This window comes from Paenibacillus pinistramenti (assembly GCF_005869875.1).
Taxonomy (GTDB): Bacteria; Bacillota; Bacilli; order Paenibacillales; family Paenibacillaceae; genus Fontibacillus; species Fontibacillus pinistramenti.
The window spans coordinates 1-57,671 of sequence record NZ_VAWG01000008.1 but is presented as its reverse complement, the minus strand read 5'-3'; the positions used below and the strand labels follow the sequence as shown (position 1 = coordinate 57,671).

The following is a 57,671-nucleotide window of genomic DNA, read 5'->3' as shown; positions in this document are numbered from 1 at the left end:
GGAGGCCTTGAACTCGTACAGGAGGTAATAGGCAGCTTCCGGCTTCTGCAGATTCTTCAGTTCTCTTCCCATTGCGTATACAGGCACGGTGCTGTTATTGAAGAAGCCTTTTACCATTGCAGGGAACCACACGGGCTGTCCCCCTCCTGCATCAATCGCTTTTAATCTGGTTTTCGTTTCATCATCGGATCTGCTGCTGGCCATGCCTGTAGACTGGTAGCCCGTACCTTTCTGAACCGAAACCAGTCTGACGCCGGCAAGCCGGTCGTCCGAGCCTGCAAGCGCGTCGAGCTTCTGCTTGATGCGGTTCTCTGCCGCAGTCTTCTCAACCGTTCCTACCTGGCCATCCGGCAGGGATACGGTTTCCAGATCAGCTTTTAACGTTTGGTCTACTGCCATCTGCCTTGAGGAGGTTTCATATTCAGCAAAGAGAAAATCCAGCTTGTCCGCCGCCTGGCTGACCGCCTGAACGGAGGAACTGCTCACCTGGTCTTTGATGATGCCCTTGGCGGTATTGTAGGAGACGGCTCCCAATACGGCCGAAAGAAGCACCATCGCCGCAAACAGAATAGCGAATAGTTTGACCCCTATCGAATGAACCTTCATAAAACTTGTCTGCGGTAGCTTTACCTTCATTTTGCGTTCCCCCTCTAGTGTGATCCATGATTGTTGTCTGTATTTCTTTATATTTGTATAAAAAAGGTGCAGCCCGGAAATCCATCCGTTCTGCACCTTTCCTTTCAAAGGCGAAGGGTGCCGGTCCGGACTGCCGTATGGCGGCACCCGATTGCCTTGAAACCCTTTACTTTAGCCTTTGCTTGCGCCCGAAGTCAATCCATCAACCAGAAGGCGCTGCAGGAACATGAACAGCACGGTGATCGGAATGGCGATCAGAACCGCTCCGGCCGAGAACACGGTAAAGTTCGTATTTTGGTTGGTCGATACCATGTCGTACAAGCCGACGGCCAGTGTCCAATTTTCCTTGGTCCGCAGCACCAGTCTTGCAAAGATAAAGTCAACCCAAGGGCCGACGAACTGGGTCAGCGCGATGTAAGTCAGCATCGGCTTGGACAGCGGCAGGATAATTCGCGTGAAGATCTTGAAGTTGCTGGCGCCGTCAATTTTGGCCGCTTCATCCAAGGTTCTCGGAATCGTATCCAGGAAGCCCTTGGCTATAAACGTGCCGCCCAGCGGAGCACCGGCCGCATAAACGATGATAAGAGCCAGATGCGTATCAAGCAGATGGAACTCCTTAAGCAGCAAGTAAATGGCGATCATACTCATGAAGCCCGGGAACATCCCGAGAATCAGGATCGTAGACAAAGCTGTCTGCCGGCCCCGGAAGCGGAAGCGCGACACCGCATAGCTGGTGAGCAGCGTAAGCAGCACGCCGATCAGCATGGAGAAGACAGCAATCTTAAGCGTATTCAGGTACCACTGGCCAAACAGGATCGTATCCGACGTGAACAGTTCCTTATAGTGGTCGAGTGTAAAATGCTCCGGAATCAGCGTCTTGCTGTACAGCGATTTACCCGGCCGGAAAGAGCCGAGGACGACCCAAAGCGCCGGATATACAGCAGTAATCGCCAGCACGGCCAGAACCAGATAGCTGAGGGTCAGACGGATGGTTTTTCTAGCTTTTAACCCGCTCATTGAATCATATCCTCCTCTTTAAACGACTTCGTTCTGCGGTAGTTGTAGATAGAGAACGCGGCAATGATCAGGAAGATAATAATACCCACGGCGGAAGCCATGTTGTATTTGTTCTGATCAAGCGTCAGTTTATAGAGCCAGGTGACGAGCAGGTCGGTTGCACCCGCATACTGGTAATCCCCGACAACCGGATTCCCGTTGGTCAGCAGGAAGATCGCGTTAAAGTTGTTGATGTTGCCCGCAAACTGCATAATCAGCGTCGGAGCAGTGGAGAACAGAATCATCGGCAGGGTTACGATCCGGAATTTCTGGAAGCCGGTCGCACCGTCCACTTCTGCCGCCTCGTACATATCGCGCGGGATTGTAGTCAGTACGCCCATGATGAGAATCATGGAGACCGGAATACCAACCCACATATTGACGACAATAACGGTCACTTTAGCCCAGAACGGATCTGTCAGCCATGGCAGGCCGTCCAGACCGAAGTAGCCCAGATACTGGTTAATCGGACCAAACTGGCCGTTAAACATGTTGCGCATCACGAGCAGGGAGATCAGCTGAGGAATCGCATAAGGAATAATCAGAATGGTTCTCCAGAATCCTTTAAACTTGATGCCCTGCTGATTGATCAGAAGCGCTACCAGCAAACCGCCGAAATAAGTGGTGGCCGTTGACAGAACGGCCCAGATGATCGTCCAGATCAGGACGCCAAAGAACGTATGGCTCCAGGATTTGAGCGATACAAGGTTGCGGAACGTGTCAAAGCCGACCCAATCCACCAGCTTGGCAGGCGGAATATGATCCGGCGAAGAGTAGTTCGTGAAAGCAAGCAGGATCATAAAGATAATCGGCATAACAGTAAAGAACAGAATACCTGCAGCCGGCAGGGCCAGGAAGGCCTGCGCAAATTTATAATCCAGAATATAACGCACAGACTGTGCGAAACTGTTGGGTTTGACCCCTTGTTCCCGTTCAGCAGCCGTTCTGCGGGCATCCCGGATATTCATGACATAAATCAGAATAAAAATAAGCAGGATTATCAGCGTAATCAAGCTTTGTACAAGCAGATAAATGGAGTGATCCCCGTTAACGAATTTCCCGTTAACCTTGTGTCTTGCCGTTTCTCCCAGTGTGGCCATTCCCCAGAGCGCTCTGCCGAGCCTGCTGCTGAAATAGAAGATCCCCACCGCTTCGACGAGCAGATAAAGAATACCTTTGATGAATTGGCGGTTATATATTTGTCCCAATCCCATGCTTAAAATCGACAGTATAGTGGCTTTATTGCGGTGTCGGTCCATTCTCTTCTCCTTCCCTTCGCCAAACCATGGAAGTGCCCGCCGCTCTTCCAAGCGGCGGGCGGTCTTCTTACGGTTTGTTGTTGTCAGCCGGCTTATTTAGCCGCGCCGTTATTCAAATCCTTGATTTGCTGAGCGGCTTTATCCATTGCTTCCTTAGGATCTTTGCCGTTATCCCAGATTTCAGGCAAAGCTGCGTTCACAGGTGACCATACGTTGCCCATTTCAGGAATGGAAGGCATTGGCTGAGAGTTTTGAGTCTGCTCGGCAAATGCGGAGATATAGGGATCGTTCTTGATTTGGTCGGATTCAAGAGCTTCTTTGTTCGTTGGAATAGCGCCGACTTTTTCATTCAGTGTCAACTGAGCTTCTTTCGTTGTTGCAAATTCCGCGAACAATTTGGCCGCATTTGGATATTGAGTAAAGGAGTTTACATACCAAGCCTTGATACCGGAGAAGGAGATCGCTGCTTTACCGCCGATTGTAGGGATTGGAGCTACGCCCAGGTTGTCGCCGAGTGCTGCTTTGTAGCCGGCAAGCTCCCAAGGACCGTTGATATCCATAGCTACGTCGCCGGAGTTGAACAAGCTGCGTTTGATGTCCGGGTTGATGTCGCCGCTCTTAACTGGAAGAACTTCTTTCAAGGCTACATAAGTCTTCAAACCTTCAATTGCAGCATCGCTGTTGATGCCGATGTCATCTTTGTCTGTACCGTTCTGGCCGTAAATGTAACCGCCGGTTGTAGCGATAAACGGATAGTTATAGTACATGTTGCCTGTTTCCCACATGATGCCGTATTTATTCTTGGACTTATCTGTATAAGTTTTGCCGAAGGCAATTACGTCGTCAAAGGATTTTGGCGCTTCCTTCACAAGGCTCTTATTGTAGTACAGCGCATAAGTTTCAGCGGATCTAGGATATCCGTAAAGCGCGCCGTCATAGGTTACAGCCTGAATGGAAGCTTCTGTGTTATTGTTTGTAGTTTCTTCAGCAAACTCGTCGTTCTCAAGCAGCAATCCGGCTTCTACCGCTCTGCCCAGGTTGTCGTGAGGGAATACTACAACGTCTGCAGCCAGTCCCGAAGGTCCGTCCTGTGTGAGCTTCGTAACCTGATCGGCAGGTGCTACTTCTTCAATCTTAACAGGTACGCCGTATTTCTCTGTAAACTGCTTGGCGATTTCATCTGTATAAACTCTTTCTTCCTTACTATCCCAAACCACCAGCTGGGCGCCGTCTTCAGGCGTAATTGCTGCACCGCCTGCCGAGTCATTCGTGCTGCTGTTCGCTGCGCTTTCCGTCCCCGCGTTGCTGCTTGCGTCAGCCGCTGCATTTCCCCCGTTGTTGCTTGAACCGCATGCCGTAATAGACACCATCAGGGTCAGGGCAGCGAGCAATGCCGTAAACTTCTTCCGTTTCATAAATGTGAATCCCCTTTCTCATCGTTTATAAAATGGTCCTGCAGAGAAGCAAAATATAGCGCAAACGATTCCACAAGAAACGGCATTTTCTCTTGTTATTTCCGATTTACCAATCGTTTATAACCGTTTTCTGTCCGTTTTCTCTTTTGGAAAGCGCTTCATTACTGTCGCAATCATACAACAGCATGCCCATACTGTAAAAACGTTTGCACAAATCATTTTAGGCTGTTTTCACTGGTTTCTCTCTAGTTTGCTCGTTAAATCTCTTTGTTTCGTAAAAATTCGAATTTATACAAAGCTCACTTCCTATGCTATAGTGTTTCCGAAATGAAAATGCTGGATGGATGGCAACAGGAGTTTTTGGGGAAACTTTCCTTATTCAAGCCGTCAAAGCCGCTCTAGACAACGGCCAGCTGATAATTTGAAGGCAATGTGTTCCGTAAGGTACATCCTCGGCTATTGTGCAGCAGCCCGGGTCATGTGCCTTTTTCATTTTTGGTCTAACTAAAAAAGGAGGAATTTAACATGCAGCTTGAAGCGGTTTACCACCGTCCGAAATTAAACTGGGCCTATGCTTATGATGAAAAAACCATTCATCTGAGACTCCGAACCAAGAAGAATGACGTATCCGAGGTGTTCGCCTGGACGGGCGACAAATATGCCTGGGACGATACGAAAGAGCTGATTCCGATGGAGAGAGCTTGCAGCGATGTCATGTTCGACTATTGGGAATGCGAAGTGCAGCCTCCCTTCCGCCGCCTGAAATATGGATTTCTGCTGAAGAACGGCGACGAGGCCTGGTGGATGACGGAAACCGACTTCCTTCAGGAACGGCCTAAAGTGCCGGATCGGCTGTTTGACTTTCCTTTTATCAACCCGGTTGATATTTTTAAAGCCCCGGAGTGGGTTAAGGACGCTGTGTTCTATCAAATCTTTCCCGAGCGTTTCGCTAACGGGGATTCCTCTTTGGACCCGGAAGGCGTTCTGCCATGGGGCGGCAAGCCTGAACGGGATAACTTTTTCGGCGGCGATCTGCAGGGCGTGATTGATCATCTCGACCATCTAACCGAGCTTGGCGTAACGGGCATTTATTTCACCCCGGTCTTCGAGGCGACAACAAACCACAAATACGATACGCAGGATTATATGAAGATCGACCCTCATTTTGGAGATAAGGACACGCTGAAGAAGCTTGTGGATCTGTGCCACGAGCGCGGCATCCGGGTACTGCTGGACGCGGTATTTAATCACGCCGGGCGCACCTTCGCTCCATTTGTGGATGTACGGGAGAATGGAGAACAGTCGAAATATAAAGACTGGTTCCACATCCGTGAGTTCCCGCTGAACGTGAAGGACGGCATCCCGACCTACGATACCTTTGCATTCGAACCGATGATGCCGAAGCTGAACACCGAGCATCCTGAAGTGAAAGAGTATCTGCTGAACGTGGCGGAATATTGGATCAAGGAGACCGGCATCGACGGCTGGCGTCTGGATGTGGCCAACGAAGTCGACCACTATTTCTGGCGCGAATTCCGCCAAAGAGTCAAAGCCGTTAATCCGGACGCCTATATCCTGGGCGAAATCTGGCATGAAGCCTCGCCATGGCTGCAGGGAGACCAGTTTGACGCCGTGATGAACTATCCGTTCACCGATGCCGTTCTCGACTTTGTAGTCCGCGGCACGCTGGACGCCAGACAGTTTACAGAAGCCATCGGCAGACAGCTGTCCCGCTATCCGCGCCAGGCAAGCGAAGCTGCCTTCAATCTGCTGGACAGCCATGATACGCCGCGCCTGCTCACCCTGTGTGAAGGCAGCAAGAGCAAAATGAAGCTGGCCTCCCTGTTCCAGTTCACTTATCCGGGAACGCCATGCATTTATTACGGTGATGAGATCGGGATGGACGGCGAGCAGGATCCGGACTGCCGGAAATGTATGGTTTGGGAAGAAGAGAACCAGGACCGCATGCTGTTTGATTTCTACCGCAGACTGATTGAAGTGCGGAAGTCGAACCCTGCACTGCGGACCGGCTCCCTGCATTTCCTTCAGGCGGAAGCCGGCGGCACCACTCTCGCTTATGAACGGCGCCTTGGAGATGAGAGTCTGCTGGTTCTGCTGAATAACGATGCTACGATCCAGACTATTCAAGTGGCTCAGCCTGATGGAAGCTGGAAGGATGAATTCACCGGAGAAGTTTATGAAGCCAAGCGGGGACGGCTGAGTGTGAAGCTGCCGGCATACGGATATGCCATTCTTGTCCCTGTCAAGTAAGCGCAACTATTTACAAGATTCAAAGCATCCATTAAGATAAGGGCAAACGGTTTCACTAAAGGAGGTTGCTCATGGCTGTAACGATTAAGGATGTTGCAAAAATGGCCGGAGTATCACCATCCACCGTGTCCCGGGTGCTGTCCAATCATCCCAGAATCAGCGCAGAAACCTCCAGAAAAGTGAAAGATGTGATGGAGGAACTCGGCTACCATCCCAATATCATGGCGAAGAGCCTCGTGTCCAAAACGACAAACACCATTTGTGTGCTCCTGCCGAAGCCGGCAGAGGAGCTGTTCTCGAACCTCTTCTTCATGGAGCTGATCCGGGGCATTGTCGCACAGGCGAACCGCGCCGGCTACGATGTTCTGCTCAGCTCCGGAAGCAGCGAGAAGGAAGAGCTCGGGGCAGTATCCCGGCTGCTGAACGGCCGCAGGGTTGACGGTGCAATCCTTCTCTACTCGAGAAAAGACGATCCCGTTGTCGATTTCCTGCTTGAGCACGGTTATCCTTTTACACTGATCGGGCGGAGTGAAGAGCATCCGGACATCTTGACCGTAGATACGGATAACGTCCAGGCCGCTTATGACGCCACCAAGCATTTGATTACGATGGGCCATGAGCGGATTGGATTTGTCAGCGGGCCGCCTAACCTGGTCGTTTCCCAGGACCGGCTGCTCGGCTACCGCCTGGCGATGGCCGACTCGGAGCTTGAAGTTCGTCCGGAATGGATTGTGGAGGGTGAGTTTCTGCAGGAGAGCGGGTACCGGGCCATGTCGTTTATCATGAACCTGCCGGCCCGCCCGACTGCGCTTGTTGTAGTCGATGATATGGTTTCGTTTGGCGTTCTAAGGGGACTGCATGAGCTGAAATACAAGGTGCCCGATGATCTGGGCATTGTGAGCTTTAACAACATTCCGCTGTCGGAGCTCTCAACCCCGCCGATCAGCAGCATTGACATCGGCATCTACCACCTGGGCTATACAGCCTCCCAGCTGCTCATTCAAGCGATTCAGAATGACGGCGCAGGCTATCAGCCGGTAAGACAGGTGATTCCTCACAGGCTGATTGTCCGTGAGTCCTCTGCTTTCGCTGTTCCGCGGAAGTAAGCGCCCTCTGGCCTGCAAGACCCGGCATACGGTGGACCGGGCCGGCATCAAATATATGAAGCAGCCTGCTGCTTCATATATTTTTTAAAGCTTGTTCAAACGTTTGCGCAATTTATGATCATTTGATGACTTATTTATACGAGGAGGCAATATAAATGGAGGCCATACAAGCTTGCCTGTTTGATCTGGATGGAGTTCTGGTGGATACCGCCAAATATCATTACCAGGCTTGGAAGCGCTTAGCTGAGGAGCTTGGATTTGAATTTACCGAGCAGGACAATGAACGGCTGAAAGGGGTTAGCCGGGATGCTTCGCTGCAGATTCTGCTTGAGGTTGGCGGCATCACCGTAGAGGAAGAGGAAAGAAAGCGGCTGGCCGAGCGTAAGAATAACTGGTATGTCGAGTCCATTTCACGCATGGATGCTTCCGAAATCCTGCCCGGCGCGCTTGAGTTCCTTAAGGACTGCCAGGCTAATGGCATCAAGACCGCCCTCGGCTCCGCCAGCAAGAACGCCCAGCTGATTCTGAACAATACGGGCCTTGCCGCCTATTTCGACGCCATTGTTGACGGTACTTTAACCTCCAGAGCCAAACCGGATCCCGAAGTGTTCTTGCTCGGCGCCGAGAAGTTAGGCGTTGCCCCTTCGGCCTGTGTCGTCTTTGAAGACGCCGAGGCTGGAATTGAAGCGGCAGTGCGTGCAGGCATGCGGTCCGTTGGCATTGGTTCGCCCGCTATTTTGACCAAGGCTGCTCTCGTCCTCCCTTCCCTGGAAGGCTTCTCAGCCGATCGGTTATTTCAGGAGCTTAAGGCAGCTATTTAATCCTGACGGCACAAGCAAGGATATAAGCGTGCGGCCTGTTTCCTCTTACTTCCATAAATAAAGCTAATGACAAAGGAGCCGGTAATCATGAAGCAGTATTTAAAAGTTGACGAATGGTCCATTATTGAGGATTCGTTTGATCCATCGACGCAGGAAATTTCGGAAAGTATCTTCAGCATCGGCAATGGTTATATGGGCCAGCGGGCCAATTTCGAAGAGCAGTACGGCGGACGTACGCTGCAGGGCAGCTATATGGCCGGCGTTTATTATCCCGATAAGACACGGGTCGGCTGGTGGAAAAACGGTTATCCCGAATATTTTGCAAAGGTTCTGAATTCGACCAACTGGATCGGCATTGATGTCGAAATTGACGGAACTCCGCTGGACCTGGCCAGCTGCAAGGTTAAGGAATTCAGACGCGAGCTGAACATGAAAGAAGGCGTGCTGTCCCGCGCATTCGTGGCCGAGCTGGAGGACGGCAAAGAGATCCGGGTTGAGGCTGTACGCTTTGTGAGCGCCAAACGGCATGAGATCGGTGCAATCCGCTACGCCGTCACCCCGCTGAACTTCAGCGGCAAGCTGAACTTCACGCCTTACCTGGACGGAGATATTCAGAACAAGGACTCCAACTACGAAGAGAAGTTCTGGAGCGAGGTTGAGAAGCAGGCCGGGGCAGGCGGCGGATACCTGACGCTCAAAACGAAAAAGCTCGACTTCCATGTCACCTCAGTTATGTCTTACCTGCTGCAGAAGGACGGACAAACGATCCAGCCTGAACCGACTGCGATTGAACGGGAAAAATATGTGGCAGGCACATTTACCATCGATGCTGCGCAGGGCGAAACCGTAACCCTGTTCAAATACGTTGCGAATGTTACCTCCCGCAATTTCGGGCTTGGACAGCTTGTTGAAGCCGGTCAGAAGCTGGTGCAGGAAGCTGCAGAAGCAGGCTTTGACGTGCTGCTGCAGGAGCAGTCGGAAGCTTGGGCCGCTAAATGGAAGGAAAGCGACATCGTCATTGAAGGCGACCCGGCAGCGCAGCAGGCGATCCGGTTTAATATTTTCCAATTGAACCAGACTTATAACGGCGAAGACGACCGTCTGAATATCGGGCCTAAAGGCTTTACCGGGGAAAAATACGGCGGCAGCACGTACTGGGACACTGAAGCTTACTGCCTGCCTTTCTACCTGAGCACAGCGGACTCTTCCATCGCCCGCAACCTGCTGATCTACCGCTACAAACATCTTGAGAAGGCCCGCGAGAACGCGCGCAAGCTCGGGTTCACCAAAGGCGCCCTGTATCCGATGGTTACGATGAACGGCGAGGAATGCCATAACGAATGGGAGATTACGTTTGAGGAGATCCACCGCAACGGCGCGATCGCCCATGCCATTTATGATTATGTGAACTATACCGGCGACAAGGCTTATCTCGGCCAATATGGTCTCGAGGTGCTCGTTGAAATCTCCCGGTTCTGGGAGCAGCGGGTTACCCGCTCCACCGCTAAAGGCAAATACGTTATGCTTGGCGTAACCGGCCCGAACGAATATGAAAATAACGTCAACAACAACTGGTACACCAACCGGATTGCCGCTTGGACGCTGGAATACACCCTCGAAGTGCTGGCAGAGCTGGAGAAGAATGAACCTGCCCGTTATGCCGAACTGAAGGAACAGCTGAAGCTGGAGAACGAAGAGCAGTCGGCCTGGAAGGATATCATCGCCAATATGTACTATCCTTACGACGAGGAACGCGGAGTCTTCCTGCAGCAGGACGGCTTCCTGGACAAAGAGCTGCTTCCGGTCAAAGAGCTGGATCCGGTACACCTGCCGCTGAATCAGAACTGGTCCTGGGACCGCATTCTGCGCTCCTGCTATATTAAACAGGCTGACGTGCTGCAGGGGCTTTATTTCCTGGGCGACCGCTACGATCTGGAGACGAAGAAGCGGAATTTCGATTTCTACGAGCCGCTGACCGTTCACGAGTCCTCCCTGTCCCCTTGCCTGCATAACATTTTGGCCTGCGAGCTTGGATACCGGGAAAAAGCTTATGAAATGTATCTGCGTACTGCCCGCCTCGACCTCGACAACTACAACAACGATACCGAAGACGGCTGCCACATTACGAGCATGGCCGGCACCTGGATGTCTGTCGTTCAAGGCTTCGGCGGCCTGCGTGTAGCCAATGGGGAGCTTGTGCTCAAGCCGTTTATTCCGGAGCACTGGACTTCGTTCTCGTTCAAGGTTATGTTCCGCGGCGCACGGTTAAAAGTTAGTGTGCAGGGCGATGAAATTACGGTTTATAACGAGACCGAAACACCGGCTCCTGTGCGCATCTACGAGCAGAGCTTTACCGTAGAGGGCCTGTCGGAAATTAAATCCTTTAACGTTAAAGCCAGTGTATAAATCAGAAAAATGCCTCAACAGGAGGAAACAGCAATGAATCGAGCATACTGGAAAGAAGCGGTTGTTTATCAAATCTATCCGCGCAGCTTTAAAGACAGCAATGGAGACGGGATCGGCGATCTGAAAGGGATAACGTCCAAGCTGGATTATCTGAAGGAACTTGGCGTAGACGTGGTCTGGCTGTCTCCGGTCTATAAATCGCCTAATGACGATAACGGCTATGACATCAGCGATTACTACGACATTATGGATGAATTCGGCACCCTGGCCGATTGGGAAGAGCTGCTTGAAGGCCTGCACAGCCGCGGCATCAAGCTGATGATGGACCTGGTGGTTAACCATTCTTCCGATGAGCACGCCTGGTTTGTCGAATCCCGCAAATCGAAGGATAACCCTTACCGCGACTACTATATCTGGCGCAAGGGCGGCCCGGACGGAAGTCCTCCGAACAACTGGGGCTCCTTCTTCAGCGGTTCGGCCTGGCAGTATGACGAAGCAACGGACGAATATTATCTGCACTTATTCTCAAAGAAACAGCCTGATCTGAACTGGGAGAATCCGCAGGTCCGTTCCTCCATTTACGAGATGATGAAGTTCTGGCTGGATAAAGGCGTGGACGGCTTCCGGATGGACGTGATTAACGTAATCTCCAAGGCTGAGGGCCTGCCTTCCAATGGAACGGAGAAGTTTGGCGACGGCAGTCCGTACTTTATGAACGGGCCCCGCGTTCACGAATTTCTGCATGAAATGAACCGGGAAGTGCTGTCCAAATATCCGGTGATGACCGTCGGTGAAACGCCGGGCGCAACCGTGGAAGAAGCGAAGAAATACACGGCCGAAGACCGCGAAGAGCTGCAAATGCTGTTCCAATTCGAGCATATGGACATTGACTCCGGCGTGGGAGGCAAATGGGACGTGGCCAATTGGACGCTTCCGAAGCTTCGGCAGGTGCTGGACAAATGGCAGCATGGCCTCGCCGAGCAAGGCTGGAACAGCCTGTATCTCAACAACCATGACCAGCCCCGGATGGTCTCCCGCTTTGGCGATGACGGCCAGTACCGGGTGCAGTCGGCCAAGATGCTGGCCACCCTGCTCCATACGCTGAAAGGTACGCCGTACATCTATCAGGGCGAAGAAATCGGCATGACCAACGTCCGGTTTGAATCGCTTGACGATTACAGGGATATCGAGATTCATAACATGTACCGGGAGAAAGTAACCGAGGGCGGCGAAGATCACGATACGATCCTGCAGGCGATTTACACCAAAGGACGCGATAATGCCCGCACACCGATGCAGTGGAGCAGTGAGCCTAACGGCGGCTTCACTACCGGAACACCTTGGATCAAGGTGAACCCGAACCACAAGGAGATCAATGTAGAGCAGGCGATGCAGGATCCGGACTCTATTTTTCATTATTACAAGAAGCTGCTCTCTCTCCGCAAGGAGAACCTGATCATGGCATATGGGGAATACACCCCTATTCTGCCCGAGCATGAGGATCTTTACGCCTATACCCGCACGCTCGGCGACGAGCAGTGGCTGGTTCTGCTGAATTTCTTCGGCCGGGAAATCAAGCTCGAGCTGCCGGAAGAGCTGCAGATTGCGGGTAAATCCCTTATTATCGGGAACTATCCGGAAGAAGGAGCAAGCACCGAAGTGCTCCGTCCGTATGAAGCCAGAGTGTACCGGATGAGAGGCTAAACGTAAACGGAAAATTAGCGGTCCGGCGAGCTATTGGCCGGCTCCGGAAGTAAGACGATAGCAATGACTATAGCAAGACGATAGCAATAACGATAGCAATAACGATAGCAACGGTCCATTCGAAGTACACTCCTTAGAAGAGGCGTTGGTCTGAACCTCTGGTTCAACCGATGTATTCTAGGGGGTGTATTTTTTTTGCCGGCAAGAGTCCTTATGTACAATTAAAATTGGTTTAGTCTTTCTATAGCGAAAAAAAAGCCGCAATTACCTTGCGGCTTTTTAAACCTTTTTCCATGTATACCATTGCCATAAAGAATACCTTCACACAAGCCTGCCTCTCGTCGATGCAGAACCACACTAACGCCCGATCAGAATCCAGCTCCACTTCCATCTGCGCAGCAGTTTGTAGAAGCCCAGCGACAGCAGCAATATAACCGGGGCCCCCAGCCAAGTCAAATAATGATAATAAGCGCCGTACCGGTTCACCGCCTCCAGCCTCCAATAATGGAGAAACAGCGGGTGTACGAGAAAGATAGCGAACGACGCCGCGCCTATGCCGGACAGAAAACGGGCCAGCCAGCTGTTGTTCAATAGCCGGAATAGCCCATTCGCAATTATCAGCAGGGAAAGGCATGCCGAAGCGGTGAACAGGTAATAGATACCGAAGTTAAAGTACATTTTGTAAGGGATCAGCCGCGGCTCCCACTCGTAATAAAGCTTGCTCGCAAAGACGAACGCAAGGCCGCTCAGGATAAAGGCCGGAAGCAGCAGCCAAAGCCACTTCGACAGCACGGCGGTTACCCGCTCGTAATTCATGCCTGCCAGGGCTCCCAGTGAAAATAACAGAAAATAGGTCGCAAAGATATCGCCGGACGGCCAGTGCAGCACTTTGTTGTTCAGAAAATAAAAAGCCGTCTGAAACAGCACTGCAAAAGGAATCAGGAACCTCGCGGCGTGCTTCTTCTGCAGGATAAAGAGCAGCAGAGGAAACAGCACATAATACTGGATCAGCATGACAAAATAGTACAAATGCTCATAATTATTGCCGGTGAGCAGGCTGCCGAGGAACTGCTTCATATGATCAAATGGAGCGTTTCCCTTCTCGCTCTGGACCATCAGAAAATAAACAAACGACCAGACCACATAAGGGACAAAGATGTACAGCAGGCGTTTCTTGTAAAAACCTGCCACCCACCCTCTCCTGGGCCGCTCAGGGTCCCAATAATTGTAGAAGAGCACCAGTCCGCTCAGAAACACAAACGATGGAACGGCGAACTGGCTGAATCTGTTCCAGAAATCGTAGAATATGGCTAAAAGGCTGTCAGGACGCTGCCGCATTCTCACAACCGGATTTGAAGTCACATGAATGATAATAACGGCCGAAATGGCCAGCGCCCTGTAAATGTCCAGGCTTTCAATCTTGGGCTTGGCGGCCGGCCTGGATGCCGGCTTCTGCACAGGTGTCGTGTTCAGCATCGGAGAAGTCACTTTGGAATCCCTTCTTTCGGCGGTCATTCGTCGAATTACCCCTTTAATTCTGGTTTCGTCCCCTGTCTATTCTTAACTTTACCCAAACCTGAATGCCGCCAAGCGAACCTAAGAAGTGGCAAATCCTCCCAAAGAATATAAATTAAGCCTGGTCAATCCAGACGGTTTTATCCAGGACAGGCTCCCGTTTGCCGGCTGGCAGCTCTTTCACTGCAGGATAGCCGATGTACAGGAATCCCAGCATTTTACCCTGATCGCCAAGTCCAAACGTCTTGTTCATCACCGGATGATAGGCCTGCTCGCCGGTTCTCCAAACGGCAGCCAGATTCAAGCCGTGGATCTCCAGCAGCATGTTCTGGATAGCGGCGAATACGGCGCCGTACTCTTCCAGCTCTACGACACCCGGCTTATCCGAGGGCTGGACCGCTACGCCGATAATAACGGGGGCGCGTTTGACCTTCTCTTCAGCCTTGGCCAGCAGCTCGGCCGCCTGCTCTTCGCTGACATCCCCCGCTTCCAGCCTGGAGATTTCAGCCAGCGCACGCGCAAGCTTCTTGCGTCCTTCCCCTTTCATCACAAAAAACGTCCAGGGCTCAGTGCGCCGGTGGTTCGGGGCCCACGTCCCTGCTTCCAATATGCGTTCAATCAATTCCCGGGAAACGGCTTCTCCTGTCACTTTGCCGATGCTTCGGCGGGTGCGGATGGCTTCAAAAATATTCATTTTCTGATCATTCCCTTCCAAATTGATGATGTCCATGTTCAGCCTATCCTTTCTGATGTCCTTCGTCAACCTGCAATAAGAAAACGCTGTCATCAGCGGAACAGCTGTGAATTAGCCGCTTTGCGCGGCGTTATGCGCTTGCCCGTTGCGAGGCTTGCCAGGCTTTATACCGGATAAAGCTTGTCCTTGCGCACATATTCGAGCAGGTGGTCTACGGAGCGCATCGCATACTCCTTATGAAGCAGTTCCCCGCCTTGCAGAATGACCACGGCAGGCACGCTTTCAATCCGCCAGCGCTCCCGCAGCATGGGGGCAAAATTGATGTTGAGCTTGGAGAGCCGCACGCAGCGCCCGGTTGCTCCGGCAACCTCCAGCATCCGCTCCCCAACCCGGCAGGTTCCGCACATCGGCGTGGAGAACAGGACGACTTCCCGCCCCTGGCCGGGTTCGAGCCGGCTGAGGAGCTGTTGTTCGGTGATTTCCGGCAGCGGCATGTGTCTTCACTTCCTTTTTAACGTAAATACTGGGCTGTTCATTATTTAACTTCTTGTTAACAATAGCAAATCCTCTATTTAACAAACGTGAGATAAGGTTTTCTATAGAGAATTTGTCCATGCGGCAAATTTTATAAAGCTTATTTCTATATTTAACCCAAGAAACTAAGGAGGTCATGATTAATTTGAGAAGAAAAAGGTTAAAAAAAGCGCTGCCGGCAGCCCTGTTCTCCGCGTCGCTCCTGCTCGGCTCCCTGAACGCTGCGGCCGCAGAGACTGGAGTTATTCCGTCCGATGTAACACCGCCTTCAGCGGCATGGGGAACCTTCGCAGACAGCTATAAGAATAACAGCACCGACCATATGTCCCCGGACGAGAATCCGGCCCTCGGCATCCTCTCCGGCTACAGCAGCCTCTGGAAGACCGGCGACGCCTGGAATACAGGCACCAAGCTGAACCAGGCGCTCCTTGACGCCAATATTCAAAAGGTTGTAGACATCACGAACAGCCGCACCCAAAGAGAAGCGGAAGCTGCTTATTACGATGACCGGAGAAACCAGAGCTACAGCGTTTCCGACGGCTTGGGCCCGCTAACTGAAGCTTTCCGGGCTTACGCCTGGGCCTCCACAACGATCGACAGCATTCCGGCGGATGCGACAACTACAAAATATGACGACAAAGGCAGCGCCGGCAGCACCGATTCGCCGCTCGGCCCCATGGTCAAGCTCGTCAGTACGCTGCGCGGCAGCTATTCCTCCACTTCTCCGGCCAAAGCCTTCTTCCAGTATCCGCGCCCTTTCCGCTGGAGCGATGAGGTTGTCGTCGTTCCGCAGCTGGTTCCGGCGGAGAACGCCGATCCGACCAATGACGGCGGCTATCCGAGCGGACATACCAACGCTGCTTATCTGGCCGCATTCGCCATGGCCTATGCCGTCCCTGAGAGGTTCCAGGAGCTGCTGACCCGCGCCTCCGAGCTGGGCAACAACCGGATTGTCGCCGGTATGCACTCTCCGTTTGACGTCATGGGCGGCCGGATGATGGCGACCGCGCTGGCGGCGGCGATTCTGAATGATCCCGATAATGCTGACATCAAGAAAGCCGCTTATAATAACGCGCATGAGGTACTGCTGGCGAAGATCGGCACCTCCGAGGACCGGTTCAGCAACTATGAGAGCAACAAGAAGGCCTTCACCGAACGGCTGACTTACGGCTTCACGCCAACCGGCGACACCAGCAAACCGGTGGTTGTGCCAAAAGGAGCCGAGGTGCTGCTTGAGACACGCCTGCCGTATCTGGATGCCACGCAGCGCCGCTGGGTGCTCGCAACGACCGGACTGCCTTCCGGCAATCCGGTGCTGGACGACGCCGAGGGCTGGGGCCGCCTCAACCTGTTTGCGGCTGCAGACGGCTACGGTGCGTTCGCGCAGGACGTGACGGTTAACATGGACGCAGCCAAAGGCGGCTTTAATGCCGAGGACAGCTGGCGCAACGACATCTCCGGCTCCGGCAGGCTGACCAAGACCGGGACAGGCACCCTGCACCTGGAAGGAAACAACTCGTACACCGGCGGCACGCAGGTGGAACTGGGAACGCTGGAGGCGGATTCCCAGACAGCCCTGGGCAACGGAGCAGTTACGAATAACGGCGGCACGGTAAGTGAAGACGCGGCTGGAGCGGTGCAGATTGGCGGCGGCTTCACGCAATCCGCTAACGGCACGCTGGAGCTGAACATCAGCAGCAAGGCTGACGTTCTGCAAATCCAAGGCGAAGCCGCTCTGGGCGGAAAGCTGGTGCTGAACTTTGCGGGCGGCTTTGTGCCGGAGGACGGTTTTACGATTATACAGAGCGGTTCTGTGAAGGCCGGAAGCAGGTTCGCTTCCGTTACCGCAACCGGTCTGCAAAGCTCGTATCAAACGGAGCTGGTCTATACCGCAGACAGCGTGCAGCTGCGCGTGACGAAGAAATAAGCCTGATCCGCAGCGCACCCAGGTCTTAAAACATCAAAATCCCCCCATCTGAGCACTTCCAGTGCCCGGATGCGGGGATTATTTTTTTCCACATTTAGAACAGCAGAAAAATGGTTCTTGACCTCCCCGGTATTCTGCGTTACTATGTAGTAGTAATAAGTAACACTAAATACATGTATTACAGAGTACTGAACAAATAAAGCGATATACAGATGGAGGTACCGATTTGGATAACATTACGGAAATGCTGAAAGGAGTGCTTGAGGGTTGTGTGCTTGAAATCATCAGCCGCGGCGAAACGTACGGCTATGAAATCACGCATCAGCTGCGGGAGCTTGGGTTCGCCGATGTCGTTGAAGGCACCGTGTATACCATTACCATGAGGCTGGAGAAGAACAACCTGGTCGACATTGAGAAGAAGCCCTCCACGATGGGACCGCCGAGAAAATTTTACACCCTCAATGCGGAAGGTCAGGAGCAGCTGAAAATCTTTTGGAGAAAATGGGATTTCATCTCCAGTAAAATGAACGAGCTCAAAGCCAAATCACCGGAAGGGGCGAAGAACAATGAATTTATTTGAGAAAATGATCGGAAGCCTGGATGACAAGCGGGAATGGAGAGCGCTCGAGGCACGGGCAAAAGCACTGCCAAGCGAATACCGCAAGGCTTATAAAGCGATCCAGAAATATCTGTGGACCGCTGGCGGCACTACCGACTGGAAGGACATCAGCCGCATCTTTGGCAGCCTGCTCGACCTCTTCGAGGAAGGTGCAGCGGAAGGCAGAAAGGTCACTGACCTGACGGGCGAGGACGCAGCCGCTTTCTGCGACGAACTTGTGAAGGACACGACGACCTGGAAAGATAAGTACCGCAAGAAGCTGAATGATACGCTTGGCCGCGGCTGACGCAGGAAGGCCATCCAACCGACAATTCAACCGGTCCGACTGAATAGCTGATTACCAAGGAGGAATGCCCTCTTCCGCTGTTCAGTTTTATTTTTACACCAGTAGTCAGTAATACAGATTATCAGTCAGACAGAGTAGAGGCATGAAACGGCTAGGCTAACTTTTATAAGGAGGAATAACGATGGGCCATACAGCGATTTCGGTAAGAGGATTAACAAAGTCTTTTAAAGACAAAGAGGTCTTGAAAGGGGTGGATTTTGAGGTGGGGCGCGGGGAGATTTTTGCGCTGCTGGGCTCAAACGGAGCGGGCAAAACGACGACGGTGAACATTCTCTCCACTCTGGTAAAGCCGGATGGCGGCGAAGCAGAGATTTGCGGCTTTGACGTTCAGCGTCAGCCGGAGCAGGTGCGCCGGAGCATCAGCCTTACAGGACAGTTTGCCGCTATAGACGGCATGCTGACCGGACGGGAAAATCTGATCATGATCGCCAAGCTGCGGGGAGTTCCCCATCCGGTTCAAACCGCCGGCAGCCTGCTTGACAGATTCAGCTTGAAGGAAGCGGCTAACCGCCGTGCGGACAAATATTCCGGCGGCATGAAGCGCCGGCTCGATATTGCCATGAGTCTGATCGGGACTCCGGCCGTTATTTTTCTCGATGAACCGACGACTGGGCTTGACCCCGAAGCGCGGATTGAAGTCTGGAATACCGTCAAGGAGCTTGCCGGCGGCGGCACGGCCATCGTGCTGACTACGCAGTATCTGGAGGAAGCAGAACAGCTGGCTGACCGGATCGGCATTCTGCATGGCGGAACCCTCATCAAGACGGGCACTCTGTCCGAGCTGAAGAAGATGTTCCCCCCGGCGAAAGTGGAATATATCGAGAAGCAGCCGACACTTGAGGACATTTTTCTTGAAATCATCGGCAATAAGGAGGAGAAATAAATGAGAAATCCAACAGGAGTACTGCTTGGACGCATGATGCGCACGATTCTGAGAAGTCCGGATACGATTATTACGGTGGCGATTACCCCGATCATGATGATGCTGCTCTTTGTCTACGTATTTGGCGGCGCTATACAAACAGGCACGGGCCCTTATATCAACTATTTACTGCCGGGAATTCTGCTGATCGCCATCGCGTCCGGCATAGCGTACACCTCCCTGCGTCTCTTTACAGATGTAAAAAGCGGGCTGATGGCGCGTTTCATGACCATGCCCATCAAGCGGTCGTCGGTCCTATGGGCCCATGTGCTGACCTCGTTAGTGTCCAACGCACTCACTGTCTTGGTGGTAATCCTCGTCGCGCTCGTGATGGGCTTCCGTTCCCACGCTGATCTTCTGCACTGGCTCGCCGCAGCCGGCATCCTCGGGGTGTTTACAATGGCGCTGGCCTGGCTGGCGGTCATTACCGGATTGACAGCCCGATCTATGGAAGGGGCGACGGCCTACTCGTATCCGCTGATTTTTCTCCCCTTTATCAGTTCAGCCTTTGTCCCTACCGAAACGATGCCCCAAATAGTCCGCGCATTCGCAGAGCACCAGCCGGTCACCTCCATCGTGAATTCGATTCGCGCCCTCCTGTATGAGGGAACGGTTGGCAGTGAAATCTGGACAGCGCTGGCCTGGTGCATCGGCATCATGATCGTTTCTTACTTCGTTGCCAGAAGAGCCTTTAAGCACCAATTAGGCTAGGTGTCCAGCCCATACAAGACCATACAAGACAGAAAGTGACCCGCTGCGATAGAAAAAGAAAAAGGGACTGCCCTGCAAGGCGGCCGTGACCGCGGCCGCTTGCTCCGGCAAGCCCTCTATCACGTATATGCCATCCTCGCGGGCAGCCCTTAATTATTTTTATGCAAAATAATTTTTATGCAAAATAAAATCCTTGCTCAAGATCGGCAATCAGACCGGGCTGCGCCGGTGTCCAGCCTGTAAGCTCCCGCGTTGCCTGAGCCGCCTGCGCAGTGTTGTATAAGCTTGTGACGTCAAGGGAAGAAAGGGCGCCAAGAAAGCCGAAATGGGCGGCTGCTTCTTCAGGTGTGAGGCTGACCGCCGGCACATTCAGCTGGCGGCCGATGACCGCAGCGATCTCGCGGAGCGGAATGCCTTCGTCGCCGGCACCGAGCAGCCGTGAGCCTGCCGGAGCGCATTCCAGCGCCAGACGGTACAGAACAGCCGCATCCAGGCGGTGAATGGCCGGCCAGCGGTTCATGCCGTCGCCGATGTAGGCGGCGGTGCCTTTTTCCCGGGCGGCATTGATCATCATAGGCACAAATCCCTTATCGCCTTCGCCGTGCACGGACGGGGCAAGCAGGACGATGGATGCCCGAACTCCCCGCTCTGCCAGGCCGAGTACGGCCTGATCCACGGCATGCCCGTTTGCATGGGCTGTCGTAATGAACGGCTTGCCGGAGCCCTCAAGCACCTCTCCCATAGCCTCAACGGCCCGTAAATCCAGAGCCAGCGCACCTTCAAAGTCGGAAAAATCGTTCGTAAACGCCAGATGAATCACGCCGTCCGCAGCCGCGGCGGCGCTGCGCAGCGTGTCCAGATCCTCCAGCGTGCCGTACCGCACTTCGGCTCCCGCGGTCTTTAATGCTGCGGCTTTTTCCTCAGAACGGCTGAGCCCCGTCACTGTATGTCCCGCGCCGATCAGTTCCCGGACGACCGCAGAACCGATATACCCTGTAGCTCCTGTAACAAAAACATGCATGATGATGTCCTCCTTCATAAGTTGACTGCTTGACTCTATTAAGCTTAAACTATGAAGTGAACTCTAGGGCAAGCGGTCCAAAGGAGAAATGAGCATGAAAATTCAGGAACTTGCAGACAAAATGGGATTGACGATCCATACGATCCGTTATTATGAAAAGGAAGGCCTGCTGGATGACCGGCATGTCCGGCGGGAAAGCAACAATTACCGGAATTATTCGGAGGAAGCGGTCGAGCGGCTGAAGCTCATCAAAAAATTTCAGTCCATCGGCTGTTCGCTGGCTGAACTGAAGGAGGTCCTGCAGGACCACGACACCAATACGCGCACTAACCTGCAGATTATAGACTGGATTCGCAGCAAGAAAGAGGAGATCGAAAGCAAGAAGGAAGAATACGATCAAATGCTGGTCACTCTGAACAAAATGCTGGAGTACCGGACTCTGCTTATCGACGATCCGCAGAAGGCTCAAGCGATGATGAGCGCCTGGCAGGCCGGCTCATCCGATTGAGCCGGCTGCTTGGCGATGAGTTGCGTACACGCCCTACTCCTCGTAATTTGTTTGAAACCAATTTTCCAATTCTTCACTCATTATCTCGTACTGCTTCTTAGCAGCATCCGGATGCAGTTCGATTCCCCCGGAGGGCCCGAAAATAACGATTTCTACGCTGGTATGATCTGTAAGGCCTAAACAAAAACACCCCCAAGGACTGGGAGTGTTTTGTTCGTGTTCGTGTTCGTTTTCGTTTTCATATTCGTATTTACGGAGGCTTATCCTCTATGATCTTATCTCTGGCGCTTAACGCCCACCGTCACAATCTCACAAGGTCCGACCGGAAGTCTCAGGCTGCCATCGCCGTTCGGGGCCGGAATGGCCTCGCCCTGCTCCTCAAGAATATTGCTCTTATAGCAGGCGGAGCCTTCCAAAGGCTTAAAGGCAAAGGTCAGGTCCGCGCTCCGGCTGTCCATGTTGTACCAGCGGAGCATGAGGTCACCGGACTCTTCGCTGACCTTCAGCGAGGAGAACGCCAGCTCGCGGCCGGTCCAGGCCAGCGGTGCGTAGTCAGGCGGCAGGCTGCCTGCATGCACGCCGGTCTGGGCGACCGTCCAAGGAATCTGGAACTGGTACGCTTCGGCATATGCGCCGGAACGGATGCCGTCTCCGCTGTGCGGAATGAGCTCCAGGTGCACGGTGTGCTCACCGATGCACTGGGCTTCCGGCGTCGGGAACAGCCCCCAGTCGCCGAGCTCGCCAGTGGAGCGGAGCAGCGTAACAGCGATCGTACTGCGGCCGTCCCGCAGCACTTCATATTCATTCAAGCCAAGGTTGGCAACAGTCAACCCGGCAGCGCCCGCTTCGCTCACATCCACAAAAGCCTGCTGATGCTGGGTATTGCTCGGATTTTCCCATTCCTCGGCCGGAACGGTGTCCCGCTTCGCAATTTCAAACATCGAATCCACGCTGTGCACGCCCGCTTGAAGATCCGTCGGGAACAAAGCCCGCAGCCGGTGATCCTTCGCCTGGTTGTTGAACGAGGTTTCGATGGCTACGCCTTTGCCGCTTCTGCTCAAGGAAACAACGGTACGGATCGTCAAAGGAATCAGCTCTTTAGAACGCTGCGCTGTCCGGTTCGGATACCAGATCAGCTCGCGCTGCTCCTGGTCCAGCTTCTCGTCTGCAGAGGCCGGAATTTCCCAGTGATGTACAATTTCAACGGACGCGCGGTATGGCGTGTCCTCGATGACCCGGATGTCCGCTGCCAGGCCGCGGGTCGTCAAAGCTTCTTCACCGTCCGGCTGGCGGAACATGTACTCGTTGCCGATGTCGCCGGCATTCTCATACACGCCGAGGTCGCTGTATACTCTTCCGGTCTGTTTGTCGGTCAAGGTGAAGGAGCCGTTGTCCGCGATCTCTACTTTGAGCCGGCTGTTCTCCAGCGTGCGGCTGTCTGCAAGCAGAGAAGCTGCAGAGGATGCGGGCGGCACAGATAACGCAGATGTCGCAGACGCCGCTGATGACGCGGATGTCGCAGGTGCCGCAGACGATGCTGAAGCTCCGGCTTCCGCGCTGCGCACCCAGGCGTAGGTCTTGAAGCCAAGCGCAGGCACGTCCGCTGCTTCAAAGGTCAGGCGTACACGGCGGCAGCTGTACGGCTGGCGGAACTTATCGTCCGGCAGGTCGTAGCCGAACAGCAGGCCCAGATCCTCGACCGTGCAGGGAACCGTGTTGCCATCGGCATCCACCAGCACCCGGCCGGACAAATCGACGCTGCTCATGCGGCGGGTCGTCTCTTCCAGGCCGAGATTATCGCGGAAGTACAGCCGGGCCGCATCTGCCTCAACAGTGATGACGCCGCTGCGCACCCAGCCGGAGGTGTTATAAGCCACCACTGGCACCGGATCTTCGCCGTATTTGCCGAATACCGTCGTGTCGACCGCTTCCGCAATCACCTGTTTGCTGTCGTCGATGATCGTCTCCGTCACATGACGGCTCTTGTCGAAGCGGGTCACCATCTCGCGGTGCACCTCGTCGACGCTGCAGCCGCAGATGCTGTCGTGCGGATGGTTCTGCATGAGCGTCTTCCACGCATAGGTGAACGTGTGATGCGGGTAAGGCTGTCCGAGCAGGGAGGCCAAGGAGGCCAGCGGCTCGGCGGCTTTTTCCAGCAGGGCCTGGCCCTTCTGGTTCATCTGCTTCAGGTAAATCCGCGAGGATGCAGTGTTGACAAGGGTGCCCCAGCCGTCGGTACGCTGGCTGCGCAGCTCGCCTCTGACGCTGGACAGCTCGCGGTCCACCGCTTTCTCCACGGCTTCAATGTAATCCGGGAAGCTGGAGTGGATGAACTCCACGTCCGGATAGAGCTTTTTCGCCGTTTCAATCGCTTCCGGCAGGTCCAGCTGCACGGGCTGGTGATCGACTCCGTTCATGAAGAGGAGCTCGCCGGTGGAGGCGTATTTTTCCGCGTCAGCAAGCTTGCGCTTCCAGTATGCTTTCGCTTCCTGCTCGTCGACCGGCACCTCGTTGCCGTTGGAATACCAGTTGGCGAACAAAATGCCGAGCACCTTCGACCCGTCCGGCCCTTCCCAGATCAGCTCGGAGAAGGAGGATTCGTAGCCGCTGTCCGACACCATATTGTTGAAGCCGGTCGGCTTCACGCCGCGGCCGAAGAACACATTATTGATGCCCGACTGCTTCATCAGCTGCGGCGTCTGCCCCGTGAGCCCGAACGTATCCGGATAATAGCCGACTTTGGCCGGGCTTCCATACCGCTTGGCGTCGTGGTGCCCCACCTGCATGTTGCGCACGTTGGCTTCACTGCTGGTCAGGAACGCATCCTGCAAAATATACCAGGGACCGATGATGATCCGGCCGTCCTGGATATGTTTTTCGAGACGCTCGCGCTGCTCGGGGCGCACCTGAAGGTAATCCTCCAGGATGATCGTCTGCCCGTCCATGTAAAAGCTTTTGAATTCTGTCCCCGCGTCCAGTTTGTCCAGCAAGGAGTCCACCAGGCTGATCAGGCGCATGTGGTGCTTCTCGTAAGGCAAATACCATTCCCGGTCCCAGTGGGTGTGGGAGATGATATGGGCTTTTTTCTGACTCATGCTGCTTCCCGCCTTCCTAAATCTAAATCTTGTTCTATAAAGACTGAATTAAAGAAAAAATGCTGCAGGGGAGGAAAAGGATTCCGAAGAAACGGTAGTGTTCGCCTTTGTGATTGGATTTCTACCTTATAGCCTTATTGATAAAGAAATCCGGCAACAACAGCGATCGCAGGAACCTCTCCCGTACTTGCCCCAAATTGTCATTCAAAGGTTCAGTCTATATAGTTGAAAAATCACTCTATACATACGGCTGCTTCAAGCCGTTTAATCCTTCATCTACTCTATTCTACGCGGATCTCCACTTCCTCCGGCCGATAGACGGCCGTAATGGCTCCATCCCGGTCTGCCGCAAACAGCACGCTGCGGTCGCTCTCCAGCGTAAAGCTGTAGACCTTCCCGGTCGCGGAGTCTTTGACCTTCACATCGGCATCCCAGCCGAATTCAGAGACAAAGACGTACAGGCTGCCGCCGGCAAACGTCAGCTTGCGGCCATAGACGCCGTGAAGATCGCCGCCGGCCAGCCATTCCATGTCCCCTGTAACGCCGGCTGCGTCTACCGCGTAGCGGTACAGCTCGGCAATCGCCTCGTCCCGGCCGTTCAGCTCAACCGGGAGCGGGCTCCAGATCAGGCGGCCCTTGCCGAGCGGCAGGTCTACGACGCTGTCCATGCGCGGACGGCCGGAGCCAGAGGCCGGGGCTGAGGCTGAAGCGGAGTCACCGGCAGCGGACGCCGTGACGCTTTCTTTGGCCACTTCGGCGATCCGGCGGTGGCCAAAGGACAGTGGCAGCGCTTTGCCGCCAAGGCCCAGCATTTCCTCGCGGCGGACATTGCCCAGCACGCGCCCGCCGCCCAGCAGGGCATCCGCGCGGTCTGTCGGACGCCAGTAAGCGTCCAGGCCAAGCGGGCCGGTGACGAGCAGAGTCGCTCCGGACTCGCGGACGATGTCCAGCAGGCGCTCCAGCGCCGCGCTGTCTACGTTATGCGGGCTTGGCAGCAGGATCAGCTTCGGCGCATTAGCCGCCAGATCGTCCAGATGGTATTCGGATGCGCCGCGGCTCGCCAGCTTCAAGTCGTAAGTCAGGATGCGGACGGCGCGGGTCGTCGATTCGAAAGCAAGTCTCCGGTTCGAGAAATCGTTCGAATAAGGGAACACCACCGCAATTTCTTCCAGCACGCGGTCCGTGAACAAGTCACGCGTCCTGGCGATAAAACGGCCAAAGTCGTAAGACACATCGGCTTCCGGCTTCTCCGTTCCATCCGCGCGCAGGGCGCCGATGTGGGATTCATTGGCGTTATCCATATAGAAGTTCGTATTCCAGATCCAATGGATTGCGCCGGCCCCGCCTGTCGAGAAGGCATAGGCGTATTTGCGCTCCAAAATATTGCGCAGCTCGGCCTCCGACCGTTTCGCGCGGCCGTCCGGCGTCTCCACGTACATGATGCCGGTCTCCTGAATGAGGTTCGGCTTGTTCGGCGTCTTCGCGAACACGCCGTCCCATACGAGATAGTCATTCAGCCACCAGGAGTGAACGGTCGTATAATCGACGGCCTCTTCATAGAAGAACGGCGACGGACGCTGCGACCCAAGCGCCTCGTCCTGCCCGACCGTCACCAGATGGTCCGGGCACAAATTTTTAATTGCGGCCACAAGCTGCTTAGCCCAGACGTTGTGCATCTCCATGGAGAACAGGCAGTAGTCCAGCCATCTGGTGCCCTTCTTGCCCTGGTGCATATCCTGCACGTCGAAGTTGATCTCCTCCGGCTCCGGAATCGTGACGGACGCAAAGTCCGGCAGCTGCTTCGGCGAAATGTTCCAGGCCGCCTGCAGCTGCTCGATCCGCCCGTGGCGCTGCTCCAGCCATTTCACAAAGGCCTCCCGCTCAAACGGATCTCGCGCGGATCGCGGACCGTCCGAGAAGATGCGCGGCGGGTCAAACATCGACGGTTCATTGATCAGATCCCAATCCACATTAGTCGTGGCCGTATGGCGGCTGACAATCGCCCGGATAAATCGCTTCTGCGCTTCCACGCTCTGCGGGTCAAGGTAAGGGTTCAGCCCTTCCCATGTCTCCGGCGTGAAGGAGAAGAACGTGAACGTGACCTGAAGACCGTGGCGTTTGGCCGTCAGGAAGAAGGCGTCAATCGCCCGCAGCACTTCTTCAGAGACGTGGCCGTCCACCTGCATGATATTGCGGTAAGCCGTCCAGACGCCGGTGCGGATCCAGTTGATGCCGGCTTTGGCCATTTGCGCCATGTCGCGGTCCCAGACCTCCACATTCGGCAGGAACAAAAATTTCCGCGCCACATCCGAGGTCATGTAGGTCATCCCCACAACCGGCAGCGGCCGTCCATCCTTCACAAAATAATCCCGGCTGCGCGCCACCGGCGTTCCTTCAGCCAGCATAACATCATCACGTCCCCAGAAGCCCTGGCGCAGCACGCGCACCTCGCCGTCCGGCGCTTCCGCCCTAAGCTCGGCATGGTACAGGCCCGGTTCAACGGGAAGCGCGACCGGAATCCGGACAAAGCTCTGCTCGCCGGTTACCGTTACCTGGAAGCCGTGGCCCCATACCTGCTTCCGGCTCTCATGCTTGACGGACAGCTCAAAGTTCCAGCTCTCCGGCTCAGCCTTCCGTTCCTTCCCGCGCTGCAAAATCTGTGTCTGCAGCGTCAGCGTAACCTGCTCGCCCTTCTCGTAAGCAGCGTAGTTCGGCTTCAGCGACAGCTCGGTTACGCCTTTGGCGCAGAACTGCGCCCAGTCCGCCAGCCTGGTCGCGCCTCCCTGCGACCAGAAGGCCTCCGTCAGCGGCAGGCCGATAAACATCCAGCGGGAGCCCGCGTAGGTGACGCGGGAGTTCTCCCACAGGATGACCGGCGCGGCGATTTCGCGGCCTTCCGCGCTGATGCCCTTGAGCAGCGGATAAATCTGCGTGCTCATCGGTCCGGCCGAGCCCATCTGCTGCGGCAGATCGCTGCTCTTCGTCGTATGCGGCACCAGGTTCCAGCAGTCTGCCGCTGCAAACAGGGATTCCGAGCCGGCAAGCACCGGCACCGTATCCAAGGCTTCGAGAGCCGCAATCCGGGCGCCGTCCACCGGCAGCGCCTCGTGGATGTACAGCTCCTGATGATACGCCGTCTGCGGCTGCTCAGGGGTCCACTGTCCATCCTCCATGCGGACAGGGATCTTGAACGGCGCGCCGCCGGCGCTGATCAGGCTGCCGCCCCGGCGCAGGAAAGCAAGAATCTCCGTCCAAGCTTCTTTCGGGAAATACGGCGCGTGCAGGTTCACAAAGCAGCCGTTGTCCAAGCCGCGCAGCGCCTCGGCGAGGCCGTCCGCTGTGACCGTCTGCACGCCCTCCTCTGCTGCAAATGCCCCCGCCGCCGGCACAACGCCTGCGGCCGGAAGATCAGCGTCCAGCAGAATGACAACATTGCGGCTGCGTTCCAGACTCAGGCTCATAACAATCCATCCTTCATGGCTTTATAGACAAGCTGGGAGAACAGGCTGTTCGACCAGGCAAACCATTTTCTTGTAAAAATCGCCGGGTCATCGGCATGAAACCCCTCGTGCATAAACCCGGTATCCGCATCGGTCGCCTCCAGAAGGGCGATCATCTCAAGCTTTTCCTCCGCCGTCTGCGCAGTAAGACCCTGCATGGACAGCGCCATATGCCAGATATAATCCTCCGGCGTATGCGGACTGCCGATGCCTTTAGCTGCTTTGCCCTCAAAGTAGAACGGATTCTCCTTGCTGAGCGCAAATCGTCTTGTATTTTGGTAAATCGGGTCCTCTGCTGTCGTGTAGCCCAGATAAGGAATCGACATCAGTCCCGGTGTTCCGGCATCATCCATCAGGCAGTAGTTGCCGAAGCCGTCGGTTTCATAGGCATAGATCGGGCCGAATTCCGGATGGCGGTAAATACCGTACAGCTGAATGCCGTGATTGACTTCAAGCTCAAGCTCCTTCAGCTCAGCGAGCAGCGCCATATCGCGGAAGACCCACTCGGCGAACTCCTGCATCTGGCGCAGCGCCACGACCGCAAACATGTTGCCCGGGATGTTGTAGTGGAAGTCGCACGCGTCGTCGCTGGAGCGGAAGCCGGACCAGACCATGCCCGTATAGTTGACCGGCATCCCCAGCCCGTTATTGCGCAGGGAGTCGTGAAGAATGCCGTTATTGCGGGTGAAGCGGTACGGTGATTTTTCAAAGTGGTACTGCTCGGTCTTGAACAGGTCGACAATGGTGCGGATCGCCTTTTTAAAGTTGGCATCAAAAATATCCGTCAGCTCGGTTTCCTTCCAGTACGTATAAGCCAGCCGGACAACAAAGCAGAGCGAGTCAATCTCGAATTTGCGCTCCCAAACCCAGGGGGACATTTCGGTCACATCGGTGGTATTCCAGTGCCAGTCGTTGGCCGATTCGTTGAACGCATTGGCGTAAGGATCGATCAGGACGTAATTCACATGGCGTTTGATCAGGCCGCTGATGATCCGCTGCAGGTCCTTGTCTTCTTTGGCAAAAGGCACATAATGAATAACCTGCTCGACAGAGTCGCGCAGCCAGGAAGCCGGAATGTCGCCGGTAATGACGAAGGTCGTGCCGTCCTCCATCAGTTTGGTTGTCGTTTCAAGCGTGTTCGGAAAACAGTTCTTAAACAGCTGCAGCAGCTTCGGCCGGCGGGCCAGCTTCTCTTCCGCTTCGCGGATCACGTCCTGGACGGCCTGCGGCAGCTCCAGCTTGGGCATTGGGATTTTTGGCAGTCTGAATTGTTCCAAGTGAGGTTCGCTCCTTTGCTGAGTAGAGAGTAAGGGGCCGGCTGAAGCCGCTGCCCCCGATGAGTAAGATGTAATTATTTCAGCAGTACAGTTTTGATTTCGTAAGGTTTAAAAATAAGTGAAAGAGCTCCGTCCTCTGTCTGCAGCTCTTCAACCTGCTCCTCCAGCGCGTTGGACAGGCAGGCCTGGCCGAAGGCATACGGCCATTCCAGCTTGATCTGCCCGCGGCCGCCGGACGATTCGTAGAAGCGCAGGATTGTGCCGCTGCCGTCTTCGGCTGCTTTGACGGTATCCAGCACGACGTGGCTGCCCTCCAGCGAAATAAGCGCTCCGGCGGAAGGGCGTTCTCCCTTCCGGCCCGCCGCCAGCGCCAGAACCGGCACGTCCGTATTCAGCTCCGCAGCATGGCGGACAATATGGCTGCTGCGCCAGTCCCCTTCGTGCGGAAGCAGCGAATAGGTGAAGTCATGCTCGCCAAGATCGGCCTGGACGTCTGGCCATTTCGGCGCGCGCAGCAGGGACAGGCGGATCGTGCTGCCCTGTACGTCATAGCCGTATTTGCAGTCGTTCAGCAGGCTGACGCCGTAGCCATGCTCGGACACGTCCACAAAGCGGTGGCCGCAGACCTCGTACTGCGCCTGCTCCCAGCTGGTGTTGCGGTGCGTGGCGCGTTCGAGCGAGCCGAACGGAATTTCATAAGTGGCTTTTTCAGTGACGACATCCACTGGGAAGCCGACCTTCAGCAGCTTGTGGGCTTCATTCCAGCGGACATGCGTCTTGAAGTCAATCCGGCGGTTATCCCGGTAAAAGATCACGTCCTGCGTAATCTCCGACTGGCCGATGGACCACCGGAAGCGGAGCACGTCCTGCGTCTGCCCCGCCAGCACCACCCGCTTCTCCAGCAGCCCGGCTTCGCCGGCCCGCTGCTTCTCGTAGCGGGTGTCAATGTCCCACGCGTCCCACAGCGTTGGACGGTCGTGGAAGAAGTGGAAGCGGTTCGCCGCTTCGCCCGGCTTCACGATTTCGCGTCCGGCCTGTTTGTCGAACAGGCTGGTGATCTCGCCGCGTTCGTTAAAGCGGACGAGGTAGAACGGCGTCTCCCAGGTATCGCTGAATCCGGCTGATTCCGCTGATTCCGCTGATTCCGCTGATTCCGCTGATTCCGCTGAATCCGGGGATACGGGGCCGCCGCCGCTGCTTCCGCTTCCGGCAGGCTGAGCTTGCGAACTGCCTGCCGCTGCCGCAGCAGATGCAGATGCCGATTCCGGCTTCACCCAGATGGTCTTGTAGCCGAATGCCGGAACGTCCGGCACAAATACCGTCAGGCCGCCTTCGGCACGGTCGGTCTTCAGCTGCACGCCGGCTTCATCAAAGGCGGCATAGGCCGATTCCGCGCCCGCCTCGTCAGCCACGCCGGCCAGATCCAGCTGCACCACTGCGCTGCGGCTCCAGCCGAGGCTGTTGAACACGGCGTAAGGCGTTCCTTCCGCCTGTGCGGAGGTGTCGATGCCGGCGGCGATGGCCTGGAGGCCGGCTGCAAGTCCGGCACGGCCTTTTTCAAATACTTGAACATATTCTTTCTCCGAGGTCTGGTACGCTTCCGTGATCGCCGACCCCGGGATAATGTCATGGAACTGGTTCAGCAGAATCAGCTTCCAGCCTTCATGCAGGGCCGCCAAGGCGGCTTCGCGTCCTGCCTGATCCTGCGCCGGGCGGGCCAGCTCGTTCCACAGCTCCGCTTCGCGGTACAGCACCTCCGCTTTGCGGTTGCTGCGCTTGTTGCGGGCATGGGTCGTATAGGTGCCGCGGTGCAGCTCCAGATACAGATCGCCGCGCCAGGCTGGCAGCTCGGGCTCCGCTGCGCTGATTCCCGCAAAGAACTGCTGCGCCGTGCTGTACCGGCTCGCCGGCTGGCCGACCATCAGGTCCGAGCGGTCCAGATATTCGAGCATTTCGCGGGTCACCCCGCCGCCTCCGTCGCCATGTCCGTACAGCAGCATCTGTTCGTTATGAACGGCTTTCTCGCGGAAGGACTGCCAATGATCATGAATATCCTTCGGTGTTGTATGCTCGTTCACGCCATGGTTGAGGTAGGACAACATCGGAGTGCCGTCAATCCCGACCCAGTGGAACAGGTCATAAGGGAACACATTCGTGTCGTTCCAGCCGAGCTTGGTCGTCATGAAGTAATCAATCTTCCCGTGCTTCAGAATCTGCGGCAGGGAAGCGCAGTAGCCGAACGTATCCGGCAGCCATTCGATATTAGAAGTCTTGCCGAACTCCTGCTGGTAGAACCGCTGGCCGTGCAGCATCTGACGGATCAGCGATTCGCCGCTCGGCAGGTTGAGGTCCGGTTCGACCCACATGCCGCCGACGAGCTCCCAGCGCCCTTCGGCGATCCGCTTCTTCACCCGTTCAAACAGCTCGGGATCGTTCTCCTTCAGGAAAGCAAACAGCAGCGGCTGGCTCTGCGTATACCGGTATTCCGGGTATTCGTCCATCAGCCGGTCTACGGTGGAGAAGGTGCGGCTTGTTTTGCGGACCGTTTCCCGCACCGGCCACAGCCAGGCAATGTCAATATGCGACTGGCCGACCATGTGCTCCAGGCCCTCCGCATTGCCGCCAGCCTCGCGGACCTCCTGCTTCAGCTTCTCCTCTATTTCAGCAGCAGCCGCGCCTTCGCGGACAGCTGTTTCATCCAAATTCACAAACCGGTCCATCGCCCGGTACAAAGCTTCCTTGAGCCGCACCGCCCGGAAATCTCCCGCAGGCAGCAGGACAAGGGTGTCACGGACGACCGTCGCCGTGTACATCAGGCTTCGCACAGCGTGATTAGGCCGCACGAGCAGGCTGCTGATGGAAGTGATCGGCGGGTTAATGACCGCCTGGCGGTTCAGCGGGTCCACCGGCTCCGGAACGGGATCGAACAGCTCGATCTCCAGCTCCGGCGCTTCTCCTACGACAGACGGGTCAAGCGTAACGTAAGTATGATTGCGGTCCAGTCCCTGGAAGGAGGCTCCGTTTACGCGGAGCAGCCCTTCACCGCCGGAAGCAAACACCAGTCCATACGGTGCCTCCAGCCATTCGGCCGGTATCTGAAGCTTGGTTCTGAAGAAGTAAGTTGTACCCTGCTTGCTGGGGAAAGAGCTCAGTCCCTCCCCTTCCGGATAAGGAACAAAGCTCTCGTATTCCCCCGGCAGCTTATAATACCCCCGCGTAATCTCCCAGCTGCGGAGCTCGATCTGCTCCAGCCACTGGTGGTCCTCCAGCTCGCGGATAAAACGTCTGATGCGTTCCATTACTCTGCCTCCCGAACGGTTAATTCGCAGCTTGCCGTGTCGTTTACATTTTGTCCGATATGAATACGGAACAACCCCGGTTCTACAACCGGCTTCAAATCGCGGCCGATGTACTGCAGCTGCTCCGCGCCAATCTCAAAGCTCACCGTTCTCGTTTCGCCCGGCTCCAGGAACACTTTGACGAAGCCCTTCAGCTCCTTCAGCGGGCGGCTGACCGCGCTTACCGCATCGGATACATACAGCTGCACAACTTCCGAGCCGGCGGCAGAGCCGGTGTTCGTGACGTCCACCGATACAACAGCCGTGTCCGCTGCCGTCATGGACGTCCTGCTGATGCTTAAATTCCCATAGCTGTAAGTGGTATAGCTAAGCCCGTATCCGAACGGATACCGCGGCTTGGAGTCGTCCTCCAGATACCGCTTGCCGCGCGAGCGTTTGCCGTTATAGTAAACCGGCAGCTGGCCCACATGCTTCGGTACGGAGATCGTTAAACGGCCGGACGGGTTCACGTCGCCGAACAAAATGCCGGCAACCGCATGTCCGCCTTCCTGTCCCGGATACCAGGCCTCCAGAATCGCGTCGGCCTGTTCATCCACCCAAGGCTCGGCAATCGGACGGCCGTTGATGTAGACGACGATCAGCTTCCTGCCCAGCCTGCGGATCTCCTGCATCAGCTCCAGCTGCACGCCGGCAAGCTCCAGCGTCATCCGGTCGATGCCCTCGCCGCACTCCATGTCGTTCCAGGAGCTGTCGCTCACTTTCGAAGCTCCGGTCTTCAGGTCGATCGTACCTTCGCCAAAGTCGCGGGCGCTTGAGCCGCCCATCACCATCACGACCGTATCCGCCTGTTCAGCGGCTGCCAGCGCGGTCTCAAAGCCCTCCCGGGAATCGCCCTTAATCCGGCACCCCGGGGCATATAACACGTGTCGATTTTCACCATACTCATTCTCCAGCCGGGCTTTAATTCCTCTTAGTACCGTCGAAACTTTTTCCGGCGGCTGCGGGGACGTGTAATCGCCGAGCTGGTTATAGCCGTGGTCGGCGTTCGGGCCGATCACCGCAATTGTCCCGCTGCCCGCAGTCAGCGGCAGCGTTCCGTTATCATTTTTCAGCAGAATGATGCCTTCCTCCGCCAGCTTCCGGGCCAGCTGTACATGCTCCGGACGGCCGATGATCTCAGCCGCATGCTCGGGATCGGAATAAGGATTCTCAAACAGGCCCAGCTTGAATTTCAGGGTCAATACGCGGAGCACCGCGCGGTCCAGCACCTCCTCCGCAAGCCTGCCTTCGCGCGCCGCCTGCAGCAGATACGTGCCGAACATGGCGCCGGACATCTCCATGTCGATGCCTGCTTCAATGGCCTGGATGGAGGCATCCATTCCGTCTTCGGCCACGTCATGACCGGAAGCCAGCATCTCAATGGCGCCGCAGTCGGTGATGACCATTCCGTCAAAGCCCCACTGCTGGCGGAGCACGCCGTCCAGCAGATCAGTATTTACCGTACAAGGGACGCCGTCAATCTCGTTGTAAGCCGGCATAATGGACGCCGCTCCGGCCTCCACCGCCTTCTTGAACGGATAGAGATCGACCTCAAGCAGCTCGCGCCAGCCCATATGGACCGGGCCGGCGTTGCGGCCGCCCTCCGAGCTGCCGTAGCCGGCAAAATGCTTGAGCGTGGCAGCCACGCTGCTGCCGTCCGCCAGGCTGTCGCCCTGCAGCCCTTCAACGGCTGCCGCCGCAAATTCGCCGATGAGGTAAGGGTCCTCGGCGAAGCACTCCTCCGTGCGCCCCCATCGGGGATCGCGCACGACGTCGAGCACCGGCGAATAGGTGGCCGCGCCGCCCTGGGCGCGGGTCTCCGCCGCTACGGCGCGGCACATCTCGCGGTACAAGTCGACGTTCCACGTGCTGCCGAGCAGCAGCGGAACCGGGAAGACCGTGCCGCCGATCGCCATATGCCCGTGCGAGCATTCTTCGCCGATCAGGATCGGGATGCCGAGGCGGGAATGCTCGACCGCATAGCGCTGGATCTGATTGACAGCTTCCGCGCCTTCCGCCGGTGACAAGCCGTTCTCCAGCGTGACCCCGGTCCACGGGTCGGCGCGCAGCACGCCGTACAGGGAGCCGGCGCCCCCCTTCCGGACCTGTTCCTTAAAGGCCTCCGTAAGCGTAATGGTACCCCCGCGGTTCTCGTAGGTCTGCCAGCCGAACGGCTGGACAAGCTGTCCGGCCTTCTCCTCCACCGTCATCAGGCTCAGCAGATGCCTTGCCCGCTCCTCTGCGGGTCTGGCTGCATCTTTATAGATCTCCATGCGTTTCTCCCTCTCCCTTCCTCATCCCAAAGTTTGGCAATATGTTATTCCTTCACAGCCCCTACGGTCAAGCCCTGCACGAAATAACGCTGGAAGAACGGATAAGCAAAAATAATCGGCAGCGTAGCCAGTACCACCATCGCCATGCGGGACGTATCCTGCGGGATGGAGGACAAGGCCTGCATGCTGAGCGAGCTGTTCTGCGAGTTCTGCTGCAGGAACTGGATGCTGTTCTCGATCCGCATCAGCATCGACTGCAGCGGGACAAGGTTCGGATTGTCAATGTACAGCAGGGCGTTGAACCAGTCGTTCCAATAGCCCAGCGTGCTGAACAGGCCGATGGTGGCCAGACCCGGCAGCGACAAAGGAAGCACGATACGCAGAAAAATGTAGAAATCCCCCGCGCCGTCAATCCGGGCGGATTCGATAATCGCTTCAGGCACGCTTGTGCTGTAGAACGTTCTGAGAATCATGATGTAGAAGGCGTTCATAGCCAGCGGCAGAACCAGGGCCCAAATCGTATCTTTCATATGGAGCAGCTGGGATACGACCATGTAAGTCGGGATCATCCCGCCGTTAAACAGCATCGTAATGATAGCGAAGACGGAGAAGAATCTCCGGTAGCGGAAGCTGCTGCGCGAAATCGCGTAGGCGTACAGGGAGATCAGCACGAGGCTGATGATGGTGCCCATAACCGTCACCAGAATGGTGACCCCGTAGGAGCGCAGCAGCGCGTCCCCGGTCTGGAAGACGAAGCGGTAGGCTTCAAAGCTCCATTTGGCCGGGAAGATGCGGTAGCCGTCTGTGGCCAGTGTTTTTTCATCCGTAAACGAAATAATAACGACGAATAAGAACGGGAACACGCAGATAAAAGAGAAGACCGCCGCAATCAGATGCAGCACAAAATTCCATCCGGCTGTGACGTTATGAAAGTCACGGGCCTTTCTGCGCGGAACGTCCTGAACATTTGGGTTGTTGCTTGTTGCCATTTCAGCCATGAGGTAGCGCTCCTTTCAGCGTTGAATTAGAACAAGGCGCTTTCTTTGTCGAGCCTGCGCACGATGTAGTTCGAAACGATAACCAGTACAAAACCAACGACGGACTGATACAAGCCTGCAGCCGTGCTCATGCCGATTTCGCCGGTTGTTTTGAGGCCGCGGTAGACATAGGTGTCGATCACGTTCGTAACTGAATACAGCGTACCGGAGTCGCGCGGCACCTGATAGAACAAACCGAAGTCCGCGTAGAAGATCCGGCCGACCGCCAGCAGTGTCATGATGATAATGATCGGGGACAGCATCGGAATCGTAATACTGCGGATCTGCTGCCACTTGCTCGCGCCGTCGATCATGGCCGCTTCATACAGCGACTTGTCGATGCCCAGGATCGAAGCCAGATAAACAACGCTGTTGTAGCCGATCGATTTCCACAGGCTGACGAAGATCAGGATGTACGGCCAGTATTTCGGATCGGAGTACCACTGGACCTTCTCCATGCCGAACCAGCCCAGAATCTGATTCAGCATCCCGCGGTCCATGCTCAGGAAGCTGAACGCGAAATAACCGACAATAACCCAGGACAGAAAGTAGGGCAGGAACATGCCGGTCTGATAGATTTTAGCCATCGTTTTGCCGACCAGCTGCGACAGCAGGATCGCCATCGCCACAGACAGGACAAGCCCGATGAAGATAAATGCGATATTATACAGCAGCGTATTCCGGGTAATCACCCAGGCATCGGTTCCGCTGAACAGAAACTTGAAGTTCTGCCAGCCGACCCATTCACTCTTGACGATACTGGCCCAAAAGCCCTCGCGGTTAAAGCGGTACTGCTTGAAGGCGACAATCGTCCCCACCAGCGGAAGGTAGGAGAAGAAGAAGAACCAGATCGCCCCCGGCAGCACCATGAGCAGCATGACTTTATTCTTAAGGATGTTCTTGAAAAAGCTAGCCATTAGCGTTCCCTCCTGAAAGATGTAAATAATGAAAAAGGATCGGGCGCTATGACCACCCGCCCGATCCTTCCGACATTGCTGATTTTTCAAAACAAATTTGCTTATTTGCTGTTCGAAGCTCTCCAGGCATCAAGCTGGGTTTGCGCTTCAGCGATAATTTTATCCAAGCCTGCTTCTTTAAACTTCTGAATTGCTTTAGGCAGGTATTCTTCAGGATCAACAGTACCGGTCATCAGAGATGCCCAGAACTGCTCCTTCACGTTCTGCACAGCTGCCATTTCAGTCGCTACCTTCGTGCTGTCAAAGTTGAAGCTCAGAATTGGAGAATCTTTGCCTTCTGCGTTGAACTTCTTGAACTGATCCCATTTGTCGTCCGGATCGTTAGGGTTCAGGTACAGCAGCATGTTGTTGCCAAGCGAGTAAGAAGGCATATCATAGTTCTTGGATTCTGCCAGGTTCTCGATGTGAGTATCGTCGATCTTCTTGTAGTGCGTGCCTTCGATACCGGAGTCAACCATGTTGCGCAGCACCGGATCGGTGTTCAGCAGGTTCAGGAACTGCATTGCTTTCTCCGGATGCTCGGAGTTCGCGGAGATCGCCATGATCGAGCCTTGCACCGAAGTGTTCGTAATGATGGCGTCACTTGCAGGTGTGGATACGACAGGGTATCCATAGCTTGCGGACCAGAGGTTGTCAGCCAGCGGCTGGGTCTGCGCACGGTCCATGAACCAGTTGCCGGAAGTCATCAAATCGCTGGTGGAGCCTGTTGTTGCTGCTTCAGGAGCCACATAGCCGGCTTGATAATACTTGTGCATGGTAGTCAGAGCCGCTTGCATTTCCGGTGTTTCCAGAATGTCTACGATCTTGTAATCCGTTGTGTCGAGTTTAACGGCCATCGGCAGGTTCTGAATGATGTAATCGTAAGGCACGTAAGGGACATAGTTCTTGTCCATGGCGAACGGCGTTACGTTAGGTTCATTTTCCTTGATGGTCTTCAGAAGAGGCTCAATGCTCTCCAGGGAACGGACATTGGTGGTGTCCAGGTTGTATTTGTCTACCAGGTTCTTGTTGAAGCGCCATACTTCCTGCTGCGGAAGCTCTTTGTTAGCCGGGATCCCATAATTGTGGCCGTCTACCTTGGAACCTTCAAGGAAAGCAGGATCGATCGCGTTCTTCAGATCTTGACCGTATTGATTGAGCAGATCGTCAAGCTGCAGGAACGCGCCTTTTCTTGCGTTAGTTACATAGTCGAAGCCGCCGGCCGAAGTGAACATGATGTCCATCGGTTCACCGGAAGCGACGTTAACCTGCATTTTCTGTGTATAATCGCCCCAGTCGATCATCTTCATTGTGACAGTGACGCCGATCTTCTCCTGTGTATATTTGCTGACTTCCGCCATGACCTTGTCGACATCCTTCTGCGGCGTGCCGATCGTGTACCAGATCAGGTTCACAGGCTTGTCAGAGCTGCCGTTCGAAGATCCTGCTGCGGAATTGCTGTTTGCATTGCTGCCGCCGCATGCGCTCAGCACAAAGGTCAATGCGGTAAGCATAGCCAGCGCGACGGAAAGTCTCTTTTTACTCTTTCTCATTGGTAAATCCTCCCCTTTGAAATGGTGACCAGAGTGACTTGTTAACCAATCGAACTACTTTAACCTTACCGGATGAAAGCATTCTCAAAAAGAAGATAAACTTAATAAATTGAGGTACAAATTAAAGAAAAGAATGGCCGGTTCATAAATTTGGTACCGTTTCCATTAAAACGCTTACTTGTGCTGTCAGCTTCATGTCTGACATGGGCAGAAATAAGAAACCCCCGTGAGGGGGCCCGGCTGCTTAGCCTTGCTCTCTCATCAGGGATAGGTATGAACGGCTTATAACGCCTTGAAATCGGTTGGGGAGATGCCGACATACTTTCTGAACTGTTTATAAAAATAGCCGGTCTCCCAGTACCCGACGTTTCTGGCGATTTCCTGCACCTTCAAATTCGTATGCTTCAGCTGGTATTTCGCTTTCTCAATCCGGTATTTATTGATATATTCGGCAAAAGATTCCCCTGTCTCCTTATGGAACAGCTGTCCCAGATAGACGGGATGAATATGGTACTGCAGCCCCAGCGTCTTCAGCGAAAGCTCATCCGCATAATGCTCATGAATGTATGCCAGCACCTGGCTGACGACCGGATTCTTGCTGTCCTGCAGCAGGGCGTTGACCGTCTCCCTTGCGACCTGCTGCAGAGCCCCGGTCAGCTCGTCAAAGGTCAGGCTGCTGCGGATGTTGTCCAGCCCCTTCTTGAAAATCCCCTCTTCTTCCGTATGCCGGATCTCCTCCAGCTCCATTTTGAACCGGACAACCAGCTCCAGCGCCCGGTTCAGCAGATCCTTGGGGCCGATTCCGCCGCTTTGCCGCATCTGCTCGAAATCCTGCCCGATCCTGCAGGCCAGCCCTTCCGCGTCACGCGTCAGGAACAGCTTCGCATAATCCGGCCACTGCAGGGAGAAAGGCTGTCCTCCGGCCGCTCCGCCGCTCTCCATGCCATTCTCCGTGCTTAGCTCTGTTCCAAGCTCCGTGTAATCCATGACCGTCCTGCCCGGATACACCAGAAAATACTCCAAAGCCTGCTTCGCCTCACGGTAGCTCGGCGCCGCCTCCTCCGGCCAGTGGCCTACGCTGCCTATCCCGATCTGAACGGCGCTATGACGGCTGGACAGCTCATGGGACAGCTGTTCAAGCAGCGCGATGAAGCTGCGCTTTCCTTCCGCCCACTCGTCCATGGACGCAAGCAGCACCAGATCTCCGTCCACATCCCGGAATAAGGTCAGATTCGGCTCTGTCTCCAGCCTTGTGCGCAGCCACTCGAATCCGTCAGGCCCGTTCTCCACGGGACGGAACACCGCCGCTGCTACATAAGGACGGTTCAGAAACAAACCGAGCAGGTCCGCTCTCTCCTCGAATTCGGCGGCCGCAATCTGGCCGGTCAGCCAGCGGTACAATGTGTTGTCCTTGATGATCTGCACATCGAACGCGTCGTACAGCTCCTCCGATTTCGCGCTGTCCAGCTTCTCCACCGCATTGCGCAGCGTCGATTCCAGCTCCTCGATGTTAATCGGCTTGAGCAGGTAATTTTCAATGCCCAGCTTCATGCCTTCCTTCAGATAATCGAACTCGTTAAAGCCGCTGAGGATAATGACCTTGAGCTCCGGGTGCAGCTTCCGCGCCTCCCGGATCAGGCTCAGCCCGTCCATCACCGGCATCGAGATGTCGGTAATCAGCACGTCGGCCGGCCGGGCTCTCAGCGCCTCCAGCGCACGCTGGCCGTTCCCGGCCTGCCCTACAATTTCCAGCCCGAAGGAGGGCCAGTCCAGAATATCGTACAAGCCTTCGATAATGAACGGCTCATCATCGACAATAAACACTTTATACATGGTCAGCTGCCTCCTCCATGTTCGGGTATCTGACCTGAACCGTTGTGCCTTCACCGGCTTGGCTGGTGATCGTCAGGCCGTATTCAGGGCCGTAGAGAAACCTCAGCCGGCTGTGCACACTGCGCAGACCGAACATTTTTCCCGTCTCCTCCGGCTTCTCCAGCTCTTCCCTAATCTCCTCCAAACGGTCCGGCTCTATTCCTGTCCCGTTATCCGAAATCTCGGCAATAAGCACCTGCCCCTCGGCCCGCACCTTTACCGACAGCCAGTTGTCCCAGCGGTCCGTGCGGATCCCGTGCACAATATAATTCTCGATCACCGGCTGCAGAGACAGCTTCGTTACCGTTTTATTGTCAAGTCCCGGCTCAGAAGTCAGGGTGTAGTTGAATTTGTCCTTATAACGAATCCGGAATAGCTCTAGATACAGCCGGCAGGATTCGAGCTCATCCTTCAGCGTATAGACCTTCTTCTGCTTGACCAGATTCTTGAACAGCAGGGACAGGCTGTAGATCATTTCGCCTACATCCCGCGCTCCCTGCGAAATCGCCCTCATCCGGATCACTTCAAGCGTATTGTACAGAAAATGCGGGCTGACCCTCGCCTGCAGGGCTACGAGCTCCGTCTCCTTCTGCTTGATCTCCGCCTTGTACACGCGCTCTATGTAGAGATTCAGCTCATCCAGCATGTCGTTGAAGCTCTTGGAGATCTGGCCCAGCTCATCTTCATGAGGGTCCTCAATCCGCGCCGCCAAATCCCCATTCTTCACCTTGCGGGTGAATTTAATGATCCGGTTGGTTCTCTTGGCAAAATTCATGACAAAAATAATCGGGATGCTGATCACAAACAGGATACAGAAGACGCTGATCGTAATAATGGTCTTCTTGATGCCGGAATAGGCCTCCGCAACCTCAGACTTCGGAACAGAACCGATGACCGCGTATCCATCATCCGCTGAAATCAGCTTATTAAGATATAAATGCTGGCCGCTGCTCGTAGAGACCGATTCGGGGGTATCATACAGGGTTCCTTCAATATCGACGTAGGGGTATTTCTTGCCGTAGAACTGGTCTTTGGAGTCATACAGAACGGTGCCTTCAGGCGAAAGCACGACAATCTCCCCCTTGAGGCTGTTCTGATAGCTCGCAAGCGCTGAGGAAATGCTGCTGGAATTCAGGTACACCAGCAGCTGGCCGGCATTTTTGAGGGTCTGGCGGTTGTTGATCGGCACCCGGATGGCATAGAGCGCGGGGTCCTTCTGGCTGACAGCCTTTTTAACCCAGTAGTTGGGGGCTGTAATATTCTTCGTCTCCATCGCCATGGCGTCCGGAATATAGGAATGGGTCATCTGCGCGGAGATCTGCTTGAACTGCTTGCTCGCATTGAAAGCCGACAGCTGCTGCTTGTCCGAGCTGTACAGGATCAAATTCCGGATATCGCTGTTCTCGTCCATCACGTTCTGAAAATACTGCAGCGCATCCGTGGAATAATCACCGGTTTCGTTGTAGAACTGATCCATCCGGTGCTGCACGTATTCCGCATAGTTATGCTCCATCAGATAGCTGATATTGCCGTATAACGTCTCATTGCGGTACATATCCCGGACCATGTTCTGCACAGCCTCGTAGCGGGAATGGAGGTAGCGGTTCACACTTTCCATCGCCGCCTTCTGGCTGTCGAGCTCCCGTTTCATGATCGATTGGGACAACGAAATGAACATCAGATAAGAGAGGGTAACAATCGTCAGGACGGCAATCCCCATAAAGATCAGGAGCATTCTCATAAACAGGTTATTTTTAAAGAAATTCCGATAGATGTAACCGGCTCTCATGCCCTATTCCCCCATCCGCTGGCTTCACCGCCCGTGTTCCCATCTCTCCAGCAGCTCTTTGATCTGGCGGTCGGGAAGCGGCTTGCTGTACAGATAACCCTGAATCATATCACAATTGTTAGCCTTTAAAAAATCCAGCTGCTTGGGCGTCTCCACACCTTCCGCCACAATCCGCAGGCCCAGGCTGTGTCCGATGAGCAGAATCGCCGAGGCGAGCGAGCGGCTCTCCTCTTCGGCTTCAATCGGGTCGACGAATTTCTTGTCCATCTTCAAGGTGGTGATCGGCAGCTCCCTCAAATAGTCCAGCGAGGAATAGCCTGTCCCGAAATCATCAAGCGCAATACCGATGCCCATCTGGCGCACCTGATCCAGCTTCGCGATCAGATCTCTCCGCTCCCCCGATTCCATGAAGAGCGACTCTGTAATCTCGATCTCCAGCCGGTTCGGCGGCAGCCCCACATCCTCCAGAATCTCGGCTAAAGTGTCTACAAAGCCCTCCTGCTTCAGCTGCATGACGGAGATGTTCACCGACATTTTGCAATCGGCATAGCCGGCATCATGGAGGTCTTTCAGGAACGAGCTGGCCGTCAGAAGCACCCATTCCCCAATGGCGTTGATCTGCCTGCTGTCTTCTGCAATCCGGATGAATTTGTCCGGAGACACTCTGCCAAGCTCGGAATTATTCCAGCGCAGCAGGGCTTCGAAGCCGGTAATTCTTCCGGTTGCCGCATCCACCTGCGGCTGGTAATGCAGCTCAAACTCATCATGGTCCAGCGCGGACACCAGATGAGATTCGATCAGCATCCGGCTCTGCAGCTCCTTCTGCATCACGGCGTCATAAACAACGCTGGAGCTCTTGCCCAGCTTCTGGGCGTGGTACAGCGCAAGATCAGCATTCTTGATCAGCTCTTCAGGGTTTGAGGCGTGCTCCGGATAAAGGGCGATCCCGATGCTGACAGACAAATGCAGCTCACTCTGTCCAAATTGAAAAGGCTCCTTGATTCCCTTCAAGAGCTGCCGGGTCAAGAGCTGCAGCTGCTCCAAAGCTGCTGCCTCCCTGACCAGCATGACAAATTCATCCCCGCCGAAGCGGAACAGCATGGCGCCCGAAGGCAGCATGCCGGTCAGCCGCTCGCCTACCTGTTTAATCAGCTGGTCGCCTTCTTTGTGCCCCAGAGTATCATTTATATTTTTGAAATTGTCGGTATCTATAAATAAGAGTGCCGCTTTCTGATCCGGCTCCGCGAGGCTGCTTTCCAGCAGCTCCATCAAATACACCCGGTTTGGCAGCCCGCTCACGGTGTCAAAGTAAGCCAGCTTATGAAGCTTGTCTTCCTTCTGGCGCAGCTGGGCCTGGCTCTCCATAAGCATATGGAGCTGCTGTCTGAGCCTTTCCTGCATGGCGGATAAGGTCTGGTTGGTATGCTCCAGCTCTCTGAGGCTGGACTCCACCTGCAGCTCGTACCGTTTGCGGTCGGTCACGTCAATCATGGAACCAGCAAACCGGACCGCGCTGCCCTGCTCATCGCGCAGAACCCGGCCGCGCGCCTGGATCCAGCGGTATTCTCCCCGGGCTGTCTTCATCCGGTATTCAGCATTGTAGGTGGGTGCTTCGCCTGTCAGATGATCCAAACGGCGCTTCTCGGCCTGCTCCCAGTCTTCAGGGTGGATGAGCGCTATTAATTCCTCTGCGGTGTACGGCTCCTCGCGTTCTTCATATCCCATCAGCTCATTCCATCGTCTGGAGAGTGTATAAATTCTATTCTCTAAGTCGGTCTCCCATATGATCGCACCCGAACCTCCGTAAGCCAGCTGCAGGCGCTCCTCGGTCCTCTTCCATTCTGTAACATCCATGCCCGTAAGCACGTAAATCCCGGGACTGCTGTCCGTCCGCCCGGCTTCTGTAATGCGGATCTGCAGATCATGTCTTGCGCCGCCGGCGCTGGTCAATACGAGCTCCGCACCGTTCTCCGGGATATTGCCTAATGCAATCCCCTCCATAAGATCGACCAGGATGCCGAAGCCGGCCTCGCGCAGGCCCGTTTCACCGGGCGCCCTGCCCAGCACTTCCTTCTCCGTAAATCTCGTCAAATTTTGGGCCCAGCTGCTGAAATACACCGTACCCTTTACAGGGTGAACGGCCCACACCAGAATCCCGTAATCCTTCAGCGTCTCCGTAAAGAAGGACCACAGCAGCGCCTTCTCCTTATGGTCCTTCCGGGCCTCTATGATCAGAAATACAGCTCTCACCATGAACACTAAACACAGGAATAAAACACCGATAGACACCGCAAGCGGGAACCCTTCCAGCTCCCATTTTATACTTTGCATAACTTCCTCCTACAATACCTTACAAAACCCGACAAAAAGTGATAGACAATCCCACATATTATACCCCGACGCTCCTGCTAAAAGAAACCATTTTCTTCATATCCAAACAGGGATTTAGACGTAAAAAAAGCCGTTCTCCGCGGCGGCGCACCGCCCGAAGAACAGCCCTCTGATTTCTCTTAATCCTCTTCCTCCCGGACTAAATCCCTTACCGTTGCCTCCCACCGCTTGACCACCTCCGGAGGGTCGTGCAGCGCAATCCGGATGCCGCTCACAATCTCCGCATATTTGGCGGTATCCTGCTTGACCCCGGCCAGTTCAGCCTCGAAACGGTCGCGGGGATAGGCGCTTTCCCGGGAGGCGGGAAGCGGCTTGACCTGCAGCTTCAGATAATTGACCTTGCCCTGATAAACCAGCACCAGCGCGGCCTTCCCGGCACGCTTCAGGTTCCCGCTTGTCTCAGTGCCCTGCCACAGCCCGATGCGAAGCAGGTTTGGACTTGCGGCGGCGACCTCCCCGACGCTGAGCATCGCGGTATGCGGCCACCCGTCCTCCGACACGGTGATCAGCATCATCGCCTCTTCCTGTTTGTCTGCCAGATCAGTGCCGTTCAGCAGCGCGTATACCTCCGGGGGCAGCTCAGCCCCCCGGCTGCTGCCGTTCATTTCCTCCTGCAAGCCCATCTGCATGCCGCTCCCTTTCCACTTGTCTTCAGTCTGCCAGCCGGCCTATTAATGCGCTTGTCCGTTGTCTTCTTCCTCAAGATAAGGCTTGTTCACGAAATAGTACATGAAGCCCATCAGCAGCACACCGCCAACCAGGTTCCCGAGCGTTACCGGGATCAGATTATAAATCACCCCGGCAAACGAGAAGCCTTCCGGATGCTGCAGAACCAGTGCAATGGCAAACGTACACATGTTAGCAATACTGTGCTCATATCCCGAAATGAAGAAGCAGAATACAAACAGCATCATCGCAAACAGCTTCGCTCCGTCTCCCTTCATGGACATCGGCAGGAAGAAGGCTAGACATACCAGCCAGTTACACAAAATCGCCCGGAAGAACAGCTCTCCAAACGGAGCTTCTACTTTATGCTGGGCTACGCTGAGCAGAAAGCCGTTGACCGACGGAGAATCAAACAGCCCTGTCAGGTGAATCAGTAAGGCGAACACGAGCGCCCCCAAAATATTGCCAAGATAGCTGGAGCCCCACAGTTCGAGCACTTCTCTCCATTTCAGCTTCTTGCGCAGAGCAGCGTAAGTGTAATAGAACGTATTCCCCGTGAACAAGTCTCCCCCGCCGTAGGAGATCAGAATAATCGCCGCCCCGAACGTCATCGCCGCCATCGGATAGGTGAATGGAGAATCCTTCAAATAGAAAAAGTTGCCTGTCTTAAAAGCTACGATTACGCCAAAGCCGATAAACATACTCGCCAGCATAGCCCGGGCCAAATAACGAATCCAGCTCTGCTTGAAAATCTTATGTTTCTTTAATGCAAGCTCTTCTACTTTTAACAGCGCTTCTGTTTCCATAGTCCCTCCCGGAGCATCATGTAATACCTTTATTTTCCGTAATATAACACAAATCAGACAGAAATAAACCTGGCAGTCCGGATTCGCTGTAATCTTTTGCTCTGAACAGCAGAAAAGGATTGGCTATCTTCCGACATTTATGTCATAATACAAATAATTAAATGATAATGATTATCATTATTGCACCCCAGAGACAGAAAGGAAGCTTAGAGCCATGGCCAACCGTTATTCCAAAGTTCATTTGCAGGTTGATGATTATCTTGATTTGCTAAATTTGGCCGCCATGCTCGGCGACACCAAATGGCAGAAGGAAATTGTCCGCAAGCTGCGCCAGTGCGAAGCCGGCACACAGATGAAACAAAACGTTTAAGAGATAACAGTGAGATATACGCAAAATAGACGTGATTCATACGCGATATAAACGCGCCACAACAAACAGACCGGTTCCGGATAAGCTGACAGCTTTGGAACCGGTCTTTATTATTTGAATGGTCCGGGATGATCCGGAATGGTCCGGGATGCTCCGCAATGATCCGGCCCTCCCTAGCTTGTGAGCCAGGACTCAAAGAACGTCCGGTAACCCTCTTTCATCACCCGCTCGGAAAAATGCTCAAAAGCATAGCGCTGGTTCTCGTCCGACCACTTGCGCGGCTGCGCTGCCGCCATGTTGACCAGCTCGAACCAATTGGTCTCATTGCCGGCAAAGCAGTGCGGGCCGTTGATATGGCCGTAGCACGGATGCTCGGGCTTGACGACGATTTTGCCCATCGCCATCGCTTCTGTCAAAGGCATTGCGAAGGTGTCGAACCGGGAAGAACTGAAATAAACCTTTGAGGAATTCATGAGCGCGAACACCTCATCCTGCGACAAGGCAAATTTCAGCTTCACATTGTCCGGAATATCGTATTTCTTCATGCTCTCCTTGTACCGCAGGCCGCCGAATACCATGAATACCTCTTTATCTGGGCTGCGTCTGGCATATTCCAGCACCAGGTCCGGCCGGCGGTTCGCCTCGTCCCGCCCGATCCAGAGAACCCGGTTGTCCACAACCGCATCCGGGTCGAAATGGCGGTTCGCCAGCTCCTCGCTGAAGCCGATCGGAATGACGCTGACGTCCGTCACCCCGTACCGCTCTTTCATCTGCTCACGCAGAAATTCAGTCTGCACAATCGCCTTGTCCACCATCGTATAGAACGGCTTCATCATTTCATAGCCGGTCAAGGCCGGGTCAGGAAAGCTGTGCGGGAACAGGACACTGTTTGGCAGGAACATTTTTAGAAAAGTAAATCCCGATACCGTATAAATGACGTGCTCAATCTTCTCCTTGTAAATCTGATCCAGGACGATGTCGTAATTCACCAGATCGCCCTTCTCATGCTCATAACCGGGCAGCCAGTCATGGCCGCTCACATGGCGCTCCGGCGAAATGAACACAATCTCCACGCCCAGCTCCCGGCCGATCCGCTGCAGCCGCTCTGCGAAGATCCGGGGCCCTTGCGCCTCGGCAAATTGAATCTTGCGCATGACAAGACCTACTTTGGTCATGGTTATCCCCCCTCTGCTGTATAGCCGCCTGCGGTATAGCCGTCCGCGGTTAGGCGCACCTCTGCAGGCCCGTCCGTCCCCGGCCCGGCGCCTTGCCCCCCGCCGCTCTGCCAGAAGCGCAGGCCGCACTCCTTGAGGCTGGCCATCGTCTCCGTCCGCTGCCGGAGAAGCTGCGGCGCTGACCAGCAGACGCTTCCCTGCTGAAGATCACGCCCGATCAGGAGCAGCATCCATAAAGAAAATAAACAGGCATAGCCGTCGTAATCATCCGCCAGCTGCTGTTCGTCCAGCTCCCGCCCGTATTCCCGGAGCTTCAGGGCATAGCCTCTAAGCACCCGTTCGCGCAGCTCAGCCGTGATGGGGAAAGCTCTTGGATAAACGGGATGGGACATGTCGATGAGATGATAGAGATCCCACAGCGGCGAATTCAAATGGGCATGCTCCCAATCCAGCACATACAGCCGGCCTCTGGCCCGCGCATAATTGCCGGCATGCAGATCCCCATGATTCAGCACCTTGGCGCGGACGAGTGCCGACCGGTTCACAAAGTCCATTCCGCGCTGAATCAGCCCTGGCGGGAGGCCCGCTTCCTGGAGCAGCCGCCCCGCTTCCTCCTCCCGGCCGAGCAGCTCTGCGGCCATCTGCGTAATGGGCGGTTTGGGCGAGGCCAGCGCCGCATGCTCCCATTCCGCTGCAGGGAGACAGTGCCAGCCGGCAGCCAGGCGAGCCATACGAAGCAGCGTGCCGGGACGGTGATCATGGCTCAGCTGCCCCAGATCCTCAAAGACCGCCCAGCCTGCGCCGCCAGACTCCGAAGGCCCGGCATAGGCCAGCAATGCCGGATAGACCTTTGCCACCTTCGGCAGCACATGGTTATAGACCCAGACCTCCCGCCCTTCCTGGCCCTCTTGGGTGACAGGCTTATAGATATAGCTTTGTCCGGAATCGTCATAGAACCGCTCGACAAAACGCCCGTTCATGCCCTGATAGAGCGGAACGCTGAGATGGATTTTCCCCTGATCCAGGCTTCCATCCGGCGCTATGTAATCCGCCAATGATTTCACGCCGATCACCAACTTTTTTTAACTTCAAATTGTAAACGATTTATGGGCAGCAATCAATGCGGCTTTATCTTGTTCCGGCGGAGGAGCATTACGGTAAATAACAGTGCGGGCAGCACGATCTGGAACACAGGCCATATCGTAAACAGGACGATCTCCCGGCCCAGCCAAATATGATGCGTATAGTTCGGGGACCAGAAGGCCGCCCAGAAGATGAGCGCCCCGAGCGGGATGATCCATTTCCGGTATCCGATCCCGGTCACCCGTTCAAGCCCGATTACCGCTCCTGAATAGAAGTAAACCATTTTAAACCCGAGCCCCATAAACAGGATTAGTGTAAAAAGGGCATCCATCCGTTCGAAGACCCCGGGGAACTGTACCAGCTGCACCGTCTCCAGCAGAGGAAGCGTGGTGTTGGCCGCCAATACCGGGCCGAGAACCATAACACTGAGCTGGTTAATAAAAGCCAGAAACAGCACGATCCCAAAGTAGGAAATCATGATATTGCGGACAACCGACCTCCGCTGCTGGATGAGAGGATAGAAGACCAGGAAGACGACGGTTTCCCCAAATGGAAATGAAACCAGCTTCATCACTTCTTTAGCCATGTCCATGTTGACTCCGTTCTCTAGAACAGGCAGAAGAAATTCATAATGAATAAGCCCTGATAAGAAAATGATCAGGATCAGGATCAAATAAGAAGCAACCATAATCGGAAACAAGGCCATTCCCGTCAAGAAGCTCACTCTCCAGTCATGCCGGACCGTATTGGCAACCACCAGAAGCGTAATCAGGGCGGTAATCCAGATCCGGGTGCCGGGCAGCAGGGTCAGCATGGTCAGTTCCCCCATATCCCTCAGGTTTCTGGACATTTCGTAGGCGAAGTAAGCAATAAAGCCCAGGTTAAAGACCGTGCCGACCCACGGCCCCATATACCTGTGGAATAAGAGGAACAAATCCAGACGGGGATCGCGCCGGTGAATAGCGAGGTGCAGGAGCAGAACCAGCGCTCCCGCAGCGCCGGCTCCCAGCACGGCTATCCAGGCATTCTGCTTGACTCCGCCGCCTTGCAGGAAGAGCGTCGTGCTCCCTACTTCAAACAAAATCAGACTCACAACAAGCTCCGATGCCCTGATCTTCTGCTGACTCAACTTGCCTGCCCCCGTTTCTCATTAAAGCTTAAAGCTTAAAGTTCAAAGTCCTCATCCCCCGCTTACTCCTCGCCATGCAGCTTATTCTGAAGCTTGCGGAAGGACTCTCCGAATAAGCCCGTTCTCTTAATAGAGACTTTAACTTGAATGTCCAATTTCATTTTGGCAAACTGCTCGTTCCACTGGGGCTGTATAGACCGCCATTCCTTCGGATTCCTGCGATAGATCTTATCCGCCAGGCCCAGGACATCAACCTTCTGCTGCTGCAGACCCGCCCAGCCTTCCTGGATTATTTGCGTGATTTCCCGCTCGATTTCAGTTTCCATCAGCTTAATTCCCTTCGGATCCGTGATGTCATCCATCGAATTGGATTCTCTTAATCCTCCGTTCGCCTTAGCCCTGACTTTAAGAATGTACCCTTCCTCTCCTTTCACAGGGGTTACCTTTACCTTCGCTGAATCAATCACGAAGGAGGACATTTCCTCCCGGCTCCCGTCAAAAGACAAGGTCTGATGCTTGACCTGGTTCATTAACCAGGAGACGCCAAGGCTCTGCTGCTCATTCAGGCTCCCAACCCGCTTCTCTCCGCGGAACAGACTCAGCCCGCTCAAGATGAGATTAGCCCGCGGAGCGGTCCGCTTAAAGGCCTCCGAGGTCTTTAAGTCCTCCTCCTCACTGCCTTCCATCCGGATTTCAGGAATGCTGACCGCATTCGCTTCCGAGCTCAGCATATACGCGATTTCATGCACGGTAACCGCCTTGTATACCGATTCCACCTTCTCCTCCTTATTCAAAAGGTCGTCCAGCGCTTTGCCGGGCAGCTTCTCAGGCGGCATCAGCATCTCCAGAATCTCTTTGGCGCTGGATTCGGCAACCAGGACCTTGACCGTTTCGCGCGCCTCCAAATTCCGCAGGAAGCTGTCAATCAGCTCGTAAATGCCGTCGTCCGCCGTCTCTTTGCCGATCACGAAAATGTTGTTATGTGAAAAATAGAGCCGGCGGGAGTTCTTGAGCACGCTGCGATCCAAAGCTTCCTTAACGGTATGCCCTTCAGAAGTAAATACAAAGACCCCCGTTTGCGAACCCGTTCCGCTTGCTCCGCCTGATCCTGAATACAAAGCGGAAGGAATAATCATCTGTGAAGTGATCCGGTAATTCCCTTTGCTCCCGTCTACCCCCGTTGCGATAACCAGACCAAGCTCGTTAAGCTCTCTGCGGCTCCCGCAGCCGGCAGACAATACCATAACAGCCATGACGAGAAGAAGCAGCGTGATCCTCTTCATGACGGCTCTTCCTGTCCGCCCTGACTGGACGATCCCAGCAGAGTCTCTTCTACAGGAGGGTATTGGTACGGCGCTTGTCTCGTTCTGTTCTTGCCGGCAATCTGGTCAGGACGGGTCTTCATCGCCCATATGGGAACCCGGATCATCATATCCTTCATATTGGATTTATGAAAGGGCGCGTAAGGAGCATAGTAGTCCACCCCGAAAGAACGCAGAGAGACCAGATGGACGATAATCGGGATCATCCCGGCCAAAATGCCGAACAGCCCCAAAGTACCAGCCAGAATCATCAGCGTGAACCGCATCAGCCTGACAGCTGCCGCCATATCAATGGAAGGGATAACAAAGTTCGCAATCGCCGTGAAGGAGACCACGATGACCATGGTACCCGAAACAAGGCCGGCCTGAACGGCAGCCTGGCCGATAACGAGCGCTCCCACAATGGAAATGGCCGGCCCGATAATCCTCGGCATCCTGACCCCGGCTTCACGAATGACCTCAAAGGTAAGCTCCATAATGAACGCTTCCAGAAGGGCTGGCAGCGGCGTCCCCTCCCGCTGGGCCGCCAGCGTAATCAGCATGGTCATCGGGAGGATTTCCTGCTGAAAGGTAGTAATGGCGATATACAGGGAAGGGAGCAGCAGCGCCACCAGAAAGGTCATAATGCGCAGCACTCTCAGGAAAGTAGCCAGATCATAACGCTGGTAGTAGTCCTCGCTCGACTGGAAAAATTTAAAAAAGGTCACCGGCATCAGCAGCGCAAAAGGCGTGCCGTCGATCAGCACCGCCACCTGACCGTCAAGAAGGCTGGCTGCCACGGCATCCGGCCGTTCAGTATTCATGATGGTCGGGAACGGCGAAAGCGGTGCATCCTGAATCATCTCTTCAATATAGTTGCTCTCCAGAATGCTGTCCGTATTAATGGAATCAATCCGTCTGCGAACCTCCTCGACGACGCTGTCCTGGGCGATCCCCTGGATGTAAGCGACCGCCACCCGCGTCTGGGTGTAGGTTCCGATCTGACGGACCTCCATCCGAAGATCCGGCGTCTTGAGCTTGCGGCGGATCAAAGCCATATTGGTTGAAAGCTCCTCGGTAAAGCCCTCCTTGGGTCCGCGGATCACGGACTGCGAAGTCGGTTCTTCGACACTGCGCCGGAGCCCGCCGGGTATGGAAACCGACAAAGCATAGGACGTATTGTCGGCGAGAAATACGACACTTCCCGACAGGACGGATGCGATCACGTCATCCAGGGTCGCTTTCTTTTGAAGATCTGCAGACGGAAGACTGCGGGCCAGCTGTTCAGCCACCGATTCTCCGCCGTCCGGCTTTCCTTCATCCAGCTCTCCTTCATCCGGCTCTCCTCCGCTTGGCTCCCGCCCATTCTGCAAGGAATTCTCCGCCGTCCGGGCAGCTGCTTCAATAAGCTCCGTCAGCTGCATATGGTCTACCAGTCCGTCAACGTAGCAAACCGCCAGTACCGGGTAAGGCGAGTCTCCCTTGGATGACGTAAACCCCCTCATGACGAAATCCGGGCTTCTCCCCAGCTTGCTGCGCAGCAGCTCCATCGAGACAAGGAGGTTCTTGTTCACGGGCAGGGACTGGCTTGGTGTCCCGGCCTTCTGGCCGGCAGCCTGAGTCCGGGGAGTCAGCACCTGTTTCAGCCATTTATTCAGCATATCCCCATCCTCCTTCAATCACTTGTCTCCTATTAACATTTCATGGAAAGGCGCGAATTATTCACCGCACGCCGGCAGCCTGCCGTCCCTCGCTTGTCCGCAACTAGACTTTTGCTGCGGGGGAGGAGGCTCCGTACACAAAAAAACGCCCACCCGCAAAGGGTGGACGCTGCGTCATGCTCATGTCATAGTCATGCTAATGTCATGTAATTATAGGAATTAAACCAGCTGCTCTCCGTCATAGGAGGTAATAACCTTGTACAGGTCGGGACGGCGGTCGCGGAAAATGCCCCACTCGATCCGCTGCGACTCCAGCTTATCGAGGTCAAATTCAGCCACCAGCACCGTTTCTTCGGTCCGGCCTGCTTCAGCCACCTTGCTGCCGGTAGGACCGGCGATAAAGGAAGAACCGTAGAAGGTGACGCTGGAATCCTCATCGGTCTCGGTTCCAATCCGGTTCGAAGCTACGACCGGCACGAGGTTGGAAGCGGCGTGGCCGAGCATGCAGGCCTGCCAGTGATCCTTGGAGTCAATGGAGCCGTCCTGCGGTTCCGAACCGATCGCTGTCGGGTAGAACAGAATCTCGGCGCCCATCAGCGCCATGCAGCGCGCGGCTTCCGGATACCACTGGTCCCAGCAGATGCCGACGCCGATTTTGCCGTAGCGGGTGCTCCAGACTTTAAAGCCGGTGTCGCCCGGATTAAAGTAAAATTTTTCTTCATAGCCCGGTCCATCCGGAATATGGCTCTTACGGTAGCGGCCCAGCACTTCCCCGTTCGCGTCAATGACCGCGATGGAGTTGTAGCGGGCGTTGTTCTTCTTCTCATAGAAGCTGATCGGCAGCACCACTTCAAGCTCTTTGGCTACAGCTCTAAAATGATTAATCGCCTTGTTGTGCTCCTGCTCGGTGGCATACGGATAATAATCCGCTTTCTCCTTCTGGCAGAAATAAGGCGTCTCAAATAACTCCTGCAGCAAAATAATCTGCGCGCCCTGCTTGGCCGCTTCACGGACCAGACGGTCCGCTTTGGCGATATTCTCTTCGATATCCCAGGAACAGCTCATTTGAGTGGCTGCTACTTTTACATTTCTCAAAAGGTTTCCCCTCCCTCTCGTGATTAAGCCTGCTGGTTGTCTATTTATTTGCCCGCGGGCATCTGCTGCGTCGTGCAGTGTACATTGCCGCCTTCGCGAATGACGGCCATTCCGTTAACCGTGCGGACTCTGCGGTCCGGGAACGTGCGCTCCAGTACTTCCTGCGCCAGGCGGTCGGTCTCTTCGGCAGCGCCGCCGAACACCGGCAGAATGATGCCGCCGTTGACGAAATAGAAGTTCAGGTAACTCAGCGTCAGCCTGGAATCGCCGAAATGGGCGGCCGGCGGCTGCTGAATGCGGATCACCTCGATCTTCCGACCTTTCGCGTCTGCTGCCGCTTCCAGAATCGCAAGGTTCTCCTGGGTAATCTCATAATTCTCGTCGGAAGGATCGTCACAGACCTGCAGAATGACCATCCCCGGCGCCGCGAAGCAGGCAACATTGTCAACATGCCCGTCGGTTTCGTCGCCGCTGAGGCCGCGCTTCAGCCAAATGATTTGATCTACATGCAAGTAATCCTTGAGTACCTGCTCGATTTCCTCCCGGCTCAGGTGCGGGTTGCGGTTCTCATTCAGCAGGCACTCTTCTGTGGTGATCAGCGTACCTTCCCCATCGACATGGAAAGAGCCGCCTTCCATCGTGATCGGCGCATCAAACTGCTTAATGCCATAGCGGCTGAGCAGCTGCCCTGCCACCTGATTATCGAGGTCGTACGGTTTGTACTTCTCGCCCCAGGCGTTGAAGTTCCAGTTAATGCCCGCGCGTTCGCCCGCCGCATTCAGCAGGAAGGTAGGCCCGTTGTCACGGAGCCAGGCATCGCTGTGCTCAACCGGCAGGATCTCGATATTTTCCTGATGAAACAGACCTCTGACACGAGCCGCTTCCTCCGGATTCACAAGCACGCCAACCGGTTCAAACTCGGCAATGGCCTGAATCAGCTCCTGATAGCCCCGGCTTACGTCCTCGTACTGGTCCGGATAGACCATCGAGTCCTGCACCGGCCAGGAGATAAAAGTACGTTCGTGTGCGGCCCATTCAGGGGGCATGGCATAATTCGCCGATCTAGGGTTCATCTATGTCAACTCACTTTAATTAAAATTTTGGGTGAAAGTCCAAGCTACATCATACAATATAATTCCCCCTGCCTCAATGCGTGAGCAGGATGAAATTTTTGCCCTGGAGCTTAAGGGTCAGGGGGCTCATTTTTTGCGCCTATTCCGCTTATTCTGCTAATTCAGCTTATTCTGCCTGTTCGGCCTACATCTCCCGCTTCCACACGTCCGCGTATTTGTCATGGCGCTTAAACATCGTCTGCACATAGGAGCACTGCGGCACGATCTTATAGCCATTTTCCCGGGCATAGCCGGCCAGCTCCTCAAGCAGCTGCTCGGCAATTTTCTGGCCGCGAAGCTCTTCCGATACAAAGGTATGGTCCGCGATCAGCACGCCGCCTTGTTTCTGATAGGTAATTTCCGCCACCATTGTCCCATCTTCCTGCAGTTCAAAGCCATAGCCTGTATTCACCATTTCCCTCATGTTCCCAACCCTTTCGTTAAATGATCATTCAAAAGTTCAGTCTATATGAACACAGATTCCGCGCGTCCGGCATAGCTTTCCCTTAAAGCTTCTCCTCTTATCAGTCTTCAAGGCCCTGGAATGTGATATATTTAGATAATGCGCCTGTCCAAGGACGGCCTGACAACAAAAGGATAGCCTCCAAGAAAAAAGCAAGGTGATTATCATATGGAACCCTATTTATTCCAACATAGACCCGACGGGGCCGAAGGTCAAGCGCCTCCCGCCCCGCGCGCCGCGGCTGAGACCAGCCGCGAGCTCGTTAAAGATGCCGAGCCGGATGCCTGGTATTTCCGCAGGCTGGAGGACAGCGGCATCCTGCTGAACCGGGCGCAGATCCGCGCCGTCCGCCATGGCGGCGGCCCTGCGCTGACGCTGGCCGGCGCCGGCTCGGGCAAGACCTCGGTGCTGATCTGCCGCACCGGTTATTTGATCGGCGTGCGGGGCGCAGCGCCGGCAAGCATTTTGCTGCTTACCTTCTCGAGCAAGGCCGCAGCGGAAATGCGCGAGCGGATCGCCGGACTCCCCGGACTGTCTGACCACCATGTCAAAGCACTGACCGCCCGGACGTTTCACGCCTTCTTCCTGCGCTTTCTGTACAGCCGCGGCGCCGCTTCCACCCTGCTGGCGGATACAACCCGGCAGCACATCATGCTGAAGCAGATCATGCGCGGGCTGAACCTGCCGCAGGACGCCTACGAGCCGGAGACGCTGCTGGCGCTGCTGTCGGCGGCCAAGATGAACCTCACGAAGGTAGAAGATCTCCCGGAGAACAGCGAAACCGAACGCGAGCTGAAGCGGATTTTTCAAAGGTATGAAGCCGTCAAGGCCGAGCAGCAGCTGATGGATTTCGATGATGTCCTGGTCCGTTCCTACGATATGCTGAGGGACGACCCCCGCAGTCTGCGCTGGCTGCGGGAACGGTTCCGCTACATCATGGTAGACGAATTTCAGGATACAAATCTCCTTCAATACGAGCTGGTGCGCCTGATCGCGGCTCCCGCGAACAATCTGATGGCCGTCGGCGATGACGACCAGACGATTTATTCCTTCAACGGCGCGAGGAGCGAATTTATTCTGAAATTCGACAAGCAGTATCCGGGCGCTGTCGTCATCACGCTCGACATCAACTACCGCTCCTGCCCGGCTATTGTCGGCCTCGGCAACGGCATTATCCGCCATAATGTGGAGCGGCGTCCCAAAACGCTGAAGGCCGCCAGGCTGACGAGCACCGTGAAGCCGCTCTACTTAAGGCCGTATACCACCGATAAGGAAGCGGAGTTTCTGCTGAACCGGATCGAGCATGAGGTCACAGCCGGCAGCAGAAGCTACGGCGACTACGCCATCCTGTACCGGGCGGCCAGCAACAACCGGGCGATTCTCGAGCAGCTCGTCATGCGCGGCATCCCGCATATTGACTACGGCGACGGACAGCTGCTGTACCAGCAGCGGGTGGTTCTCCCCGTGCTGGCTTACCTGCGTCTGTCGCTGAACCGCCGGGATTTCCAGGCGATTGAGAGTATTTTGCCAACATTATATATTAACCGGAATCTGGGAATGGCCCACATTATGGAGCAGGAGAAGCAGCGCGCCAAGAAAGGACCGATGGTGCATTTGCGGACTTTGCCGGGGCTGAAGGACTTCCAGATTGAAAAAGTTAATGACCGGATAGAGCTCATCCGCTCCCTCCGCAGCCTGACGCCGGTCGAGGCGATCCGCCAGATCCGCAGCCGCTTCTACAACAGTTATCTCGAAACGGACGAACGCCAGGAGGCCACCCAGCACAGGGAAATGCTGAAGGAGCTGCTGGACGAGCTTGAGACCTCTGCCGAGCGGTTCACCGGCATTCCGGAGTTTCTGGACTTCGTAGACGAGGTTGTCGCGAAGAATGAGGAAGGACGCACGCGCAGGCTGGAGGATCAGGGGAACCGGGTGGCCCTGATGACGATCCACCGCTCCAAAGGGCTCGAATTCCCCGTTGTCTATCTGATCGGGGCATCCGAAGGCAGCCTGCCCCACGCCTCGGCGCTGGATGCGGACCGGATGAAGGATATTCATCCGGGGCTGTCCGCCGAGCTGAAAGGCGAAGCGGCGCTCGAAGAGGAGCGCCGCCTGGCTTACGTCGCCGTCACCCGGGCCAGGGAGGAGCTGATCGTCAGCTCCCCCGCACGCTACCGGGGCAAGAAGGCGGACGTGTCGCGCTTCCTGCTCGCCGCATTTGGCGCAGCCGGTGCGGCGGCAGGCACGGCCGGGGCGCG

42 protein-coding genes (1 of these 42 running past the window's edge) are annotated in these 57,671 nt (G+C 55.1%); 13 read left to right on the top strand and 29 right to left on the bottom strand.

Going from position 1 to position 57,671, the window contains the following annotated elements; all coding sequences use genetic code 11:
• The 4 genes from FCN15_RS11195 to FCN15_RS11180 form a co-directional block, all read right to left on the bottom strand.
• Nucleotides 1-636, bottom strand: partial view of a methyl-accepting chemotaxis protein gene (locus FCN15_RS11195; protein WP_238996633.1) — the 5' end (the start) only. 1,476 nt of this gene lie to the left of the window's left edge; the window shows 636 of its 2,112 coding nt (coding positions 1-636); the start codon lies at nt 634-636; the stop codon falls past the left edge of the window.
• Between the two features lie 171 nt (nt 637-807).
• Nucleotides 808-1,653, bottom strand: a complete 846-nt coding sequence (locus FCN15_RS11190) for a sugar ABC transporter permease (RefSeq protein WP_138495101.1) — start codon at nt 1,651-1,653, stop codon at nt 808-810.
• Nucleotides 1,650-2,951, bottom strand: coding sequence for a carbohydrate ABC transporter permease (locus FCN15_RS11185; RefSeq protein ID WP_138495100.1), 1,302 nt, complete (start codon nt 2,949-2,951; stop codon nt 1,650-1,652). The genes FCN15_RS11190 and FCN15_RS11185 overlap by 4 nt, the downstream gene beginning before the upstream one ends.
• A 92-nt stretch (nt 2,952-3,043) precedes the next feature.
• On the bottom strand, nt 3,044-4,366 hold the full coding sequence (locus tag FCN15_RS11180; protein ID WP_138495099.1) for a sugar ABC transporter substrate-binding protein: 1,323 nt from the start codon (nt 4,364-4,366) through the stop codon (nt 3,044-3,046).
• A 525-nt stretch (nt 4,367-4,891) separates the two neighbouring features.
• Between FCN15_RS11180 and FCN15_RS11175 the strand changes: the two genes are divergently transcribed.
• The 5 genes from FCN15_RS11175 (at nt 4,892) to FCN15_RS11155 (ending at nt 12,674) form a co-directional block, all read left to right on the top strand.
• The gene (locus FCN15_RS11175; protein ID WP_138495098.1) at nt 4,892-6,637 is read left to right on the top strand and encodes an alpha-glycosidase; all 1,746 of its coding nucleotides are present in this window, start codon (nt 4,892-4,894) and stop codon (nt 6,635-6,637) included.
• 71 nt (nt 6,638-6,708) lie between these two features.
• On the top strand, nt 6,709-7,743 hold the full coding sequence (locus tag FCN15_RS11170; protein ID WP_138495097.1) for a LacI family DNA-binding transcriptional regulator: 1,035 nt from the start codon (nt 6,709-6,711) through the stop codon (nt 7,741-7,743).
• Between the two features lie 155 nt (nt 7,744-7,898).
• Nucleotides 7,899-8,564 carry a beta-phosphoglucomutase gene (pgmB, locus tag FCN15_RS11165; protein WP_138495096.1) on the top strand — a complete coding sequence of 222 codons (666 nt, stop codon included), beginning with the start codon at nt 7,899-7,901 and terminating at the stop codon, nt 8,562-8,564.
• Nucleotides 8,565-8,651: 87 nt separating this feature from the next.
• Nucleotides 8,652-10,970 (top strand): glycoside hydrolase family 65 protein, encoded by a 2,319-nt coding sequence (locus FCN15_RS11160; protein ID WP_138495095.1) that lies wholly within the window; start codon nt 8,652-8,654, stop codon nt 10,968-10,970.
• 33 nt (nt 10,971-11,003) lie between these two features.
• On the top strand, nt 11,004-12,674 hold the full coding sequence (locus FCN15_RS11155) for a glycoside hydrolase family 13 protein (protein ID WP_138495094.1): 1,671 nt from the start codon (nt 11,004-11,006) through the stop codon (nt 12,672-12,674).
• 357 nt (nt 12,675-13,031) lie between these two features.
• Here the strand turns inward: FCN15_RS11155 and FCN15_RS11150 are convergent, their stop codons facing one another.
• The 3 genes from FCN15_RS11150 to FCN15_RS11140 all read right to left on the bottom strand — a co-directional run bounded on the left by FCN15_RS11150 (nt 13,032) and on the right by FCN15_RS11140 (nt 15,377).
• Nucleotides 13,032-14,189, bottom strand: coding sequence for an acyltransferase (locus FCN15_RS11150; protein ID WP_138495093.1), 1,158 nt, complete (start codon nt 14,187-14,189; stop codon nt 13,032-13,034).
• 115 nt (nt 14,190-14,304) lie between these two features.
• Entirely contained in the window at nt 14,305-14,883 is a 579-nt protein-coding gene (locus FCN15_RS11145) for a nitroreductase family protein (protein ID WP_138495188.1), read from the bottom strand.
• 164 nt (nt 14,884-15,047) lie between these two features.
• On the bottom strand, nt 15,048-15,377 hold the full coding sequence (locus tag FCN15_RS11140; RefSeq protein WP_138495092.1) for a thioredoxin family protein: 330 nt from the start codon (nt 15,375-15,377) through the stop codon (nt 15,048-15,050).
• Nucleotides 15,378-15,553: 176 nt separating this feature from the next.
• Here FCN15_RS11140 and FCN15_RS11135 point away from each other — a divergent pair, with 176 nt between their 5' ends.
• From FCN15_RS11135 to FCN15_RS11115, 5 genes are all read left to right on the top strand, one after another.
• Complete coding sequence (locus FCN15_RS11135) at nt 15,554-17,344, top strand: acid phosphatase (RefSeq protein ID WP_138495091.1); 1,791 nt, start codon at nt 15,554-15,556, stop codon at nt 17,342-17,344.
• A 226-nt stretch (nt 17,345-17,570) separates the two neighbouring features.
• The gene (locus tag FCN15_RS11130) at nt 17,571-17,924 is read left to right on the top strand and encodes a PadR family transcriptional regulator (RefSeq protein WP_138495090.1); all 354 of its coding nucleotides are present in this window, start codon (nt 17,571-17,573) and stop codon (nt 17,922-17,924) included.
• Complete coding sequence (locus tag FCN15_RS11125) at nt 17,911-18,249, top strand: DUF1048 domain-containing protein (protein ID WP_138495089.1); 339 nt, start codon at nt 17,911-17,913, stop codon at nt 18,247-18,249. The genes FCN15_RS11130 and FCN15_RS11125 overlap by 14 nt, the downstream gene beginning before the upstream one ends.
• A 181-nt stretch (nt 18,250-18,430) precedes the next feature.
• The gene (locus FCN15_RS11120; RefSeq protein ID WP_138495088.1) at nt 18,431-19,192 is read left to right on the top strand and encodes an ABC transporter ATP-binding protein; all 762 of its coding nucleotides are present in this window, start codon (nt 18,431-18,433) and stop codon (nt 19,190-19,192) included.
• Nucleotides 19,193-19,942 (top strand): ABC transporter permease, encoded by a 750-nt coding sequence (locus tag FCN15_RS11115; protein ID WP_138495087.1) that lies wholly within the window; start codon nt 19,193-19,195, stop codon nt 19,940-19,942.
• 175 nt (nt 19,943-20,117) lie between these two features.
• Here FCN15_RS11115 and FCN15_RS11110 read toward each other — a convergent pair whose 3' ends face one another.
• A complete protein-coding gene (locus FCN15_RS11110; protein WP_138495086.1) occupies nt 20,118-20,963 on the bottom strand; it encodes an SDR family oxidoreductase in 846 nt (281 codons plus the stop codon).
• A gap of 94 nt (nt 20,964-21,057) precedes the next feature.
• Here FCN15_RS11110 and FCN15_RS11105 point away from each other — a divergent pair, with 94 nt between their 5' ends.
• Nucleotides 21,058-21,471 (top strand): MerR family transcriptional regulator, encoded by a 414-nt coding sequence (locus FCN15_RS11105; RefSeq protein ID WP_138495085.1) that lies wholly within the window; start codon nt 21,058-21,060, stop codon nt 21,469-21,471.
• Between the two features lie 275 nt (nt 21,472-21,746).
• On the opposite strand, the gene FCN15_RS11100 is transcribed toward FCN15_RS11105, so the two are convergent.
• The 13 genes from FCN15_RS11100 to FCN15_RS11040 all read right to left on the bottom strand — a co-directional run bounded on the left by FCN15_RS11100 (nt 21,747) and on the right by FCN15_RS11040 (nt 46,024).
• Complete coding sequence (locus FCN15_RS11100; RefSeq protein ID WP_138495084.1) at nt 21,747-24,566, bottom strand: alpha-mannosidase; 2,820 nt, start codon at nt 24,564-24,566, stop codon at nt 21,747-21,749.
• Between the two features lie 281 nt (nt 24,567-24,847).
• Nucleotides 24,848-28,027, bottom strand: coding sequence for an alpha-amylase family protein (locus FCN15_RS11095; protein ID WP_138495083.1), 3,180 nt, complete (start codon nt 28,025-28,027; stop codon nt 24,848-24,850).
• Nucleotides 28,024-29,343: a glycoside hydrolase family 125 protein gene (locus tag FCN15_RS11090; RefSeq protein WP_138495082.1), complete on the bottom strand. Its 1,320-nt coding sequence runs from the start codon at nt 29,341-29,343 to the stop codon at nt 28,024-28,026. The genes FCN15_RS11095 and FCN15_RS11090 overlap by 4 nt, the downstream gene beginning before the upstream one ends.
• 74 nt (nt 29,344-29,417) lie before the next feature.
• Nucleotides 29,418-32,642, bottom strand: coding sequence for an alpha-mannosidase (locus FCN15_RS11085; RefSeq protein WP_138495081.1), 3,225 nt, complete (start codon nt 32,640-32,642; stop codon nt 29,418-29,420).
• Nucleotides 32,642-34,954, bottom strand: a complete 2,313-nt coding sequence (locus tag FCN15_RS11080; protein WP_138495080.1) for a glycoside hydrolase family 3 N-terminal domain-containing protein — start codon at nt 34,952-34,954, stop codon at nt 32,642-32,644. The genes FCN15_RS11085 and FCN15_RS11080 overlap by 1 nt, the downstream gene beginning before the upstream one ends.
• 44 nt (nt 34,955-34,998) lie before the next feature.
• Nucleotides 34,999-35,952 (bottom strand): carbohydrate ABC transporter permease, encoded by a 954-nt coding sequence (locus tag FCN15_RS11075; protein WP_420819568.1) that lies wholly within the window; start codon nt 35,950-35,952, stop codon nt 34,999-35,001.
• A gap of 26 nt (nt 35,953-35,978) precedes the next feature.
• Nucleotides 35,979-36,908 (bottom strand): ABC transporter permease, encoded by a 930-nt coding sequence (locus FCN15_RS11070; protein WP_138495079.1) that lies wholly within the window; start codon nt 36,906-36,908, stop codon nt 35,979-35,981.
• 101 nt (nt 36,909-37,009) lie between these two features.
• The gene (locus tag FCN15_RS11065; protein WP_138495078.1) at nt 37,010-38,500 is read right to left on the bottom strand and encodes an ABC transporter substrate-binding protein; all 1,491 of its coding nucleotides are present in this window, start codon (nt 38,498-38,500) and stop codon (nt 37,010-37,012) included.
• 282 nt (nt 38,501-38,782) lie between these two features.
• On the bottom strand, nt 38,783-40,333 hold the full coding sequence (locus FCN15_RS11060) for a response regulator transcription factor (RefSeq protein WP_138495077.1): 1,551 nt from the start codon (nt 40,331-40,333) through the stop codon (nt 38,783-38,785).
• Nucleotides 40,326-42,161 (bottom strand): sensor histidine kinase, encoded by a 1,836-nt coding sequence (locus FCN15_RS11055; protein WP_138495076.1) that lies wholly within the window; start codon nt 42,159-42,161, stop codon nt 40,326-40,328. The genes FCN15_RS11060 and FCN15_RS11055 overlap by 8 nt, the downstream gene beginning before the upstream one ends.
• Before the next feature lie 24 nt (nt 42,162-42,185).
• A complete protein-coding gene (locus FCN15_RS11050; protein ID WP_138495075.1) occupies nt 42,186-44,492 on the bottom strand; it encodes a putative bifunctional diguanylate cyclase/phosphodiesterase in 2,307 nt (768 codons plus the stop codon).
• A 179-nt stretch (nt 44,493-44,671) separates the two neighbouring features.
• On the bottom strand, nt 44,672-45,181 hold the full coding sequence (locus tag FCN15_RS11045; protein WP_238996632.1) for a pyridoxamine 5'-phosphate oxidase family protein: 510 nt from the start codon (nt 45,179-45,181) through the stop codon (nt 44,672-44,674).
• A gap of 42 nt (nt 45,182-45,223) precedes the next feature.
• A complete protein-coding gene (locus tag FCN15_RS11040) occupies nt 45,224-46,024 on the bottom strand; it encodes a formate/nitrite transporter family protein (RefSeq protein WP_138495074.1) in 801 nt (266 codons plus the stop codon).
• A 214-nt stretch (nt 46,025-46,238) separates the two neighbouring features.
• Here FCN15_RS11040 and FCN15_RS19315 point away from each other — a divergent pair, with 214 nt between their 5' ends.
• Nucleotides 46,239-46,394: a hypothetical protein gene (locus FCN15_RS19315; protein WP_203232127.1), complete on the top strand. Its 156-nt coding sequence runs from the start codon at nt 46,239-46,241 to the stop codon at nt 46,392-46,394.
• A 173-nt stretch (nt 46,395-46,567) separates the two neighbouring features.
• On the opposite strand, the gene FCN15_RS11035 is transcribed toward FCN15_RS19315, so the two are convergent.
• From FCN15_RS11035 to FCN15_RS11000, 8 genes are all read right to left on the bottom strand, one after another.
• Entirely contained in the window at nt 46,568-47,569 is a 1,002-nt protein-coding gene (locus FCN15_RS11035; RefSeq protein WP_138495073.1) for a glycosyltransferase family 4 protein, read from the bottom strand.
• A 2-nt stretch (nt 47,570-47,571) separates the two neighbouring features.
• Entirely contained in the window at nt 47,572-48,633 is a 1,062-nt protein-coding gene (locus FCN15_RS11030; protein ID WP_138495072.1) for a phosphotransferase family protein, read from the bottom strand.
• A gap of 53 nt (nt 48,634-48,686) precedes the next feature.
• A complete protein-coding gene (locus tag FCN15_RS11025) occupies nt 48,687-49,781 on the bottom strand; it encodes a GerAB/ArcD/ProY family transporter (protein ID WP_138495071.1) in 1,095 nt (364 codons plus the stop codon).
• Between the two features lie 62 nt (nt 49,782-49,843).
• A complete protein-coding gene (locus FCN15_RS11020) occupies nt 49,844-51,064 on the bottom strand; it encodes a Ger(x)C family spore germination protein (RefSeq protein WP_138495070.1) in 1,221 nt (406 codons plus the stop codon).
• Nucleotides 51,061-52,743, bottom strand: coding sequence for a spore germination protein (locus FCN15_RS11015; RefSeq protein ID WP_138495069.1), 1,683 nt, complete (start codon nt 52,741-52,743; stop codon nt 51,061-51,063). Before FCN15_RS11015 ends, FCN15_RS11020 begins: the two co-directional genes overlap by 4 nt.
• A 219-nt stretch (nt 52,744-52,962) precedes the next feature.
• The gene (gene aguB, locus FCN15_RS11010) at nt 52,963-53,838 is read right to left on the bottom strand and encodes an N-carbamoylputrescine amidase (RefSeq protein WP_138495068.1); all 876 of its coding nucleotides are present in this window, start codon (nt 53,836-53,838) and stop codon (nt 52,963-52,965) included.
• Nucleotides 53,839-53,882: 44 nt separating this feature from the next.
• Nucleotides 53,883-54,911, bottom strand: a complete 1,029-nt coding sequence (locus FCN15_RS11005) for an agmatine deiminase family protein (RefSeq protein WP_138495067.1) — start codon at nt 54,909-54,911, stop codon at nt 53,883-53,885.
• 184 nt (nt 54,912-55,095) lie between these two features.
• The gene (locus tag FCN15_RS11000) at nt 55,096-55,374 is read right to left on the bottom strand and encodes a GNAT family N-acetyltransferase (protein WP_138495066.1); all 279 of its coding nucleotides are present in this window, start codon (nt 55,372-55,374) and stop codon (nt 55,096-55,098) included.
• Between the two features lie 207 nt (nt 55,375-55,581).
• Between FCN15_RS11000 and FCN15_RS10995 the strand changes: the two genes are divergently transcribed.
• Nucleotides 55,582-57,671 (top strand): ATP-dependent helicase (locus tag FCN15_RS10995; RefSeq protein WP_138495065.1); only part of this gene is annotated, 2,090 nt, incomplete at its 3' end.

Bases quoted from the DNA above. Each gene is read 5' to 3' on its own strand.
- FCN15_RS11075 (WP_420819568.1), bottom strand. From the start codon at position 35,952: ATGGCTGAAATGGCAACAAGCAACAACCCAAATGTTCAGGACGTTCCG.
- FCN15_RS11060 (WP_138495077.1), bottom strand. From the start codon at position 40,333: ATGTATAAAGTGTTTATTGTCGATGATGAGCCGTTCATTATCGAAGGC.
- FCN15_RS11190 (WP_138495101.1), bottom strand. From the start codon at position 1,653: ATGAGCGGGTTAAAAGCTAGAAAAACCATCCGTCTGACCCTCAGCTAT.
- FCN15_RS11105 (WP_138495085.1), top strand. From the start codon at position 21,058: ATGAAAATTCAGGAACTTGCAGACAAAATGGGATTGACGATCCATACG.
- FCN15_RS11175 (WP_138495098.1), top strand. From the start codon at position 4,892: ATGCAGCTTGAAGCGGTTTACCACCGTCCGAAATTAAACTGGGCCTAT.
- FCN15_RS11115 (WP_138495087.1), top strand. From the start codon at position 19,193: ATGAGAAATCCAACAGGAGTACTGCTTGGACGCATGATGCGCACGATT.
- FCN15_RS11000 (WP_138495066.1), bottom strand. From the start codon at position 55,374: ATGAGGGAAATGGTGAATACAGGCTATGGCTTTGAACTGCAGGAAGAT.
- FCN15_RS11110 (WP_138495086.1), bottom strand. From the start codon at position 20,963: ATGCATGTTTTTGTTACAGGAGCTACAGGGTATATCGGTTCTGCGGTC.
- FCN15_RS11180 (WP_138495099.1), bottom strand. From the start codon at position 4,366: ATGAAACGGAAGAAGTTTACGGCATTGCTCGCTGCCCTGACCCTGATG.
- FCN15_RS11005 (WP_138495067.1), bottom strand. From the start codon at position 54,911: ATGAACCCTAGATCGGCGAATTATGCCATGCCCCCTGAATGGGCCGCA.
- FCN15_RS11120 (WP_138495088.1), top strand. From the start codon at position 18,431: ATGGGCCATACAGCGATTTCGGTAAGAGGATTAACAAAGTCTTTTAAA.
- FCN15_RS11015 (WP_138495069.1), bottom strand. From the start codon at position 52,743: ATGCTGAATAAATGGCTGAAACAGGTGCTGACTCCCCGGACTCAGGCT.
- FCN15_RS11135 (WP_138495091.1), top strand. From the start codon at position 15,554: ATGATTAATTTGAGAAGAAAAAGGTTAAAAAAAGCGCTGCCGGCAGCC.
- FCN15_RS11055 (WP_138495076.1), bottom strand. From the start codon at position 42,161: ATGAGAGCCGGTTACATCTATCGGAATTTCTTTAAAAATAACCTGTTT.
- pgmB (WP_138495096.1), top strand. From the start codon at position 7,899: ATGGAGGCCATACAAGCTTGCCTGTTTGATCTGGATGGAGTTCTGGTG.
- FCN15_RS11125 (WP_138495089.1), top strand. From the start codon at position 17,911: ATGAATTTATTTGAGAAAATGATCGGAAGCCTGGATGACAAGCGGGAA.
- FCN15_RS11070 (WP_138495079.1), bottom strand. From the start codon at position 36,908: ATGGCTAGCTTTTTCAAGAACATCCTTAAGAATAAAGTCATGCTGCTC.
- FCN15_RS11170 (WP_138495097.1), top strand. From the start codon at position 6,709: ATGGCTGTAACGATTAAGGATGTTGCAAAAATGGCCGGAGTATCACCA.
- FCN15_RS11145 (WP_138495188.1), bottom strand. From the start codon at position 14,883: ATGAATATTTTTGAAGCCATCCGCACCCGCCGAAGCATCGGCAAAGTG.
- FCN15_RS11040 (WP_138495074.1), bottom strand. From the start codon at position 46,024: ATGGAAACAGAAGCGCTGTTAAAAGTAGAAGAGCTTGCATTAAAGAAA.
- FCN15_RS11050 (WP_138495075.1), bottom strand. From the start codon at position 44,492: ATGCAAAGTATAAAATGGGAGCTGGAAGGGTTCCCGCTTGCGGTGTCT.
- FCN15_RS11150 (WP_138495093.1), bottom strand. From the start codon at position 14,189: ATGACCGCCGAAAGAAGGGATTCCAAAGTGACTTCTCCGATGCTGAAC.
- FCN15_RS11065 (WP_138495078.1), bottom strand. From the start codon at position 38,500: ATGAGAAAGAGTAAAAAGAGACTTTCCGTCGCGCTGGCTATGCTTACC.
- FCN15_RS11155 (WP_138495094.1), top strand. From the start codon at position 11,004: ATGAATCGAGCATACTGGAAAGAAGCGGTTGTTTATCAAATCTATCCG.
- FCN15_RS11140 (WP_138495092.1), bottom strand. From the start codon at position 15,377: ATGCCGCTGCCGGAAATCACCGAACAACAGCTCCTCAGCCGGCTCGAA.
- FCN15_RS11160 (WP_138495095.1), top strand. From the start codon at position 8,652: ATGAAGCAGTATTTAAAAGTTGACGAATGGTCCATTATTGAGGATTCG.
- FCN15_RS11020 (WP_138495070.1), bottom strand. From the start codon at position 51,064: ATGAAGAGGATCACGCTGCTTCTTCTCGTCATGGCTGTTATGGTATTG.
- FCN15_RS11185 (WP_138495100.1), bottom strand. From the start codon at position 2,951: ATGGACCGACACCGCAATAAAGCCACTATACTGTCGATTTTAAGCATG.
- FCN15_RS11035 (WP_138495073.1), bottom strand. From the start codon at position 47,569: ATGACCAAAGTAGGTCTTGTCATGCGCAAGATTCAATTTGCCGAGGCG.
- FCN15_RS11080 (WP_138495080.1), bottom strand. From the start codon at position 34,954: ATGGAGATCTATAAAGATGCAGCCAGACCCGCAGAGGAGCGGGCAAGG.
- FCN15_RS11045 (WP_238996632.1), bottom strand. From the start codon at position 45,181: ATGCAGATGGGCTTGCAGGAGGAAATGAACGGCAGCAGCCGGGGGGCT.
- FCN15_RS11100 (WP_138495084.1), bottom strand. From the start codon at position 24,566: ATGAGTCAGAAAAAAGCCCATATCATCTCCCACACCCACTGGGACCGG.
- FCN15_RS11085 (WP_138495081.1), bottom strand. From the start codon at position 32,642: ATGGAACGCATCAGACGTTTTATCCGCGAGCTGGAGGACCACCAGTGG.
- FCN15_RS11095 (WP_138495083.1), bottom strand. From the start codon at position 28,027: ATGAGCCTGAGTCTGGAACGCAGCCGCAATGTTGTCATTCTGCTGGAC.
- FCN15_RS19315 (WP_203232127.1), top strand. From the start codon at position 46,239: ATGGCCAACCGTTATTCCAAAGTTCATTTGCAGGTTGATGATTATCTT.